This is a genomic window from Pseudomonas putida, assembly GCF_001941965.1.
GTDB lineage: Bacteria > Pseudomonadota > Gammaproteobacteria > Pseudomonadales > Pseudomonadaceae > Aquipseudomonas > Aquipseudomonas putida_L.
Map to the genome: position 1 here is coordinate 344618 of NZ_MKZO01000036.1, position 55637 is coordinate 400254.

54 protein-coding genes, 2 tRNA genes and 1 pseudogene (2 of these 57 running past the window's edge) are annotated in these 55637 nt (G+C 62.6%); 32 read left to right on the forward strand and 25 right to left on the reverse strand.

Annotated elements, in window-relative coordinates; all coding sequences use genetic code 11:
- On the reverse strand, nt 1-101 hold the beginning of the coding sequence (locus PSEMO_RS21080; RefSeq protein WP_075804901.1) for a class 1 fructose-bisphosphatase. It extends 910 nt beyond the left edge of the window; 101 of the gene's 1011 nt are visible here — the first part of the coding sequence; the start codon lies at nt 99-101; its stop codon lies off the left edge, out of view.
- A gap of 142 nt (nt 102-243) precedes the next feature.
- Nucleotides 244-2694, reverse strand: a complete 2451-nt coding sequence (locus PSEMO_RS21085; RefSeq protein WP_075804902.1) for a glycogen/starch/alpha-glucan phosphorylase — start codon at nt 2692-2694, stop codon at nt 244-246.
- A 211-nt stretch (nt 2695-2905) separates the two neighbouring features.
- Here PSEMO_RS21085 and PSEMO_RS21090 point away from each other — a divergent pair, with 211 nt between their 5' ends.
- Nucleotides 2906-3310, forward strand: coding sequence for a YkgJ family cysteine cluster protein (locus PSEMO_RS21090; RefSeq protein ID WP_009396120.1), 405 nt, complete (start codon nt 2906-2908; stop codon nt 3308-3310).
- Nucleotides 3311-3575: 265 nt separating this feature from the next.
- Here PSEMO_RS21090 and typA read toward each other — a convergent pair whose 3' ends face one another.
- Nucleotides 3576-5399, reverse strand: a complete 1824-nt coding sequence (gene typA, locus PSEMO_RS21095) for a translational GTPase TypA (RefSeq protein WP_075804903.1) — start codon at nt 5397-5399, stop codon at nt 3576-3578.
- A gap of 115 nt (nt 5400-5514) precedes the next feature.
- A complete protein-coding gene (thiI, locus tag PSEMO_RS21100) occupies nt 5515-6969 on the reverse strand; it encodes a tRNA uracil 4-sulfurtransferase ThiI (protein ID WP_075804904.1) in 1455 nt (484 codons plus the stop codon).
- On the opposite strand from thiI, the gene PSEMO_RS33080 reads away from it, so the two are divergent.
- From PSEMO_RS33080 to ntrC, 5 genes are all read left to right on the forward strand, one after another.
- On the forward strand, nt 6968-7147 hold the full coding sequence (locus PSEMO_RS33080) for a hypothetical protein (RefSeq protein ID WP_144443605.1): 180 nt from the start codon (nt 6968-6970) through the stop codon (nt 7145-7147). The genes thiI and PSEMO_RS33080 overlap by 2 nt on opposite strands.
- 152 nt (nt 7148-7299) lie before the next feature.
- Nucleotides 7300-8706 (forward strand): type I glutamate--ammonia ligase, encoded by a 1407-nt coding sequence (gene glnA, locus PSEMO_RS21105; RefSeq protein WP_075804905.1) that lies wholly within the window; start codon nt 7300-7302, stop codon nt 8704-8706.
- A 223-nt stretch (nt 8707-8929) separates the two neighbouring features.
- Nucleotides 8930-9373, forward strand: coding sequence for a cupin domain-containing protein (locus PSEMO_RS21110; RefSeq protein ID WP_075804906.1), 444 nt, complete (start codon nt 8930-8932; stop codon nt 9371-9373).
- Between the two features lie 294 nt (nt 9374-9667).
- The gene (gene glnL / locus PSEMO_RS21115; RefSeq protein ID WP_075804907.1) at nt 9668-10753 is read left to right on the forward strand and encodes a nitrogen regulation protein NR(II); all 1086 of its coding nucleotides are present in this window, start codon (nt 9668-9670) and stop codon (nt 10751-10753) included.
- Nucleotides 10750-12186 (forward strand): nitrogen regulation protein NR(I), encoded by a 1437-nt coding sequence (gene ntrC / locus PSEMO_RS21120; protein ID WP_075804908.1) that lies wholly within the window; start codon nt 10750-10752, stop codon nt 12184-12186. Before glnL ends, ntrC begins: the two co-directional genes overlap by 4 nt.
- A 294-nt stretch (nt 12187-12480) precedes the next feature.
- On the opposite strand, the gene PSEMO_RS21125 is transcribed toward ntrC, so the two are convergent.
- Nucleotides 12481-12921, reverse strand: a complete 441-nt coding sequence (locus tag PSEMO_RS21125) for a hypothetical protein (RefSeq protein WP_075804909.1) — start codon at nt 12919-12921, stop codon at nt 12481-12483.
- On the opposite strand from PSEMO_RS21125, the gene trmL reads away from it, so the two are divergent.
- Entirely contained in the window at nt 12920-13375 is a 456-nt protein-coding gene (gene trmL, locus PSEMO_RS21130) for a tRNA (uridine(34)/cytosine(34)/5-carboxymethylaminomethyluridine(34)-2'-O)-methyltransferase TrmL (protein WP_075804910.1), read from the forward strand. The genes PSEMO_RS21125 and trmL overlap by 2 nt on opposite strands.
- Before the next feature lie 164 nt (nt 13376-13539).
- Here the strand turns inward: trmL and secB are convergent, their stop codons facing one another.
- From secB to PSEMO_RS21145, 3 genes are read right to left on the reverse strand one after another with little or no spacing between them, the layout of a single operon-like run.
- Nucleotides 13540-14019, reverse strand: a complete 480-nt coding sequence (gene secB, locus PSEMO_RS21135) for a protein-export chaperone SecB (RefSeq protein WP_075804911.1) — start codon at nt 14017-14019, stop codon at nt 13540-13542.
- 41 nt (nt 14020-14060) lie between these two features.
- A complete protein-coding gene (gene grxC, locus PSEMO_RS21140; RefSeq protein WP_075804912.1) occupies nt 14061-14315 on the reverse strand; it encodes a glutaredoxin 3 in 255 nt (84 codons plus the stop codon).
- A gap of 1 nt (nt 14316) precedes the next feature.
- The gene (locus PSEMO_RS21145; protein ID WP_075804913.1) at nt 14317-14733 is read right to left on the reverse strand and encodes a rhodanese-like domain-containing protein; all 417 of its coding nucleotides are present in this window, start codon (nt 14731-14733) and stop codon (nt 14317-14319) included.
- Nucleotides 14734-14947: 214 nt separating this feature from the next.
- Here PSEMO_RS21145 and gpmI point away from each other — a divergent pair, with 214 nt between their 5' ends.
- The 4 genes from gpmI to PSEMO_RS21165 all read left to right on the forward strand — a co-directional run bounded on the left by gpmI (nt 14948) and on the right by PSEMO_RS21165 (nt 20138).
- Nucleotides 14948-16483 (forward strand): 2,3-bisphosphoglycerate-independent phosphoglycerate mutase, encoded by a 1536-nt coding sequence (gpmI, locus tag PSEMO_RS21150; protein ID WP_075804914.1) that lies wholly within the window; start codon nt 14948-14950, stop codon nt 16481-16483.
- Nucleotides 16484-16634: 151 nt separating this feature from the next.
- Nucleotides 16635-17945: a murein hydrolase activator EnvC family protein gene (locus PSEMO_RS21155; RefSeq protein WP_075804915.1), complete on the forward strand. Its 1311-nt coding sequence runs from the start codon at nt 16635-16637 to the stop codon at nt 17943-17945.
- Between the two features lie 88 nt (nt 17946-18033).
- Nucleotides 18034-19371 carry a S41 family peptidase gene (locus PSEMO_RS21160; RefSeq protein ID WP_075804916.1) on the forward strand — a complete coding sequence of 446 codons (1338 nt, stop codon included), beginning with the start codon at nt 18034-18036 and terminating at the stop codon, nt 19369-19371.
- Nucleotides 19371-20138 carry a divergent polysaccharide deacetylase family protein gene (locus PSEMO_RS21165; RefSeq protein WP_075804917.1) on the forward strand — a complete coding sequence of 256 codons (768 nt, stop codon included), beginning with the start codon at nt 19371-19373 and terminating at the stop codon, nt 20136-20138. Before PSEMO_RS21160 ends, PSEMO_RS21165 begins: the two co-directional genes overlap by 1 nt.
- Here PSEMO_RS21165 and PSEMO_RS21170 read toward each other — a convergent pair.
- The 7 genes from PSEMO_RS21170 to PSEMO_RS21200 form a co-directional block, all read right to left on the reverse strand.
- Complete coding sequence (locus tag PSEMO_RS21170; protein ID WP_075804918.1) at nt 20129-20857, reverse strand: substrate-binding periplasmic protein; 729 nt, start codon at nt 20855-20857, stop codon at nt 20129-20131. The two genes, PSEMO_RS21165 and PSEMO_RS21170, sit on opposite strands and share 10 nt — an antisense overlap.
- A gap of 106 nt (nt 20858-20963) precedes the next feature.
- Nucleotides 20964-21734: an imidazole glycerol phosphate synthase subunit HisF gene (gene hisF, locus PSEMO_RS21175; RefSeq protein WP_042120547.1), complete on the reverse strand. Its 771-nt coding sequence runs from the start codon at nt 21732-21734 to the stop codon at nt 20964-20966.
- 101 nt (nt 21735-21835) lie between these two features.
- A complete protein-coding gene (gene hisA, locus PSEMO_RS21180) occupies nt 21836-22567 on the reverse strand; it encodes a 1-(5-phosphoribosyl)-5-[(5-phosphoribosylamino)methylideneamino]imidazole-4-carboxamide isomerase (RefSeq protein WP_075804919.1) in 732 nt (243 codons plus the stop codon).
- 41 nt (nt 22568-22608) lie between these two features.
- A complete protein-coding gene (locus PSEMO_RS21185) occupies nt 22609-22869 on the reverse strand; it encodes a DUF2164 domain-containing protein (RefSeq protein ID WP_075804920.1) in 261 nt (86 codons plus the stop codon).
- Nucleotides 22869-23507: an imidazole glycerol phosphate synthase subunit HisH gene (gene hisH, locus PSEMO_RS21190; RefSeq protein WP_075804921.1), complete on the reverse strand. Its 639-nt coding sequence runs from the start codon at nt 23505-23507 to the stop codon at nt 22869-22871. Before hisH ends, PSEMO_RS21185 begins: the two co-directional genes overlap by 1 nt.
- Nucleotides 23507-24100, reverse strand: a complete 594-nt coding sequence (hisB, locus tag PSEMO_RS21195; RefSeq protein ID WP_075804922.1) for an imidazoleglycerol-phosphate dehydratase HisB — start codon at nt 24098-24100, stop codon at nt 23507-23509. Before hisB ends, hisH begins: the two co-directional genes overlap by 1 nt.
- 237 nt (nt 24101-24337) lie before the next feature.
- Nucleotides 24338-25996, reverse strand: a complete 1659-nt coding sequence (locus PSEMO_RS21200) for an OFA family MFS transporter (RefSeq protein ID WP_075804923.1) — start codon at nt 25994-25996, stop codon at nt 24338-24340.
- 331 nt (nt 25997-26327) lie between these two features.
- Here PSEMO_RS21200 and PSEMO_RS21205 point away from each other — a divergent pair, with 331 nt between their 5' ends.
- From PSEMO_RS21205 to PSEMO_RS21235, 7 genes are all read left to right on the forward strand, one after another.
- Nucleotides 26328-28562 (forward strand): AsmA family protein, encoded by a 2235-nt coding sequence (locus PSEMO_RS21205; protein WP_075804924.1) that lies wholly within the window; start codon nt 26328-26330, stop codon nt 28560-28562.
- On the forward strand, nt 28559-29626 hold the full coding sequence (mutY, locus tag PSEMO_RS21210) for an A/G-specific adenine glycosylase (protein ID WP_075804925.1): 1068 nt from the start codon (nt 28559-28561) through the stop codon (nt 29624-29626). Before PSEMO_RS21205 ends, mutY begins: the two co-directional genes overlap by 4 nt.
- Entirely contained in the window at nt 29623-29895 is a 273-nt protein-coding gene (locus PSEMO_RS21215; protein WP_075804926.1) for an oxidative damage protection protein, read from the forward strand. Before mutY ends, PSEMO_RS21215 begins: the two co-directional genes overlap by 4 nt.
- Nucleotides 29896-29987: 92 nt before the next feature.
- Nucleotides 29988-30063, forward strand: a tRNA-Phe gene (locus tag PSEMO_RS21220).
- 125 nt (nt 30064-30188) lie between these two features.
- Nucleotides 30189-30590 carry a hypothetical protein gene (locus PSEMO_RS21225; RefSeq protein ID WP_075804927.1) on the forward strand — a complete coding sequence of 134 codons (402 nt, stop codon included), beginning with the start codon at nt 30189-30191 and terminating at the stop codon, nt 30588-30590.
- Between the two features lie 408 nt (nt 30591-30998).
- Complete coding sequence (gene ppk2, locus PSEMO_RS21230; RefSeq protein WP_075804928.1) at nt 30999-32045, forward strand: polyphosphate kinase 2; 1047 nt, start codon at nt 30999-31001, stop codon at nt 32043-32045.
- 134 nt (nt 32046-32179) lie between these two features.
- Complete coding sequence (locus PSEMO_RS21235) at nt 32180-32614, forward strand: hypothetical protein (protein WP_075804929.1); 435 nt, start codon at nt 32180-32182, stop codon at nt 32612-32614.
- A 142-nt stretch (nt 32615-32756) separates the two neighbouring features.
- Here PSEMO_RS21235 and gabP read toward each other — a convergent pair whose 3' ends face one another.
- Entirely contained in the window at nt 32757-34151 is a 1395-nt protein-coding gene (gabP, locus tag PSEMO_RS21240; RefSeq protein WP_075804930.1) for a GABA permease, read from the reverse strand.
- Between the two features lie 606 nt (nt 34152-34757).
- Here gabP and PSEMO_RS21245 point away from each other — a divergent pair.
- The 10 genes from PSEMO_RS21245 to PSEMO_RS21290 all read left to right on the forward strand — a co-directional run bounded on the left by PSEMO_RS21245 (nt 34758) and on the right by PSEMO_RS21290 (nt 42415).
- A complete protein-coding gene (locus PSEMO_RS21245; protein WP_075804931.1) occupies nt 34758-35531 on the forward strand; it encodes an ABC transporter ATP-binding protein in 774 nt (257 codons plus the stop codon).
- A 13-nt stretch (nt 35532-35544) separates the two neighbouring features.
- Nucleotides 35545-36297: an ABC transporter substrate-binding protein gene (locus tag PSEMO_RS21250; RefSeq protein ID WP_075804932.1), complete on the forward strand. Its 753-nt coding sequence runs from the start codon at nt 35545-35547 to the stop codon at nt 36295-36297.
- Between the two features lie 55 nt (nt 36298-36352).
- A complete protein-coding gene (locus PSEMO_RS21255) occupies nt 36353-37048 on the forward strand; it encodes an ABC transporter permease (RefSeq protein WP_075804933.1) in 696 nt (231 codons plus the stop codon).
- Nucleotides 37045-37734: an ABC transporter permease gene (locus tag PSEMO_RS21260; RefSeq protein ID WP_075804934.1), complete on the forward strand. Its 690-nt coding sequence runs from the start codon at nt 37045-37047 to the stop codon at nt 37732-37734. The genes PSEMO_RS21255 and PSEMO_RS21260 overlap by 4 nt, the downstream gene beginning before the upstream one ends.
- 162 nt (nt 37735-37896) lie before the next feature.
- Entirely contained in the window at nt 37897-39132 is a 1236-nt protein-coding gene (locus PSEMO_RS21265) for a methyltransferase (protein ID WP_075804935.1), read from the forward strand.
- A gap of 720 nt (nt 39133-39852) precedes the next feature.
- A tRNA-Thr gene (locus tag PSEMO_RS21270) sits at nt 39853-39928 on the forward strand.
- Between the two features lie 198 nt (nt 39929-40126).
- Complete coding sequence (locus PSEMO_RS21275; RefSeq protein ID WP_075804936.1) at nt 40127-40363, forward strand: colicin E3/pyocin S6 family cytotoxin; 237 nt, start codon at nt 40127-40129, stop codon at nt 40361-40363.
- A gap of 9 nt (nt 40364-40372) precedes the next feature.
- On the forward strand, nt 40373-40684 hold the full coding sequence (locus tag PSEMO_RS21280) for a hypothetical protein (protein ID WP_075804937.1): 312 nt from the start codon (nt 40373-40375) through the stop codon (nt 40682-40684).
- Nucleotides 40684-41613 carry an ImmA/IrrE family metallo-endopeptidase gene (locus PSEMO_RS21285; protein ID WP_256721166.1) on the forward strand — a complete coding sequence of 310 codons (930 nt, stop codon included), beginning with the start codon at nt 40684-40686 and terminating at the stop codon, nt 41611-41613. Before PSEMO_RS21280 ends, PSEMO_RS21285 begins: the two co-directional genes overlap by 1 nt.
- Nucleotides 41614-41725: 112 nt before the next feature.
- A complete protein-coding gene (locus PSEMO_RS21290; protein ID WP_075804938.1) occupies nt 41726-42415 on the forward strand; it encodes a DUF421 domain-containing protein in 690 nt (229 codons plus the stop codon).
- Nucleotides 42416-42423: 8 nt separating this feature from the next.
- Here the strand turns inward: PSEMO_RS21290 and PSEMO_RS21295 are convergent, their stop codons facing one another.
- Nucleotides 42424-42876 (reverse strand): DUF2442 domain-containing protein, encoded by a 453-nt coding sequence (locus PSEMO_RS21295; protein WP_075804939.1) that lies wholly within the window; start codon nt 42874-42876, stop codon nt 42424-42426.
- Between the two features lie 187 nt (nt 42877-43063).
- On the opposite strand from PSEMO_RS21295, the gene PSEMO_RS21300 reads away from it, so the two are divergent.
- Nucleotides 43064-44077, forward strand: a complete 1014-nt coding sequence (locus PSEMO_RS21300) for a DNA topoisomerase IB (protein ID WP_075804940.1) — start codon at nt 43064-43066, stop codon at nt 44075-44077.
- Between the two features lie 36 nt (nt 44078-44113).
- On the opposite strand, the gene PSEMO_RS21305 is transcribed toward PSEMO_RS21300, so the two are convergent.
- Entirely contained in the window at nt 44114-44431 is a 318-nt protein-coding gene (locus tag PSEMO_RS21305) for a DUF3077 domain-containing protein (protein ID WP_075804941.1), read from the reverse strand.
- Between the two features lie 492 nt (nt 44432-44923).
- On the opposite strand from PSEMO_RS21305, the gene PSEMO_RS21310 reads away from it, so the two are divergent.
- Complete coding sequence (locus PSEMO_RS21310; RefSeq protein WP_075804942.1) at nt 44924-46069, forward strand: Fic family protein; 1146 nt, start codon at nt 44924-44926, stop codon at nt 46067-46069.
- Here the strand turns inward: PSEMO_RS21310 and PSEMO_RS21315 are convergent.
- The 5 genes and pseudogenes from PSEMO_RS21315 to PSEMO_RS21335 all read right to left on the reverse strand — a co-directional run.
- Nucleotides 46047-46319 (reverse strand): annotated as a pseudogene (locus PSEMO_RS21315) (type II toxin-antitoxin system HicB family antitoxin); the annotation flags it as partial. The gene PSEMO_RS21310 and the pseudogene PSEMO_RS21315 overlap by 23 nt on opposite strands.
- A gap of 387 nt (nt 46320-46706) precedes the next feature.
- Nucleotides 46707-47996: a hypothetical protein gene (locus tag PSEMO_RS21320; protein WP_075804943.1), complete on the reverse strand. Its 1290-nt coding sequence runs from the start codon at nt 47994-47996 to the stop codon at nt 46707-46709.
- A 19-nt stretch (nt 47997-48015) separates the two neighbouring features.
- Nucleotides 48016-48405: a nuclear transport factor 2 family protein gene (locus PSEMO_RS21325; RefSeq protein ID WP_075804944.1), complete on the reverse strand. Its 390-nt coding sequence runs from the start codon at nt 48403-48405 to the stop codon at nt 48016-48018.
- A gap of 66 nt (nt 48406-48471) precedes the next feature.
- Nucleotides 48472-49773, reverse strand: a complete 1302-nt coding sequence (locus tag PSEMO_RS21330; protein ID WP_075804945.1) for an NAD(P)/FAD-dependent oxidoreductase — start codon at nt 49771-49773, stop codon at nt 48472-48474.
- A 33-nt stretch (nt 49774-49806) separates the two neighbouring features.
- Complete coding sequence (locus tag PSEMO_RS21335) at nt 49807-51222, reverse strand: APC family permease (protein ID WP_075804946.1); 1416 nt, start codon at nt 51220-51222, stop codon at nt 49807-49809.
- Nucleotides 51223-51449: 227 nt separating this feature from the next.
- Here PSEMO_RS21335 and feaR point away from each other — a divergent pair, with 227 nt between their 5' ends.
- Complete coding sequence (gene feaR, locus PSEMO_RS21340; protein WP_075804947.1) at nt 51450-52388, forward strand: transcriptional regulator FeaR; 939 nt, start codon at nt 51450-51452, stop codon at nt 52386-52388.
- Nucleotides 52389-52415: 27 nt separating this feature from the next.
- On the opposite strand, the gene PSEMO_RS21345 is transcribed toward feaR, so the two are convergent.
- Together PSEMO_RS21345 and PSEMO_RS21350 are read right to left on the reverse strand one after the other, a co-directional pair.
- Nucleotides 52416-52667: a helix-turn-helix transcriptional regulator gene (locus tag PSEMO_RS21345; RefSeq protein WP_075804948.1), complete on the reverse strand. Its 252-nt coding sequence runs from the start codon at nt 52665-52667 to the stop codon at nt 52416-52418.
- Between the two features lie 367 nt (nt 52668-53034).
- Nucleotides 53035-54315 (reverse strand): OprD family porin, encoded by a 1281-nt coding sequence (locus PSEMO_RS21350; RefSeq protein WP_075804949.1) that lies wholly within the window; start codon nt 54313-54315, stop codon nt 53035-53037.
- Between the two features lie 470 nt (nt 54316-54785).
- On the opposite strand from PSEMO_RS21350, the gene PSEMO_RS21355 reads away from it, so the two are divergent.
- Nucleotides 54786-55637, forward strand: the start of a protein-coding gene (locus PSEMO_RS21355; protein ID WP_075804950.1) for a TonB-dependent receptor. 1236 nt of this gene lie beyond the right edge of the window; 852 of the gene's 2088 nt are visible here — the first part of the coding sequence; its start codon is at nt 54786-54788; its stop codon lies off the right edge, out of view.

Genomic DNA, 55637 nt, shown 5'->3' on the forward strand with positions numbered 1-55637 from the left:
CATGCGCGCGCCACCACTTCGATCAGGAAGCGCAGATCGGCAGGGGTGCTGTTGCTACGGGTCTGCTCAATCAGATAGCGACTCAGGGTAACGCGGGACATGTATGGCTCCGAAGGAATGAGGGATCAGGAAACCCGCGCAGTTTACAGGGAGAGGCCTGCGCGGGCGAGCATCAGGACACGCTTGCCCGATCAGACGGCGAAAAGCCCGTTGGGTTCACGCCGTTCGCCGGGTCAAGCACGGTCATTCCAGGGCGGTCCAGATTTCCCGAGCGTATTCGCCAATGGTCCGGTCCGAGGAGAACCAGCCCATCCGTGCGGTGTTGAGCACCGCCGAACGCCACCAGCGGTTGGGCTCGTGCCACAGTTCGTCGACCCGGCGCTGGGCCTCCCAGTAGGCGTCGAAGTCAGCGCAGAGCAGGAAGCGGTCGTAGGACACCAGCGAGTCCACCAGGCCGACATAGCGCGCCGGATCGTCCGGCGAGAACACCCCGCCGCGGATCGCCTGGAGCACGTCGTTGAGCCGGTGCGAGGAGCCAACGATGGAGCTGGCGTTGAAATCGCCATTGCGCTTGCGGCTTTCCACCTGCTGGGCCGTCAGGCCGAAGATGAACATATGGTCGGCGCCGACCTGCTCGCACATCTCCACGTTGGCGCCGTCGAGGGTGCCGATGGTCAGCGCGCCATTGAGGCCGAACTTCATGTTGCTGGTGCCCGAAGCCTCGTAGCCGGCAGTGGAGATCTGCTCCGACAGGTCCGCCGCCGGGATGATGCTTTCCGCCAGGCTGACGTTGTAGTTGGGCAGGAACACCACCTTGAGCAGGCCGCGCACGGTCGGGTCGTTGTTGACCACCTGGGCGATGTCGTTGGCCAGCTTGATGATCAGCTTGGCCTGGTGATAGCTGGCCGCCGCCTTGCCGGCGAAGATCTTCACCCGAGGTACCCAGTCGGTGCCCGGCTCGGCACGGATCGCCTGGTACAGGGCGACTGTGTGCATCAGGTTGAGCAACTGGCGCTTGTATTCGTGGATCCGTTTGACCTGAACGTCGAACATCGCTTCCGGATTGACGGTGATGCCCAGGCGTTCCTGGATGATGCTTGCCAGGGCGCGCTTGCTGTGCAGGCGCTGCTCGGCGAATTTCTTGCGGAAAGCGGCCTTTTCGGCGAAGGGCTCCAGGCCGCGCAGCTTGGTTTCCGGGCTGTCCAGGAGGTCTTCGCCGAGGGCGTCCACCAGCATGGCGGTGAGTTGCGGGTTGGACTGGTACAGCCAGCGGCGGAAGGTGATGCCGTTGGTCTTGTTGTTGATCCGCTCGGGGTAGAGCTTGTGCAGTTCGGAGAACACCGTGCTGCGCATCAGCTTGGTGTGCAGCGCCGACACACCGTTGACGCTGTGGGAGCCGAGGAACGCCAGGTTGCCCATGCGCACGCGGCGGCCGTTGTCTTCCTCGATCAGGGAGACGGCGCGCAGCACGTCGAAGTCATGGATGCCTTTGGCCCGCAGCGAATCGATATGGTAGGCGTTGATCAGGTAGATGATCTGCATGTGCCGCGGCAGCATGCGCTCCATCAGGTTCACCGCCCAGGTTTCCAGGGCTTCCGGCAGCAGGGTGTGGTTGGTGTAGGCCAGGGTGTCGACGGTGATTTTCCAGGCCGTGTCCCACGGCACTTCGTGCTGGTCGACCAGCAGGCGCATCAGCTCGGCCACGGCAATCGACGGGTGGGTGTCGTTGAGCTGGATGGCCGCCTGCTCGGACAGGTTGAGCAGGGTGTCGTGCATGTTCAGGTGTCGGCGCAGCAGGTCCTGCAGCGAGGCCGAAACGAAGAAGTATTCCTGGCGCAGGCGCAGCTCCTGGCCGGCCTCGGTGCTGTCGGCCGGGTACAGGACCCGGGAAATGCTTTCGGCCCGGGCCACTTCGGCCACGGCGCCAAGGTGGTCGCCGGCGTTGAAGCGTTCCAGGTGCAACTCTTCCAGCGCCCTCGCCCGCCACAGGCGCAGGGTATTCACGCTGGCGCCGCGCCAGCCCACCACCGGGGTGTCATAGGCCACCGCCCGCACGGTTTCCGCCGGCCACCAGACCTGGCGCGGCTCGCCGCTGCCGGTGTGCACGGTCTCGACGCGGCCGCCAAAGCTGATCGGGTAGATCACCTCGGCGCGCTCGAACTCCCAGGGGTTGCCGAAATCCAGCCAGTTCTCGGTCTGCTCCTGCTGCCAGCCGTCCACCACCGCCTGGCGGAACAGGCCGTGTTCGTAGCGGATGCCATAGCCGTGGGCGGCGATGCCGAGGGTCGACATGGATTCCATGAAGCACGCCGCCAGCCGGCCAAGGCCGCCGTTGCCCAGCGCCGCATCCGGTTCCAGCAGGCGGATGCGTTCCAGGTCGACATCCAGCCCTTGCAGGGCTTCGCGGGCCACTTCGAGCATGCCGAGGTTGCTCAGGCTGTCGTAGAGCAGCCGGCCGATGAGGAATTCGAGGGAGAGGTAATAGACCCGCTTCTGACTGCTGCGGTAGATCTGCCGCGTGTGGTCCATCCAGTGATCGACCATATGGTCCCTGGCGGCCAGGGCGATGGCTTCGAACCAGTCATGGTCGAAGGCGTGTTCCGGGTCCTTGCCGACCGCATAGGTCAGTTTTTCCAGTACAGCGGTGCGAAACGCGGCCACCTCTGCGTCACGAGCGTTCGAATCCTGAGACATGCGGGGTCCTCGAGCGGGTTTGACGATTGCCGATGGTGATCAGACAGACTAGACGGTTCGACACAGAGCGTCGGCGTGGGTTCGCCGGGGCTTTTTCCTGGTCGCTGCAAAACTGGGACCGACTGCCAGGGATTTCGCAAATGGTTGTTCACATTTTGATCAACTCCGGTATGATCGCGCGCCTTCCTAATACCTATATGCCTGACCCCTGATGAAACCGACCCTGATTGCCGCCGCCGAGCTTGACCGTCTCGAGACGTGGCAGAAATACGCCAGCCATATGTGCGGCGGCTGCATGTCCACCTGCTGCACCTTGCCGGTGGAAGTGAAGTTGAAAGACCTGATCCGTATTGGCGTGGTGGATGAGTTCGAAGTGGGCGAACCGCCGAAGAATATCGCCAAGCGGTTGCAGAAGGATGGCATCGTCGAGCGCTTCAACCAGAAGTCCGGGATCTTCACCCTGACCCGGATGAGCAACGATGACTGCCTCTATCTGGACCGCAAGACCCGCCTGTGCACCATTTACGACAAGCGCCCGGACACCTGCCGCAACCACCCGCGGGTCGGGCCGCGGCCGGGGTATTGTGCTTACAAGCCGAAGCCGGCTAGCCGCTAAAAGATCAGCTCAGCCCCCTGTAGGAGCTGGCTTGCCTGCGATGGACCGCGCAGCGGTCCCAAAACCATCCAGCACGAGCTCCTGAACAGACAGTGATCGAAATTCAGCGCCTGTTCGATCCTGTTCATCCAGAGGCTCTGAATTGGCAGGATTTGGGACCGCTATGCGGTCCATCGCAGGCAAGCCAGCTCCTACAGGTACCGCGACAGCAGGCAAAAAAAAGCCCCCGGCCTTTCGACCGGGGGGTTTTCATTTCAAGCCGGGCTTAGTTGGCCTTGGCTTTCTTGGCAGCGCGGGTACGCTCGCCTTCGTCGAGGATCTTCTTGCGCAGACGGATCGACTTAGGCGTCACTTCGCACAGCTCGTCGTCCTGGATGAATTCCAGGGCCTGTTCCAGGGTGAAACGAACTGGCGGAACCAGGGCGATGGTCTCGTCCTTGCCCGAAGCACGCATGTTGTCGAGCTTCTTGCCTTTGGTTGGGTTCACACCCAGGTCGTTGTCACGGCTGTTCAGACCAACGATCTGACCGTTGTAGATTTCCTGGCCGTGCTCGACGAACAGCTTGCCGCGCGCCTGCAGGGTTTCCAGGGAGTAGGTCAGGGCCTTGCCGGTCTCGACCGAAACCAGTACGCCGTTCAGGCGGCCGGACATGTGGCCGGACTTCATGGTGTCGTAGCGGTCGAAGATCGAGGTCAGGATGCCTGCACCGTTGGTCAGGGTCAGGAACTGGTTACGGAAACCGATCAGACCACGGGCTGGAATGTTGTACTCCAGACGTACACGACCCTTGCCATCCGGCGCCATGTTAGTCAGGTCGCCCTTACGCAGACCCATTTCTTCCATGACCTTGCCCTGGGATTCTTCAGGGATGTCGATGGTGACGTTTTCGAACGGTTCGTGCTTGGCACCGTTGACTTCGCGGATGATCACTTCAGGACGGCCTACAGCCATCTCGAAGCCTTCGCGACGCATGGTTTCGATCAGAACCGACAGATGCAGCTCACCACGGCCGGAAACCTTGAACTTGTCAGCCGAGTCGCCTTCTTCAACGCGCAGTGCAACGTTGTACAGCAGTTCCTTGTCCAGACGCTCCTTGATGTTACGGGAGGTCACGAACTTGCCTTCTTTACCGCAGAACGGCGAGTCGTTCACCTGGAAGGTCATGGAAACGGTCGGCTCGTCGACGGTCAGCGGCTTCATCGCTTCCACTGCGTCCGGGGAGCACAGGGTGTCGGAGATGAACAGCTCGTCGAAACCGCTGATGCAGACGATGTCGCCAGCCTGGGCTTCTTCGACGTCGATGCGGTGCAGGCCGTGGTGACCCATCAGCTTCAGGATACGACCGTTGCGGCGCTTGCCGTCGGTGTCGATGGCGACGACCGGGGTGTTCGGCTTGACGCGGCCACGGGCGATACGGCCAACGCCGATAACACCGAGGAAGCTGTTGTAGTCCAGAGCGGAGATCTGCATCTGGAACGGACCTTCACGGTCAACGGCAGGCGCGGGTACGTTGTCGACGATCGACTGGTACAGCGGGGTCATGTCTTCGGCCATTTCGGTGTGGTCCAGACCGGCGATGCCGTTCAGGGCCGAGGCGTAGACGACTTTGAAGTCCAGCTGTTCGTCGGTGGCACCGAGGTTGTCGAACAGGTCGAAGATCTGGTCCAGAACCCAGTCAGGACGCGCGCCCGGACGGTCGACCTTGTTGATCACGACGATCGGCTTCAGACCGGCTTCGAAGGCCTTCTTGGTCACGAAACGGGTTTGCGGCATAGGGCCGTCTTGAGCGTCGACCAGCAGCAGCACGGAGTCGACCATCGACATTACGCGCTCTACTTCACCACCGAAGTCGGCGTGGCCGGGGGTGTCGACGATGTTGATGTGGTAGCCATTCCAGTTGATGGCGGTGTTTTTCGCCAGAATGGTAATACCGCGCTCTTTTTCCTGGTCGTTGGAGTCCATGACGCGCTCGTCGTTGAGCTCGTTACGCTCCAGGGTGCCGGACTGGCGCAGGAGTTTGTCGACCAGGGTGGTTTTACCATGGTCAACGTGGGCGATGATGGCGATGTTGCGCAGATTCTCAATCACTGTGTGTATCTCGATCTCAGGTATTCGGTGCCGCCGCCAGGGCAGCGGGTTTCAGTAAACGGAGCAGGAAATCCGGTCGGGAGGACGATGGCGGGAACGATCGCCATCGTGCTTCCTAGGCGGGGCGATAAACGCGCACATTGGCGTGTCCCTCACTGAGCAGGTGATGAGCATGCAGGCGGCTCATGACACCTTTATCGCAATAGAGCAAATACTGACGATTGCCATCCAGGTGCTTGAAGCGGCTGTTCAGTGCATAGAACGGCACGGCCTGGACTTCGATGCCGTCGAGCAGCAGAGGTTCGTCTTCCTGGGCATCCGGGTGACGGATGTCGATGACGATCTGGCCCGGCAGGGCCTCGGCCAGTTCTTCGACCTGGATGTCCTGGCCCAGTTCGTCGATCACGTGGTCGATGGAAATATAGCGGGCGCGCTCCAGGGCGCGCTCCAGCACTTCCATGTCGAACTGCTTTTCTTCGTGGTCGACGCGGTGGCGCTTGGCGCAGGTGGTCGGGTTCACCGAGATCACGCCGCAGTATTCAGGCATGTGCTTGGCGAACTCGGCGGTGCCGATTTCGTTGGCCTGGTCGATGATGTCCTGCTTGTGGCTGGCCAGCAGCGGACGCAGTACCAGTTTCTCGGTGGCCGAGTCGATCACCGCGAGGTTCGGCAGGGTCTGGCTGGAGACCTGGGAAATCGCCTCGCCGGTGACCAGCGCATCGATTTCCAGACGGTCGGCAACCCGGGTCGCGGCGCGCAGCATCATGCGCTTGAGGGTCACGCCCATATAACTGTTGTCGACCTTGCCGAGGATCTCGCCGACCACTTCCTCGAACGGCACGCTGACGAACAGCACGCGCTGGCTGCTGCCGTACTTCTTCCACAGGTAGTGGGCGACTTCCATCACGCCCAGCTCGTGGGCACGGCCGCCAAGGTTGAAGAAGCAGAAGTGGGTCATCAGGCCGCGACGCATCATCTGGAAGGCGGCGACGGTGGAGTCGAAACCGCCGGACATCAGTACCAGGGTCTGCTCCAGCGCGCCCAGCGGGTAGCCGCCGATGCCCTTGTGCTGGTTGTGGATCACGTAGAGGCGCTTGTCGCGCACTTCGATACGCACTTCCACTTCCGGGTTGCGCAGGTCGATGCCGGCGGCGCCGCACTGCTGGCGCAGCTGGCTGCCGACGTAGCGGTCGACGTCCATCGAGGTGAAGTCGTGGTGGCCGCCGCGCTTGCAGCGCACGGCGAAGCGCTTGCCGGCCAGCAGGTGGCCGAAGTGGGTCTTGCACTTGGCGACGATATCGTCGAAATCACCCAGCGGGTATTCGTCGACCTGCAGGAAGTGCGCGATCCCCGGCATGCAGGTCAGGCGCTCGGTCATCTCGCGCAATACTTTCTCGTCCTCGATGCGGGTGACCACTTCGAGGTTGTCCCAGACGCCATCGACCTTGACCTCGGGGTCGAGCTCACGCAGCACGGCGCGGATGTTGCGGCCGAGCTGACGGATGAACCGCTTGCGGACCGGGCGGCTCTTGATGGTGATTTCTGGAAAGACTTTGACGATCAGTTTCATGGAAAACAGCGCGCGAGCGGCCAGCCGAAAAAGGGGGGCGCGGATTATAGCGGAAATTGCTCAAGGTTTGACCAACTTTTGTCCCAATGCTTTCTCGTGCATCAAGTTGGTGCATTTAGGCGATCTTGCGCACTCAAAGGGCGCAGAAAAAATCGACATTTCCTACAGAAAAGGCTGAAACGCGAGAAAACGGGGCATAAATCCCGTTTTCGGGCACTGGCATGCAATTTGCTCCCTTGTGAGGCAGGTTGCCTTGGTCGAGTATTCCGGCCCGGCATCACCCAAATTCAAGGGCTGCACAGGCAAGCTCTACCCCACCCGGAGGACACCATGTCGAAGTCGGTTCAACTCATCAAAGATCATGACGTTAAATGGATTGATCTGCGCTTCACTGACACCCGCGGCACTCAGCACCACGTCACCATGCCAGCCCGTGACGCGCTGGAAGACGACTTCTTCGAAGTCGGCAAGATGTTCGACGGTTCCTCCATCGCTGGCTGGAAAGGCATCGAAGCCTCCGACATGATCCTGATGCCGGTCGACGACACCGCCGTCCTGGACCCGTTCACCGAAGAGCCGACCCTGATCCTGGTCTGCGACATCATCGAACCTTCCAGCATGCAAGGCTACGATCGCGACCCACGTGCGATCGCCAAGCGCGCCGAAGAGTACCTGAAGAGCACCGCCATCGGTGACACCGTCTTCGCCGGTCCGGAGCCAGAGTTCTTCATCTTCGACGAAGTGAAGTTCAAGTCCGACATCTCCGGCTCGATGTTCAAGATCTTCTCCGAGCAAGGCTCCTGGATGTCCGACCAGGACGTCGAAGGCGGCAACAAAGGCCACCGTCCAGGCGTCAAGGGCGGCTACTTCCCGGTTCCGCCGTTCGACCACGACCACGAAATCCGTACCGCCATGTGCAACGCACTGGAAGAGATGGGTCAGACCGTCGAAGTTCACCACCACGAAGTGGCGACTGCCGGCCAGAACGAAATCGGCGTCAAGTTCAACACCCTGGTGAAGAAGGCTGACGAAGTTCAGACCCTGAAATACGTCGTGCACAACGTTGCCGATGCCTACGGCCGCACCGCGACCTTCATGCCGAAGCCTCTGTACGGCGACAACGGTTCGGGCATGCACGTGCACATGTCGATCTGGAAAGAAGGCAAGAACACCTTCTCCGGCGAAGGCTATGCCGGCCTGTCCGACACCGCCCTGTACTTCATCGGCGGCATCATCAAGCACGGTAAGGCCCTGAACGGCTTCACCAACCCGTCGACCAACTCCTACAAGCGTCTGGTCCCAGGCTTCGAAGCTCCGGTCATGCTGGCCTACTCGGCTCGCAACCGTTCCGCCTCGATCCGCATTCCTTACGTCGGCAGCCCGAAAGCCCGCCGTATCGAAGCCCGCTTCCCGGATCCGGCTGCCAACCCGTACCTGGCCTTCGCTGCACTGCTGATGGCCGGCCTGGACGGTATCCAGAACAAGATCCACCCAGGCGATGCAGCGGACAAGAACCTGTACGACCTGCCACCAGAAGAAGCCAAGGAAATCCCGCAAGTCTGCGGCAGCCTGAAAGAGGCCCTGGAAGAACTGGACAAAGGCCGTGCGTTCCTGACCAAGGGCGGCGTGTTCTCCGACGACTTCATCGATGCCTACATCGCGCTGAAATCCGAAGAAGAAATCAAGGTCCGCACCTTCGTACACCCACTGGAATACGAGCTGTACTACAGCTGCTAATTCTCCGCTGGGGAGCTGCAAGCTATAAGCTTCAAGCCACAAGAAAAGCAGACCACGCTGTTCCTGCTTTTCTCTTATGACTTGCAGCTTGAAGCTTGCGGCTCAACATGGAAAAGGCCTCCTTCGGGAGGCCTTTTTCGTACAGGCTTCAGCTCCAGGGCTGATAGTCCGGGATTTCCCCCTGCCCCATGCTGGTCCGCTCCCCACTCAGCGAGGCCACGTCATGCTCACACGTCTCTTTCTTCTCGGTTCGCTGGCGCTGATCAGCGCTTGCTCCAGCACTCCCGCCACCCAGCCCGTCGATGCACAGGTGCTGTTGCGCACCAGCACGGCCTGGGACGGCTCGCCCTACCCCGACTACCCCACCGGCAGTCCCGAACTCAGCCTGTTGAAGATCCGTATCGCACCCGATACCTCGCTCGACTGGCATCATCATCCCGCCCCCAATGCCGGCTACCTGCTCGCTGGCGACCTGCGCGTCGAAACCCGCGACGGCCGCGAGAAACACCTGCGGGCCGGCGAGGCCCTGGCGGAGCTGACCGGCATCGTCCATCGCGGCCACAGCGGCAGCCGCGGCGCCGAGCTGATCGTGTTCTATGCAGGCAGCCCGGGCCTACCGCTTTCCGTGATCGCGGTGGAGGAGGAGCAGGCATTGCCTGCACGCTGATCCACAACAGCTCACGTCCGTGGCAGGCAAGCGGCATCTTTCACTCTATGCTTCATCTTGGTGCGTAAACTGGCATCCCGGGGAATAATCCAGCCCATTTTGGGTCACAAATTCTTGCAATTCCGGACTTTGTAGGCCTTTTTCGGGCAGATTCAGGGGTTTCCCCGGGAATTCCGCTTCTTTTCGGAGCCTTGGTTTGCTTTTTGCATTTTCCTCGGATCAGCGAATGACCAGCGTTCGCGCCCCTGGCCGTTGCCGGGTCCGACATGTGCCAAAAGAGGTCAAAGACGCCACATGACCATCAGCGATGCACTGCACCGACTACTACTGGACAACCTGACCACCGCCACCATCTTGCTCAATGCCGAGTTGCGCCTTGAGTACATGAACCCGGCGGCGGAGATGCTCCTGGCCATCAGCGGCCAGCGCAGCCATGGGCAATTCATCAGCGAACTCTTCACCGAGTCCAGCGAGGCCCTGAACTCCCTGCGCCAGGCGGTGGAGCACGCCCACCCCTTCACCAAGCGCGAGGCCCAGCTCACCTCGCTGACCGGGCAAAGCCTGACCGTCGACTACGCCGTCACGCCGATCCTCAGCAACGGCCGCACCCTGCTGCTGCTCGAAGTGCATCCCCGCGACCGCCTGCTGCGCATCACCAAGGAAGAAGCCCAACTGTCCAAGCAGGAAACCACCAAGATGCTGGTGCGCGGCATGGCCCACGAGATCAAGAACCCGCTGGGCGGGATTCGCGGCGCCGCCCAGTTGCTGGCCCGCGAGCTGCCCGACGAGGGGCTCAAGGACTACACCAACGTCATCATCGAAGAGGCCGACCGCCTGCGTAACCTGGTCGACCGCATGCTCGGCTCGAACAAGCTGCCGCTGCTGGCCCTGACCAACGTCCATGAAGTGCTCGAGCGGGTGTGCAGCCTGGTCGAGGCGGAAACCCAGGGCGGCATCACGTTGGTGCGCGACTACGACCCGAGCCTGCCGGACGTGCTGATCGACCGCGAACAGATGATCCAGGCCGTACTCAACATCGTGCGCAACGCCATGCAGGCCATCAGCGCGCAGAACGAACTGCGCCTGGGGCGCATCACCCTGCGCAGCCGGGCCATGCGCCAGTTCACCATCGGCCATGTGCGCCATCGCCTGGTGGCCAAGGTCGAGATCATCGACAACGGCCCCGGCATTCCTGCGGAACTGCAGGACACCCTCTTCTATCCCATGGTCAGCGGCCGCCCGGACGGTACCGGGCTGGGCCTGGCCATCACCCAGAACATCATCAGCCAGCACCAGGGCCTGATCGAATGTGACAGCCATCCGGGCCACACCACCTTCTCGATCTTCCTGCCACTGGAACAAGGAGCCGCTTCCTCATGAGCCGTAGTGAAACTGTCTGGATCGTCGATGACGACCGCTCCATCCGCTGGGTCCTGGAAAAAGCCTTGCAACAGGAAGGCATGAACACCCAGAGCTTCGACAGTGCCGATGGCGTCATGAGCCGCCTGGCCCGCCAGCAGCCGGACGTGATCATCTCCGACATCCGCATGCCGGGCGCCAGCGGCCTCGACCTGCTGGCGCAGATCCGCGAACAGCACCCGCGCCTGCCGGTGATCATCATGACCGCCCATTCCGACCTGGACAGCGCGGTGGCCTCGTACCAGGGCGGTGCCTTCGAATACCTGCCCAAGCCGTTCGATGTTGACGAGGCGGTGTCGCTGGTCAAGCGCGCCAACCAGCATGCCCAGGAACAACAGGGCATGGACGTCGCGCCAGCCCTGACCCGCACTCCGGAAATCATCGGCGAAGCGCCGGCGATGCAGGAGGTGTTCCGCGCCATCGGTCGCCTCAGCCACTCCAACATCACCGTGCTGATCAACGGCGAATCCGGGACCGGTAAAGAGCTGGTAGCCCACGCCCTGCACCGCCACAGCCCGCGCGCCGCAGCGCCGTTCATCGCCCTGAACATGGCGGCGATTCCCAAGGACCTGATGGAGTCCGAGCTGTTCGGCCACGAGAAAGGCGCCTTTACCGGCGCGGCCAACCTGCGTCGCGGCCGCTTCGAGCAGGCCGACGGTGGCACCCTGTTCCTCGACGAGATCGGCGACATGCCGGCCGACACCCAGACCCGCCTGCTGCGGGTCCTGGCCGATGGTGAGTTCTACCGTGTCGGTGGCCACACCCCGGTCAAGGTCGACGTGCGCATCATCGCGGCCACGCACCAGAACCTGGAAACCCTGGTCCAGGCCGGCAAGTTCCGTGAGGACCTGTTCCACCGCCTCAACGTGATCCGCATCCACATTCCGCGCCTGGCCGACCGTCGCGAAGACATCCCGACCCTCGCCCGCCACTTCCTCGGCCGCGCCGCCCAGGAGCTGGCCGTCGAACCCAAGCTGCTCAAGCCGGAAACCGAGGAGTTCATCCGCAACCTGCCGTGGCCGGGCAACGTGCGCCAGCTGGAGAACACCTGCCGCTGGATCACCGTGATGGCTTCCGGTCGCGAAGTGCATGTCGGCGACCTGCCGCCCGAGCTGCTGAGCGTGCCGCAGGACGCCGCACCGGTGACCAACTGGGAGCAGGCGCTGCGCCAGTGGGCCGACCAGGCGTTGTCCCGTGGCCAGTCGAGCCTGCTCGACAGCGCCGTGCCGAGCTTCGAGCGGATCATGATCGAGACGGCCCTCAAGCACACTGCCGGGCGCCGCCGCGATGCCGCCGTGCTGCTGGGCTGGGGTCGCAACACCCTGACCCGGAAGATCAAGGAGCTGGGCATGAAGGTGGACGGTGCGGACGACGGAGACGACGAAGAGTCCTGATCGACCTCTTGAAAAGAACGCGGGGCCGGCGCCTGTCATAGGATTCTGTGAACAGGCCCGGCCCCGCGGTCGTTTCAGCCGGGGCACGGCGTGAATGCCCCATTGATGAACCCGAATCGCACCCGGCGCACCGCCTGAAGGCAAAAATCCTTATCCAGCCTGCGGGAAATACCCTAAAACACGCTGAAACCCTTGATCTACAGCGGCCCCACAAAGTTGGCACGGGGTCTGCATTAATACAGACATCTCCAGTTTTGGGGGCCTTGGTACAGGCAGGCCGGGGATTCCCCTCTTTTATTCGTGCAGTCTCACCTGCACACGCCAGCGGTCCTCCACTGACTCACCCGCCCAGCGGGCCTGCAGTGGACGGGCCGCCACCAGGCTCAGCAACAGACCCTGATCGGTCTTGCGCAGCCGCCAGCTCACCGGCTTGTCGCCGAAGCTCAGCTGACCCTTCCTCGCTTTACCTTCCGCATCGAACAGCAGCGCCACGGTACCGTCGACGGTCTCGCCGTGCAGCTTGGGCTCCTCGTTGAACCACAGGTCCAGTCCGCCAGCCACCACTTCAACCTGTTCCAGCACCCGGGGTTCGGGCGCGGTCAGGCGGCCGATCATCAGGCCAACCAGCATGCCGAACAGGGCCAGGGAAAACAGGACGCGCGGCCAGGATTTCGAACGCGGGTCCGGCTCGTCGGGGGTAGAATGCTCGTCATCTTTATGCTCGGAGCCGTGCATGTTTCACGTGATCCTTTTTCAACCGGAAATTCCGCCTAATACCGGCAACATTATCAGGCTCTGTGCCAACAGCGGCTGCGACCTGCACCTGATCGAGCCGATCGGCTTCGAACTGGACGACAAGCGCCTGCGCCGGGCGGGCCTGGACTACCACGAGTACGCCTCGCTCAAGCAGCATGCCGACCTGGCCTCGTGCCTGGAAAGCCTGGGGCAGCCCCGGGTGTTCGCTTTCACCACCAAGGGCTCGCAGCCGTTCCATGAGGTGGCGTTCGAGCCGGGGGATGCGTTTCTGTTCGGGCCGGAGAGCCGTGGCTTGCCGGCAGAGGTGCTGGATGCGCTGGAGAGCGGGCAGCGCCTGCGCCTGCCGATGCGGGAGGGGTGCCGGAGCCTGAACCTGTCCAATACCGTTGCCGTGGCCGTCTACGAGGCCTGGCGCCAGCAAGGTTTCGCCTGATGGATCATCGCTGGCAAGCCAGCTCCCACAGGTACTGCACAAGTCTCAAAGCCTGTGCTGAACCTGTGGGAGCTGGCTTGCCAGCGATGAGGCCCTCAACCCCACCACAAATCCCACCTGCATAAAAAAACGCCCCGAAGGGCGTTTTCTCAAACCACCACCGCTTACTGCAGCGAAGGCGCTTCGCCAGCTTCCTGCATGCGCTGCATCTCTTGCGCGTACAGGGCGTCGAAGTTGACCGGGGACAGCATCAGCGCCGGGAACGAACCACGGGTCACCAGGCTGTCCAGGGCTTCGCGAGCGTACGGGAACAGGATGTTCGGGCAGAAGGCACCCAGGGTGTGGCTCATGGAAGCCGCGTCCAGGTTCTTGATCAGGAAGATACCGGCCTGCTGGACTTCAGCGATAAAGGCCACTTCGTCAGCGTTCTTCACGGTGACCGACAGGGTCAGCACGACTTCGTGGAAATCACCTTCCAGACCTTTCTGCTTGGTGTTCAGGTCCAGGGAAACGCTCGGCTCCCACTGCTGGCGGAAGATCGCCGGGCTTTTCGGCGCCTCGAACGACAGGTCACGCACGTAGATGCGCTGCAGGGAGAATTGCGGTGCGCTGTCTTCGGCAGCGCCGTTGTTTTGCTCGGTCATGACAGATCCTTCTTTGCAGGGTCTTTAGAGGGTTTGGGGATTCACGCCTGGAGCAAGGCGTCGAGCTTGCCGGCGCGCTCCAGCGCATACAGGTCGTCGCAGCCACCGACGTGGGTGTCGCCGATCCAGATCTGCGGCACCGAGGTGCGCCCGGCCTTCTGGGCCATCGCTGCGCGCACCTGGGGCTTGCCGTCGACCTTGATTTCTTCGAAGGCCACGTCCTTGCTTGCCAGCAGTTGCTTGGCACGCATGCAGTACGGGCAGTAATCGCTGGAATAGACGGTGACCGGCTTCATGTCACTTCACCAGCGGCAGGTTGTCGGCTTTCCAGCTGGACACGCCACCGGACAGCTTGGCGGCGGTGAAGCCGGCCTTGAGCAGGTCGCGGCAGATGGCGCCGGAGTGCTGACCCATGTTGTCGACGATGATCAGGGTCTTGGTCGCCTTGTGCTTTTCCAGCTCGCCGGTACGGGCCGCGAACTTGTCCTGCGGAATGTTGATCGCGCCGACGATGTGGCCAGCGGCGTATTCCTTGCTCGAACGGATGTCGATCACCACGGCCTTGTCGCCGTTGACCAGCGCGGTCAGCTCGCCGTTGCTCAGGCTGCGGCCGCCTTTGCGGGCTTCGTAGACGATCAGCAGAACCAGCAGAACCAGGAAAAGTGCAACCAGCAGGTAGTGATTTGTCGCGAATTCAATCAGATGAGCAACCATCGGAGGGTGTTCCAGGTCATTAAAAATGGCGGCCAGTATACACAGCAGCAATGGGCCGCCAAAGCCTGCCGCACAGGGTAAACGACAGTAATTCTCATCATGGTGCTACTGTCTGTCGGGACGGCCACTGCGCGAGGGACGCGGAATTCGTCAAGACTGGCCAATTTGCCCTAAAATGCGCACCTTTCTCATCTACAACCGTGAGTAGATTTTGATGACGAGCACGCCCAAGCCTTTGGTCCTGATCATCCTGGATGGTTTCGGTCACAGCGAAAGCCCCGAGTACAACGCCATCTTCGCCGCCAACACGCCGGTCTACGATCGCCTGCGCGCTACCCAGCCGCACGGCCTGATCTCCGGCTCCGGCATGGACGTCGGCCTGCCCGACGGGCAGATGGGCAACTCGGAAGTCGGCCACATGAACCTCGGCGCTGGCCGGGTCGTGTACCAGGACTTCACCCGGGTGACCAAGGCCATTCGCGACGGCGAGTTCTTCCAGAACCCGGTACTCACCGGTGCCGTGGACAAGGCCGTGGGCGCCGGCAAGGCCGTGCACATCCTCGGCCTGCTCTCCGACGGCGGCGTGCACAGCCACCAGGACCACCTGGTCGCCATGGCCGAGCTGGCCGCGCAACGGGGCGCCGAGCGCATCTACCTGCACGCCTTCCTCGACGGCCGCGACACCCCGCCACGCAGCGCGCAATCGTCCATCGAACTGCTCGACGCCACCTTCGCCAAGCTGGGCAAGGGCCGCATCGCCAGCATCATCGGCCGCTACTACGCCATGGACCGCGACAACCGCTGGGACCGCGTCAGCGCCGCCTACAACCTGATCGTCGACAGCGTCGCCGACTACAGCGCCGACACCGCCGTGGCCGGCCTCGAAGCGGCCTACGCCCGTGACGAGAGCGACGAATTCGTCAAGGCCACCCGTATCGGCGAAGCCGTGAAGGTCGAGGACGGCGACGCCGTGATCTTCATGAACTTCCGCGCCGACCGCGCCCGCGAGATCTCCCGCGTGTTCGTCGAGCCGGACTTCAACGAATTCCCCCGTGCGCGCCTGCCGAAACTGGCGGCCTACATCGGCCTGACCCAGTACTCGGCGAAAATCCCGGCCCCGGCGGCCTTCGCCCCGGCCAGCCTGCACAACGTGCTCGGCGAATACCTGGCGAACAACGGCAAGACCCAGCTGCGCATCGCCGAAACCGAGAAATACGCCCACGTCACCTTCTTCTTCTCAGGTGGCCGTGAAGAGCCGTTCCCAGGCGAAGAGCGCATCCTGATCCCGTCGCCAAAGGTCGCCACCTACGACCTGCAGCCGGAAATGAGCGCCCCGGAAGTCACCGACCGCATCGTCGAGGCCATCGAGCAGCAGCGCTACGACGTGATCGTGGTCAACTACGCCAACGGCGACATGGTCGGCCATACCGGCGTGTTCTCGGCTGCGGTCAAGGCCGTGGAAGCCCTGGACGGCTGCGTCGGGCGCATCACCGCGGCGCTGGACAAGGTCGGCGGCGAAGCCCTGATCACCGCCGACCACGGCAACGTCGAGCAGATGGAAGACGAATCCACCGGCCAGGCGCACACCGCGCACACCACCGAGCCGGTGCCGTTCATCTATTACGGCAAGCGTGACCTGAAGGTCCGTGAAGGCGGCGTGCTGGCGGACGTGGCGCCGACCATGCTGACCCTGATGGGCATGGAGATTCCGCCGGAAATGACCGGTACCTCGATCCTGATCAAGCCTTAAGCTGTAAGCCTCAAGCTGCAAGAAGGGTACGCGCTGCCTTTTCTTGCAGCTTACTGCTTGAAGCTTGCAGCTATCCGTCCCTAAGGCGTTTTTTTTGGCGCCAGCGGCGGGCATACTAGGCCAGTCTCCATCCCCTGGTTATCGCCATTCCATGCTCCGCGCCCTGATCCTCCTAGCCCTGACCTGCCTGCTCGGCCCGGCCTTCGCCGACGAGCGCGCGCAAACCCAGCAGCAACTGGACGCCACGCGCCAGGACATCGCCGAGTTGAAAAAGAAGCTCGGTGCGCTGCAGGAAGAGAAATCCGGCGTGCAGAAAGACCTGCGCGGCACCGAAACCGACATCGGCAAGCTCGAGAAGCAGGTAGAGGAGCTACAGAAAGAACTAAAAAAGAGCGAGGGCGAACTGGAGCGCCTCGACACTGAAAAGAAGACACTCCAGTCCGCCCGCACCGAACAGCAACGCCTGATCGCTATCCAGGCGCGCTCCGCCTACCAGAACAACGGCCGCGAGGAATACCTCAAGCTGCTGCTCAACCAGCAGAACCCGGAAAAATTCGCCCGGACCCTGACCTATTACGACTACCTGAGCAAGGCCCGCCTGGCCCAGTTGCGCAGCTTCAACGAGACCCTGCGCCAGTTGGCCAACGTCGAGAAGGACATTGCCCAGCAGCAGGCCCAGCTACTGGTCCAGCAAGGCACCCTCGACGCCCAGCGCCAGGAACTGGAAAAGACCCGCGACGAGCGCCAGGAAATCCTCGCCAAACTCAATGGCAACCTGAAAACCAACGACCAGAAGCTCGCTGCCCGCGAACAGGAGCAGGCCGAACTGGGCAAGGTGCTCAAGACCATCGAGGAAACCCTCGCCCGCCAGGCCCGCGAGGCCGAGGAAGCGCGCCAGCGCGCACTGGCCGAGCAGGAGGCCGAGAAGAAACGCCAGCGTGAAGCCGCCCTCGCCGCCCGCGAATCGTCGCGCCCGGCGCGGGACGAAGAGGCACCGAAGAAGCCCGTACGCAGCCCTGGCCCGCTGGTTTCCAGCGACGGCGCAGTCTACGGCGGCGCATTTTCTGCGGCCCGGGGCAAACTTCCGTGGCCGGTCAATGGTCGATTGTTGGCACGCTTCGGTGAAAGCCGCGGCGACGATGCCCGGGCCAAGTGGGACGGGGTGATGATCAGCGCTTCAGCCGGCAGCCAGGTTCACGCGGTACACGGCGGACGCGTAGTGTTCGCCGATTGGTTGCGCGGGGCTGGACTTCTGGTCATTCTCGACCATGGTAACGGTTACCTCAGCCTCTACGGTCACAACCAGACCCTGCTCAAGGGCGCGGGCGACATCGTCAAGGCCGGCGAGGCGATCTCCACCGTTGGCAACAGCGGTGGCCAGAGCACCCCGGCGTTGTACTTCGCCATCCGCCAGCAGGGTCAGCCAAGCGACCCGACGCAGTGGTGCCGTGGTCAAGGATAGGCTTTACCCTTTTTAAAAAGCGCCAGCCGCCCGGCGACCGGCGCCAGGCTCCTCTCGGGGCTCACACAGGATCAGGAGTTCGTTCGACATGCTGCATTCGCCTCGCCTTACCTCGCTGGCCCTGGCCGTCGCCCTGGTCGGCGGCGCGTCCCTGGCGTTCGCCGCCGAGCCGGCCAAGCCCGCGACGGCCCTCGCGCCGACCACGGTCAACGGCCAGGCCCCGCTGCCGCTGGACGAGCTGCGCACCTTCGCCGAAGTCCTGGACCGGGTGAAAGCCGCCTACGTCGAACCCGTGGATGACAAGACCCTGCTGGAAAACGCCATCAAGGGCATGCTCAGCAACCTCGACCCGCACTCCGCCTACCTCGGCCCGGAAGACTTCCAGGAGCTGCAGGAAAGCACCAGCGGCGAATTCGGCGGCCTGGGCATCGAAGTCGGCCAGGAAGACGGCTTCGTCAAGGTGGTGTCGCCGATCGACGACACCCCGGCCTCTCGCGCCGGCATCGAGGCGGGCGACCTGATCGTCAAGATCAACGGCCAGCCGACCCGCGGCCAGACCATGACCGAAGCCGTGGACAAGATGCGCGGCAAGATCGGCGAAAAGATCACCCTGACCCTGGTCCGCGACGGCGGCACGCCGTTCGATGTGACCCTGGCCCGTGCGGTGATCCAGGTGAAGAGCGTGAAGAGCCAGTTGCTGGAATCCGGCTACGGCTACATCCGCATCACCCAGTTCCAGGTCAAGACCGGCGAAGAAGTCGGCAAGGCCCTGGCCAAGCTGCGCAAGGACAACAACGGCAAGCTGCGCGGGGTCGTCCTCGACCTGCGCAACAACCCCGGCGGCGTGTTGCAGTCGGCGGTAGAAGTGGCCGACCACTTCCTGACCAAGGGCCTGATCGTCTACACCAAGGGCCGCATCGCCAACTCCGAACTGCGTTTCTCCGCCGACCCGGCCGATGCCAGCGAAGGCGTGCCACTGGTGGTGCTGATCAACGGCGGCAGTGCTTCGGCCTCGGAGATCGTCGCCGGCGCCCTGCAGGACCAGAAACGCGGTGTGCTGATGGGCACCGACAGCTTCGGCAAGGGCTCGGTGCAGACCGTGCTGCCGCTGAACAACGACCGCGCGCTGAAGATCACCACCGCGCTGTACTACACCCCCAACGGCCGCTCGATCCAGGCCCAGGGCATCGTTCCGGACATCGAGGTGCGCCAGGCCAAGGTCACCAGCGAGCAGGACACCGAGAACTTCAAGGAAGCCGACCTGCAGGGCCACCTCGGCAACGGCAACGGCGGCGCCGACCGGCCGTCCAGCAGCAAGGCGTCGGGCGCGGCCTCGAGCAAGAAGGAGCGTCCGCAGGACGGTGACTTCCAGCTCAGCCAGGCCCTCAGCCTGCTCAAGGGACTGAGCATCACCCGCGACAAGTGATGCGCGCGTTCTGCCTTGCCCTGCTCTGCCTGCTGACCGGCCTCGCCTACGCGGCGCCGGTCCAGCAGCCACGGGCCTATCTCAGTGTGATCATCGACGACCTCGGCCAGAACCCGGCCCGGGATTCGCGCACCCTCGCCCTGCCCGGCCCGGTGACCATGGCGATCATGCCGGACACGCCCCACGCCACCGACTTCGCCCGCCAGGCGCACAAGGCCGGGCGTACGGTGATCCTGCACATGCCCATGGACCCTGCCACCGGCCCCTATGCCTGGCACCCGGGCACGCCGTTGCCGGAGCTGGAGCAGCGCCTGAATGCGGCGCTGGCGAAGGTGCCCTATGCGGCCGGGGTCAACAACCACATGGGCAGCCGCATGACCGCGCAGCCGGAGGCCATGGCCTGGCTGATGGGCGAGTTGCAGCGGCGGGATCTGTTCTTCGTCGACAGCCGCACCAGCGCGGCCACCGTGGCGGCGGCCAAGGCCCAGGCACTAGGTCTGGCGAGCCTGTCGCGGGATGTGTTTCTCGATGATGTGCGCACTCCGGAAGCCATTGCCGGGCAACTGCGCATTGCCGTGGAGCTGGCGCGCAAGCAAGGGACGGCGGTGGTGATCGGTCATCCTTATCCACAGACCCTGGAAGTGCTGGAGCGTGAATTGCCCAGGCTCAAGGCCCAGGGCGTCGAGCTGATCGGCCTGCGGCAGATGATCGGCGAACGCAGCAACCGCGCCATGCCCGCCCATGGCAAGGGCGGGATCTACAGGTAACGGGCGTAGGTGGCGTCGACGAAGCCATCCTGGCGCATCTGCTCCAAGGCGTCCTGCAGGCGCTTCACCACCTGATCCGGCACACTCGGGTTCAGCGCCAGGTACAATTCGGTGCCGTTGAAACGCAGCACGGTCTTGAACGCGGTCATGCCGATCTGCCTGGCCAGGTAGCGGCCCGCGGGGTCACCGGTGGCCCAGAGGTCGATTTCGCCGTTGGAGAGTTTCTTCGCATTATCCTGGTCGCGCAGTACCAGCACCGGCTTCAACCCCTGCTGCTGCAGGTTCTCGGCGATGGCATCGCCCTTGTACGCACCGATGCGCAGGCCCTTGGCCTGTTGCAGGTTGTCCAGCTGGACCCGGCTGCCTGCCGGGGCCAGCAGCACCCAGTCATCCGGGCCCAGCGGGCCGACCCACTTGAACAGCTTTTCCCGGTCCGGCAGGCGCGCGAGGACGAAAACGCCGTGGTTCGGCGTGTCCTTGGCCTGCTGGTACACCCGGGTCCAGGGGAAGCGCAGGGTCATGCTGTAGGGGATATCGGCGCGGTGGAACATTTCCCGGACCAGGTCGGCGGCGATGCCATCGATGTCCGCGTCGTGGGCGAAGCTCTTGCCGTCGCGGGACATGTTGTAGGGCGGGAAGTTTTCGGTGAGCAGGACCAGGGGCTCGCTGGCTTGGGCGGCGGTGGTCAGGGTGAGGAGGAAGAGGAGTCTGGTCAGCATCGGGAGGGATCTGGCTTTTTGGGTGATGCTGATGGCCCTATCGCTGGCAAGCCAGCTCCCACAGGTCCGTGTGGGAGCTGGCTTGCCGGCGATGAGGCCCTGGAGGTCAGCGCACGACGATCCCGCGCTGCGCCATATAGGCCTTGGCCTCCGGCACGGTGTACTCGCCGAAGTGGAAGATGCTCGCCGCCAGCACGGCGCTGGCATGCCCTTCCAGGATCCCGTCCGCCAGGTGCTGCAGGTTGCCCACACCACCCGAGGCAATCACCGGGATCCCCAGCGCATCGCTGATCGCCCGGGTCACGCCCAGGTCGAAGCCGCTCTTCATGCCGTCCTGGTCCATGCTGGTCAGGAGGATCTCGCCAGCACCCAGGCCTTCCATTTTCTTCGCCCACTCCACCGCATCCAGCCCGGTAGGCTTGCGCCCGCCATGGGTGAAGATCTCCCAGCGCGGGGTTTCGCCCGGGCCGGAGACTTTCTTGGCGTCGATGGCAACCACGATGCACTGCGAACCGAAATGCGCCGCCGCCTCGCCAACGAACTCCGGATTGAACACCGCCGCGGTGTTGATCGAGACCTTGTCGGCACCGGCGTTGAGCAGGTTGCGGATGTCCTGCACGGTGCGCACGCCACCGCCCACGGTCAGCGGGATGAATACCTGGCTGGCCATGCGCTCGACGGTATGCAGCGTGGTGTCACGGCCATCGACGCTGGCAGTGATGTCGAGGAAGGTAATCTCGTCGGCACCCTGCTCGTCGTAGCGACGGGCGATTTCCACCGGGTCGCCGGCATCGCGGATGTTCTCGAACTTGACGCCCTTGACGACCCGGCCGTTGTCCACGTCCAGGCAAGGGATGATGCGTTTGGCCAGGGCCATATCAGAATCCTCAGCTGCAAGCTTCAAGCTTCAAGTCATAAGTAAAGGCAGATCGCGGTCTCGCTCTTACTTGCAGCTTACGGCTTGAAGCTTGGGGCTTCTCAGTAGCTGTCGCAGAAGGCCTGGGCCTCGGCGACGTCGAGGGTGCCTTCGTAGATGGCACGACCGGTGATGGCGCCGATGATGCCCGGGGCCTTGGCGTCCAGCAGGGCCTTGATGTCGCCCAGGTTGTGGATGCCGCCGGAAGCGATCACCGGGATCTTCGTGGCTTCGGCCAGGGCCTTGGTGAAAGGCACGTTGCAGCCCTGCATCATGCCGTCCTTGGCGATGTCGGTGTAGACAATCGCCGAGACGCCATCAGCCTCGAAACGCTTGGCCAGGTCGATGACCTGCACCGAGCTGACTTCGGCCCAGCCGTCGGTGGCGACGAAGCCGTCTTTCGCGTCCAGGCCGACGATGACCTTGCCCGGGAAGGCGCGGCAGGCTTCGGCGACGAACTCAGGCTGCTTGACCGCCTTGGTGCCGATGATCACGTAGCTGACGCCCGCCTTGACGTAGTGCTCGATGGTTTCCAGCGAGCGGATGCCGCCGCCGATCTGGATCGGCAGGTTCGGGTAGCGTTTGGCGATCGCGGTAACCACTTCGCCGTTGACCGGCTGGCCTTCGAAGGCGCCGTTCAGGTCGACCAGATGCAGACGGCGGCAGCCACCTTCAACCCATTTGGCGGCCATGCTCACCGGGTCGTCGGAGAATACGGTGGAATCTTCCATGCGGCCCTGGCGCAGACGTACGCAGGCACCGTCCTTGAGATCGATAGCGGGGATAATCAGCATCTGGAAAACCTGTCTAATCGGTAAACGGTGAGCCCGGGAAGTCAGTTCTTCTCGAGCGCCCACAGGTCGACTTCAATGCTCTCGAAGCGCTCCTTGAGCTGCGTCTGAACATCGAAGATCGCCCGGTTGTAGTAGTGCGGCGCAATTTCCTTGGCGAACAGCTCAAGCACCTCGGCCACTTCGAACGAGCCCAGTTGCAGCTCGAAACGGTCTTCGAGGAAGCGCTTGAGGGTGTCCAGTGCCTCGCGCTCCTGTTCGGGCGCGAGGGTGATGGCCGGGGTCTTGCTGCGTGAGCGGTTCATTACCAGCGGCCATCCCAGGCGGCGAAGTTCTGCAGCAGCTGCAGGCCGTGGGTGTGGCTCTTCTCCGGGTGGAACTGGGTGGCGAAGCGCGAGCCTTCGGCCAGCACCGCAGCGAAATCGACGCCGTAGTGGCCGCGACCGATCACCTGGGACGGCTTGCCGGACTCGATGTAGTAGCTGTGCACGAAATAGAAGCGCGCCAGGTCCGGAATGTCGTGCCAGAGCGGGTGGTCGATCACCTGGCTGACCTGGTTCCAGCCCATGTGCGGCACCTTCAGGTGCTCGCCGTCTTCATGCAGGTCCTTGCCGAAGAAGCGCACCTTGCCGGGGAACAGGCCGATGCAATCGACACCGTCGTTCTCCTCGCTGTGCTCCAGCAGGGCCTGCATGCCGACGCAGATGCCGAGGAACGGACGGTCCTGGCTGACTTCCTTGACCAGGCTGTCGAAGCCCAGGCGGCGGATCTCGCCCATGCAGTCGCGGATCGCGCCGACACCGGGGAAGACCACACGGTCGGCTTCACGGATGACCGCGGCGTCGCTGGTGATCAGCACCTTGCCGGCGCCGACGTGCTCCAGGGCCTTGGCCACCGAGTGCAGGTTGCCCATGCCATAGTCGATAACGGCTACGGTCTGCATTACAGGGTTCCCTTGGTCGAAGGCATCTGCCCGGCCATGCGCTCGTCCAGCTCGACGGCCATGCGCAGCGCGCGGCCGAAGGCCTTGAACACGGTTTCGATCTGGTGGTGGGTGTTGTGACCGCGCAGGTTGTCGATGTGCAGGCTGACATTGGCGTGGTTGACGAAGCCCTGGAAGAATTCCTGGAACAGGTCGACATCGAAGCCGCCCACGGTCGCGCGGGTGTACGGCACGTGCATCTGCAGGCCCGGGCGGCCGGAGAAATCGATCACCACCCGCGACAGCGCTTCGTCCAGCGGGACATAGGCGTGGCCGTAGCGGCGGATGCCCTTCTTGTCGCCGATGGCCTGGTTGAAGGCCTGGCCCAGGGTGATACCGACGTCTTCGACGGTATGGTGGTCGTCGATATGCAGGTCGCCCTTGCACTCGATGTCCAGATCGATCAATCCGTGACGGGAAATCTGATCCAGCATGTGCTCCAGGAAAGGCACGCCGATATCGAATCGGGCCTTACCAGTGCCATCCAGGTTGATCGAGGCTTTGATCTGGGTTTCCAGAGTATTGCGCTCGACGGACGCCTTACGTTCGACCATCACCAGCTCCGCAAAATCATTGGGCGAAAAAGGCGGTCATTATAGGCGCAGAACGTCGCATCTTGAAACGAAGATGACGTGTGGTGTGAGGGGTTTTGCGCCCGATTTTCGGGCTGATGGGCAATTCGAGGGCCTCATCGCTGGCAAGCCAGCTCCCACAGGGTCCGCGGTGCATGCGATCCCTGTGGGCGCTGGCTTGCCAGCGATTGGGCCGCAAGAGCGACCCAAAACCCCGGATCAGTGGAACAGAACAGCCGTCTTCTGCAGCGTCGCCCACACACCCCAGGCCAGCGGAATGCCCACGGCCAGCCAGGCCGCGATCACCAGCGGCAGGGTGCCGTCGGCGGCTTTCCACTCCAGCACGGTACTGCCATCAGCGCCCTTGTCATGCCCGATCGCCTGCTCGGCGGCCAGTTGCTCTTCGGTCATGAAGTACTTGTCGGCCACCGGACGCACCATCGCGTTGCAGATAAAGCCCAGCACCAGCAGGCCTGCAAGGATGTACAGGGTGATGTCGTAGGCCGCAGCCCGCTCCACACCGATGCTCAGTTGGTACTCGCGCAGGTAGTTGACCAGCACCGGACCGAGCACGCCCGCCGCCGCCCAGGCGGTCAGCAGGCGACCGTGGATCGCGCCGACCATCTGCGTACCGAACAGGTCCGCCAGGTACGCCGGCACGGTAGCGAAGCCACCGCCGTACATCGACAGGATGATGCAGAACGCCGCCACGAACAGCGCGACGTTGCCCAGGTGGCCCATGTTCGGCACCAGCGAGTACAGGGCGAAGCCCAGCGCGAAGAAGGCGAAGTAGGTGTTCTTGCGCCCGATGTAGTCGGAGAACGACGCCCAGAAGAAGCGTCCGCCGATGTTGAACAGGCTGAGCAGGCCGGTGAAGCCGGCGGCGATCGCGGCGATCTGCGCCAGTTGCGCGGTGTCCAGTTCGCTGAAGGTCAGGTTGTTGCCCAGCAGCTTGCCGGCAAAGACTTCCTGCAGCAGCGGCGAAGCCATGCCGAGGATGCCGATACCGGCGGACACGTTGAGGCACAGCACCAGCCAGATCAGGGCGAACTGCGGGGTCTTCCAGGCCACGCTGACGTGCACGTGACGGTGGGTGATCATCGAGTTGCTGGCCTTCTTCGCCGGGGCGGTCCAGCCTTCAGGCTTCCAGCCGGTCGGCGGAACGCGGTACGACAGGGCACCGCCGATCATGAAGATGAAGTAGATCACCGCCATCACCACGAAGCTCTGCCACACGCCGACGCCTTCAGGGCTGGCGAAGTGGTTCATCAGCGCTGCGGCCAATGGTGCACCGACCATCGCACCACCACCGAAGCCCATGATCGCCATGCCGGTAGCCATGCCGCGCTTGTCCGGGAACCACTTGATCAGGGTCGAGACCGGCGAAATGTAGCCAAGGCCCAGGCCGATACCGCCGATCACCCCAGAGCCCAGCCACATCAGCCAGATCTGGTGGGTATACACGCCCAGCGCGGAAATCAGCAGACCACCGCACCAGCAAAGTGCCGAAACAACACCGGCCTTGCGCGGCCCCGCGTGCTCCAGCCAGCCACCCCAGATCGCCGCCGAGCAGCCGAGGAAGATGAAGAACAGGGTGTAGATCCAGCCGAGCATGGAGATCGGCCAGTCACAGGTGGAAGAGAACATCTGGGCGAAGAAGCCCATGTCCGGGGCGCAGGCCACCGGCGCAGTGATGCCGATCGCCTTCGACAGCGGCAGCCAGAACACCGAGAAGCCGTAGGCCATGCCGATGCACAGGTGGATGGCGAGTGCGGCAGGCGGAACCAGCCAGCGGTTGAAACCGGGTCGAGCGACGATGCGCTCCTTGGACAGGAAACCAGGCGCGCTGGCCGTGGCTCCCGCAGTGATGGTGCTCATTATTGTTGCCCTCGTAGATAGGTAGTGTTCCCACATCGGGGCCGATACCCAGCGACTTTGGCGCACGCAGGCAACGAGTCGTTTTTTGAGGCAGCCGACCCTGTCGCGACAATTTGTCGCAAAAAGATTCAGGAACTGCGCAAGAGTAGCATTTAGCTAGCTAACAAAAGCCAAACTGATATCACTGTTTTTCTTGTAACTGAGACTTTCTTCCGCGGAACTGCCGGGGCACAGAGGGTCAAACCCGCCGCGCGCAGCAATCGCGGCGGCCAAGGTCGCAAGGCTATACTCTGCGGCTGACTTTTCAGATACCGACTACAAGGACTCGCCCATGAAAGCGTTCGGCAAAATCCTGGGGCTGGTGGTTCTCGGGCTGTTGCTGATCGTGGTGGCCGGCGGCTTCGCCCTGACCCACCTCTTCGATCCCAACGACTACAAAGACGAGATCCGCCAACTGGCTCGCGACAAGGCTCATATCGAGCTGACCCTGAACGGCGACATTGGCTGGAGCCTGTTCCCCTGGCTCGGCCTGGAGCTGCACGAGGCGAGCATTGCCACGCTGAACAAACCGGCCGAACCGATCGCCGACCTGCAGATGCTCGGCCTCTCGGTACGCGTACTGCCGCTGCTGCGCCGCGAAGTGCAGATGAGCGATGTGCGGGTCGAAGGCCTGAACCTGAACCTGGTCCGCGACGAAAACGGCCACGGCAACTGGGAAGACATCGGCAAGCCGCTGCCGGTCAAGGCGCCGGAAGGCAGCGCCGAGACCGCGCCGGCCACGCCTGCGCCAGCCGAAGGCGACAGCAAGCCGGCCGCCAGCGAGCGTCCGCTGAAGCTGGACATCGACAGCCTTACCGTCAACAACGCCCGGGTGCAGTACAACGACGTGCGCAGCGGCAAGAGCTTCAGTGCCGAAAGCATCCAGCTGAGCACCGAGGCCGTGCATGACGGCGTGAACATTCCGCTCAAGCTCACCGCTTTCCTCAGTTCCGGCCAGCCGGTACTGCGGGCGCGCATCGAGCTGGCCGGCGAAGCCCGCTTCGACCGCGCCCTGCGCCGCTACCAACTGGAAGACATGAAGCTGCATGGCGAACTCTCCGGCGAGCCGCTGGCGCAGAAGAGCATGACCTTCTCCGCCCAGGGCCAGTTGCTGGCCGACCTGGCCGCCAACGTTGCCGAATGGAACGGCCTGAAGCTCTCCGCCAACCAGCTGCGCGCCCTCGGCGAGCTGCATGTGCGCGACCTGAACAGCGAGCCGAAGGTCAGCGGGGGCATTTCCATTGCCCAGTTCGACCTGCGCAAGTTCCTCGACAGCGTCGGCGTGGTCCTGCCGCCGATGAAGGACCTGACCACCCTGACCAACGTCGAGCTGGTCGGCCGCCTCGAAGGCACGAAAACCAGCCTGGCCCTGGAAGACCTGGCGCTGAAGCTGGACGACAGCACCTTCACCGGTCGTGTGGCCGTGGAAGACTTCGCCAAACAGGCCCTGCGCCTCCAGTTGAAGAACGACAAGTTCGACGCCGACCGCTACCTGCTGGCCAAGAGCGACGACGCGAAGAACGCCAATGCCGCGCGCAAGGCCGAAGTGCAAAGCACCGAAGCCACCGCCGTCGCCGGCCCTGGCACCTCGCCGTTGCCGGACGCACCGACCCAGGTCGCCTGGAGCACCGACAAGCTGCTGCCGGTGGACCGCCTGCGCGCCCTCGACCTGCAGGCCGACCTGAGCTTCGGCGTGCTGACCCTGGACAAGCTGCCGATCCAGAACGCCGAGCTGAAGGCCAACGGCCAGGGCGGCCTGATCACCCTGGAAGCCCTGCGTGGCGGCCTGTACAACGGCACCTTCGACACCCGCGGTACCCTCGACGTGCGCCCTGCCGTACCGCAGATCGGCGTCAACGCGAAGATCGTCCGGGTACCGGTGGAACACTTCATCAAGCACGACGGCGACACCCCGCCGGTGAAGGGCCTGCTCACCCTCGACAGCGACCTGACCGCCACCGGCAACAGCCAGAAGGCCCTGGTCGATACGCTCAACGGCAAGGCCAGCTTCGTCATCAACAACGGCGTGCTGGTCAACGCCAATCTCGAACAGCAACTGTGCCAGGGCATCGCCACCCTCAACCGCAAGACCCTGAGCGGCGAGCCACGGGGCAAGGACACGCCGTTCCAGGAGCTCAAAGGCAGCCTGGTGCTGAGCAACGGCGTGGCCAGCAACCCGGACCTGAAAGTCCGCATCCCCGGCCTGACCGTCAACGGCAACGGCGATATCGACCTGCGCGTGCTGGGCATGGACTACCGGGTCGGGGTCATCGTCGAAGGCGACACCCGCGAAATGCCGGACCCGGCCTGCCAGGTCGGCGAGCGCTTCGTCGGGCTGGAATTCCCGCTGCGCTGCCGTGGCCCGCTGGAACTGGGCGCACGGGCCTGCCGCATCGACAAGGACGGGGTCGGCAAGCTGGCCGGCCAGGCGCTGGGCAACCGGATCAACGAAAAACTCGAAGAGAAGCTGGGTGACAAGGTCAGTCCCGAGCTCAAAGACGCATTGAAGGGCCTGTTCAAACGATGACCCCCGAGCAGTTTTCCACCGCGGTGCTCGACTGGTTCGACCGCCACGGCCGCCACGACCTGCCCTGGCAACAGGGCATCACCCCGTACCGGGTGTGGGTCTCCGAGATCATGCTGCAGCAGACCCAGGTCAGCACCGTGCTCAATTACTTCGGCCGCTTCATGGACGCCCTGCCGGACGTCCAGGCCCTGGCCGCAGCGCCCGAAGACGAAGTGCTGCACCTGTGGACCGGGCTGGGCTACTACACCCGCGCACGCAACCTGCAGAAGACCGCGAAGATCGTGGTCGAGCAGTACGGCGGCGAATTCCCCCGGGATGTCGAGAAGCTTACCGAGCTGCCTGGCATCGGCCTGTCCACTGCCGGCGCCATCGCCAGCATCAGCATGGGCCTGCGTGCGCCGATCCTCGACGGCAACGTCAAGCGCGTCCTGGCGCGCTATACGGCGCAGGAGGGCTACCCCGGCGAGCCCAAAGTGGCCAAGGCGCTGTGGGCCAACGCAGAGCGCTTCACGCCGCACCAGCGGGTCAACGACTACACCCAGGCGATGATGGACCTTGGCGCCACCCTCTGCACCCGCAGCAAGCCCAGTTGCCTGCTGTGCCCGCTGGAGCGTGGCTGCGAAGCGCACATGCTCGGCCAGGAGATCCGCTACCCGCTGCCCAAGCCGCGCAAGACCCTGCCACAGAAGCGCACATTGATGCCGCTGCTGGCCAACGACGAGGGCGCCATCCTGCTTTACCGGCGCCCCTCCAGTGGGCTCTGGGGCGGGCTCTGGAGCTTGCCGGAACTGGACGACCTGGACGACCTGGAGCACCTCGCCGACCAGCACCGCCTGAACATCGAAACCCGCCACGAACTGACCGGCCTGACCCACACCTTCAGCCATTTCCAGCTGGCCATCGAGCCCTGGCTGGTACGCGTCGGCCAGCAGGGCGACCACGTGGCCGAGGCCGACTGGCTCTGGTATAACCTCGCCACCCCGCCGCGCCTGGGCCTCGCCGCCCCGGTGAAGAAGCTGCTGAAACGCGCGGCCGACGTATTGATTGCAGGAGAGTCGCGATGACCCGCACCGTAATGTGCCGCAAGTACAAAGAAGAACTGCCGGGCCTGGAGCGTCCGCCCTACCCGGGGCCCAAGGGCCTGGACATCTACGAGCACATCTCGCAGCAGGCCTGGGCCGACTGGCAGAAGGAGCAGACCATGCTCATCAACGAGAAACGCCTGAACATGATGAACGCCGATGACCGCAAGTTCATCCAGGGCGAGATGGACAAGTTCTTCTCCGGCGAGGATTTCGAGAAGGCCGAAGGCTACGTTCCACCGGCCCAATGACCCCCGAAAACCGTAAGCGTCGGTATTAATTAAAAAAAATTTTGAAAATGTTGTTGACGCAATCCTGAAAAACGCTTTTAATGCGCCCCGTTGCCCAGATAGCTCAGTCGGTAGAGCAGAGGATTGAAAATCCTCGTGTCGGCGGTTCGACTCCGTCTCTGGGCACCAAGACAACGCAAAGCCCCTGAATCGAAAGATTCAGGGGCTTTTTGTTTGCCTGCGTTTTTTTGGCATTTCGCTAGCAGGAAAAGTTACCGCGAAATGTAGGGCTAATCCTCCCCAGGGAGATGGAGATGAGAAAGCTTGCACTGCTTTGGTCGGTAATTCTCCTGAGCGGATGCGTTGGCATCACGATAACGGCCCCGGAAAAGCAAAAAATCCTGTCTTACGACGATCGGCACCTCCTCAAGCAGGAACCCGAACCAGTGATCAGCAAGGTCGTGATCCACAACCAGAGGCGCGAGTGGTGCGGGGCGACGCTATGGGCTCTGGGCCTGCCTATCCCCCTGAAGCTTCCCGTCTGCCAATCTTTCGAAGAAACCTCATACGGTGTCGACAACAGAGGGCGGGCAGTGCCACTCGTGATTTCGCGACAGGAGATGCAGTCCCCGTTCTATGGATGCGGTCCACTCATGGGGCTGTCGGCGATGATCCACGGCTACAAAGGAAACATTTTCTGCGGCATGCTTCCATGACACTCGCAACCCAGCTGGGCGTGAGTACCTACACATCTCGGACTGATGGCCGACGCGGTTCAGGTAGGAGCGTGGCTTGCCCGCGAAGGGCCGCAAAGCGGCCCCAAAACCTGCCACTCCGAGCATCCGGGGCACTGAAGCCAAGCAGGCGCTGAATCCAGAAATCTTCCCCCACCTAACTCGTGCTGGATGGTTTTGGGGCCGCTGTGCGGCCCTTCGCGGGCAAGCCACGCTCCTACAGCTCCTGCGTGGATCCTCCATCCGAGCCTGGACGAGAGATGTGTGGATACCCAGGCCCCAAGGACGGCGCCAAGCCGAGCGCAATAGGTTGACCGACATCAATACGCCATCACTCGATCTATGTAAGTTGTGGAGCTGGACATTCGAAGGAACAGAAGGCCCCTCCCCATGAGTGAAGAAACCCCCGTCCTGCCGCTCCCAGAGCCCGGGGTGACCGCGCACCACGTGACACCGCACAAGCCAGCCGCCGCCCGCCCGCACCGTCGCCCACGCAAGCCAGCGCCGATCGTCGAGACCGAAGTCATCACCGACAGCCCGGCCGCCATCGAAGTCGCCCACGCGCCCCACGGCACCAGCGAGGACAGTTCCTCGGCGAAGCTGCCGCACACCTACCCCTACAGCACCCGCATGCGCCGTGCCGAGTACGACAAGGCCAAGCACGCGCTGCAGATCGAGCTGCTCAAGGTGCAGAACTGGGTCAAGGAAACCGGGCAGCGCGTGGTCATCCTTTTCGAAGGCCGCGACGCGGCGGGCAAGGGTGGCACCATCAAGCGCTTCATGGAGCACCTGAACCCCCGCGGTGCACGGATCGTCGCCCTGGAGAAGCCCTCCGAGCAGGAAAAGGGCCAGTGGTACTTCCAGCGCTATATCCAGCACCTGCCGACGGCGGGCGAGATGGTCTTCTTCGACCGCTCCTGGTACAACCGCGCCGGCGTCGAGCGGGTCATGGACTTCTGCTCGCCCCTGCAATACCTGGAATTCATGCGCCAGGCCCCGGAGCTGGAGCGCATGCTGTGCAACAGCGGTATCCTGCTGTTCAAGTACTGGTTCTCGGTGAACCGCGAGGAACAGCTGCGCCGCTTCATCTCCCGGCGTGACGACCCGCTCAAGCACTGGAAGCTGTCGCCCATCGACATCAAGTCGCTGGACAAGTGGGGCGAGTACACGGCGGCCAAGGAAGCCATGTTCTTCCACACGGACACCGCCGATGCGCCGTGGACGGTGATCAAGTCCGACGACAAGAAGCGCGCGCGGATCAACTGCATCCGCCACTTCCTTAACGCCCTCGACTACCCGGGCAAGGACTTCCGCGTCGCCCACGAACCCGACCCGCTGCTGGTGGGCCGCGCTTCGCGGGAAATCGAGGAAGACCTGCGTGACGAGGACGAAGTGGAGCTGCGCGGCCGGGTCAGCGCCCTGACGCTGCCACGCTGAAAGGACCTCACGCCGGTTCGGCCGGGTGACTGCCTGTCGCCCATCGAGCTGGCGCCGCTCTCCCCGGCTTGGGTTTCCTGGTCAACTGCGTTTCAATACGCGTCTTTGACTGACTTCGCACCAAGGAACCCCCGATGGCCTCGAACACCAAGCAACAGAAACGCGCCAAGCGCGCCGCCGCCAAGGCCCGCGAAAACCGCATGGTGCGCAGCGGCCAGGCGGTCAAGAGCAGCGGCGAGGCTTCCAGCGCCAGCGTCCAGCAGGTGTTCGACAAGGCCATGAGCTCGGGCAGCTACACCGCCCTGTTCGAGAAGATGAAGAGCGCCCAGGAAAACGGCCTGGAAGCCATGATTGCCGTGTTCATGGTCGACCCGCTGCTGACCCTGGTACTCAAGGGCCACAGCGAAGACCACGCCACCGACTACATCTGCATGGTCTTCTGCGCATACCGCAAATGGCTGGATGGCACCGAGGAAGCCGAGGCCATGGCCTGGCTGGAAAGCGAGGAATTCCAGGACGCCTATGTGGCGGCCTCGGAGATGGTGTCCAAGCAGAAGAAATTTGCCTGAGTCACCTGCCCCGGCAAACAACAAAAAACCCTGTGGGAGCTGGCTTGCCAGCGATTAGGCCGGCAATGACAAAGATGTTGTCAGATCGGGCCAAATCGCTGGCAAGCCAGCTCCCACAGGGTCGGAGAGATGCTCTGGATGCTCAGCTATCCATCACCAGGCTCCCGCCCTTCTCCGCCTTGCGCTTGCGCGCCACCAGCAGGCCGGCAGCCACCACGGCAATGCTCAGCAGCCCAGTGGAAATCACTTCGGCACGATGATCAGGACGGATCAGCATCAGCGTCAGCACGCCGATGATGAAGAAGATGGTCACCCAGGTCAGCACCGGGAAGGCCCACATCTTGAAGGCGATCTTCTCGCCCCGGGCCATGCGCTGACGGCGCATGCGCAGCTGCGACACTGCGATCACCAGGTACACCAGCAGGGCAATCGCCCCCGAGCTGGCCAGCAGGAACTCGAACACCTGCGCCGGCGCCACATAGTTGGCGAACACGGTCAGGAACGCCGCCGCCGTGGACAGCAGCACCGCCCAGTGCGGCGTGCCGCTGCGGTTGGTGCGCTGGGCAATCGCCGGCGCATCACCACGCTTGCTCAGGGAGAACAGCATGCGCGACGAGGTGTACAACGCCGAGTTGAGGCAACTGGTCACGGCGATCAGCACGACCACATCGACGATCAGCTTGGCATGCGGGATGCCCATCAGTTGCAGCACGGTCTGGTACGAACCCACCTCTGCCAGCTCGCCGGCATTCCACGGCACCAGGGCGACAACGATGAAGATCGACACGAGGTAGAACAGGAAGATCCGCCAGATCACCGAGTTGGTCGCCTTGCTGATCTGCTTGCCCGGGTCTTTCGACTCCGCAGCGGCAATGGTGACGATCTCGGTGCCCATGAACGAGAACATGGTGGTCAGCATGGCGCCCAGCACCGCGCCGAGGCCGTTGGGCATGAAGCCCTGGGTGTCGAACAGATGGCTGACACCGCTGACCTGGCTGTGCGGCATGAAGCCGAAGATCGCCGCCAGGCCGAGAATGATGAAGCCGATGATGGCCACGACTTTCAACAGAGCGAACCAGAACTCGAACTCGCCGTAGTTCTTCACGCTGAACAGGTTGGTCGCGGTCAGCAGCAAGGTGATGACCAGGGTGAAGACCCAGATCGCCACGTCTGGGAACCAGGCATTGAGGATGGTCGCGGCGGCGTTGGCCTCCAGCGGGATGACCAGCACCCAGAACCACCAGTACAGCCAGCCGATGGTGAAACCGGCCCAGTGCCCGATGGCACGGTCGGCGTAGGTGGAGAAGGAACCGGTGTCCGGCGAGGCCACGGCCATTTCGCCGAGCATGCGCATCACCAGTACCACCAGCGTGCCCGCTGCGGCGTAGGCCAGCAGCACGGCCGGGCCGGCAGCGGCGATGGCATGGCCGGACCCTACGAACAGACCGGCGCCGATAACGCCTGCGATGGACAGCATGGTCACATGCCGTTGCTTGAGCCCCTGAGCGAGGTCATTGGAATTGTGCTTACCGCTCATAAAACTACCTATGCAAAGAATGGGAGATCGTCCCGCGATTGGAGCCGCATGCCCTTTTGGGGCACCCCGCGTCTCGTGACAGGTGGAGGGCAATAAGCGGGCCAGATCTATGACCGCCCATTTCGAAACACCTTGAAACCACGATAAACAGGGCCTGCGGCGCTTTCCGCCAGTCATTGGCCGAAAGGTCGCCAAACTTGCCAGACTTTGCCGGATTACTGAAATACCCACTTACAATTAGAAACGGGTGCTCCATAACCGAACACGGGTAACACCTTGTGCAACTTTATGGATGAAAGAGGTGCAACCCGAAAGAACTTCCAGCGCTCCAGTCGGCACTGCCGAAAAGCGCCGCGACCAAATACGCCTTTCCTCGGGCGGCCAAAACTGGCACCATCGCGCCTTTTTTCATCCTGGCTCCGGCCCGTAAAACGGAACCGGCGGACCGCGACGCGACATTCCACTGCGACGATGCGACACCCGCCCCTCCCCCGGCCGCCCACCCTGCTTGCCCTTCTTGGCTGCGATCCGAACGCTATGCTAGCGTTGCGCCTCGCCAGGACGGCCGCCAACAAGCAGAACGCACAGAACATATGAGGACCGCACATGGCCCAGGCCGCGCCCGCGCTGGAAATCCGCAACCTGCACAAACGCTACGGCGAGCAGGAAATTCTCAAGGGCATCTCCCTTACCGCCCGTGACGGCGACGTGATTTCCATCCTCGGCTCCTCCGGTTCCGGCAAGTCGACCTTGCTGCGCTGCATCAACCTCCTGGAAAACCCGCACCAGGGCGAAATCCTCGTCGCCGGCGAAACCCTCAAGCTGAAAGCCGCGCGCAACGGCGAGCTGGTCGCTGCCGACAACAAGCAGATCAACCGCCTGCGCAGCGAGATCGGCTTCGTCTTCCAGAACTTCAACCTCTGGCCGCACATGAGCATCCTCGACAACATCATCGAGGCGCCGCGCCGGGTACTGGGGCAGAGCAAGGCCGAGGCCATCGAGCACGCCGAAGCGCTGCTGGACAAGGTCGGCATCCACAACAAGCGCCACAGCTACCCCACCGAGCTTTCCGGTGGCCAGCAGCAGCGCGCCGCGATCGCCCGGACCCTGGCGATGAAACCCAAGGTCATCCTGTTCGATGAACCGACCTCCGCGCTGGACCCGGAAATGGTCCAGGAAGTCCTCAACGTCATCCGCGCCCTGGCCGACGAAGGCCGGACCATGCTGCTGGTGACCCACGAAATGAACTTCGCCCGGCAGGTATCGAGCGAAGTCGTGTTCCTTCATCAAGGCCTCATCGAAGAGCAAGGATCGCCGCAGCAGGTTTTCGAAAACCCGACCTCGGCGCGTTGTAAGCAATTCATGTCCAGCAACCGCTAACGGAGCAACACGCATGCAGAACTACAAGAAGTACCTCCTGGCCGCTGCCGCCACGCTGGTGTTCTCGGCCAATGCCATGGCCGCGGAAAAACTGCGGATGGGTATCGAAGCCGCTTACCCTCCCTTCAACAGCAAGGATGCCAGCGGCCAAGTGGTCGGCTTCGACAAGGACATCGGCGACGCCCTGTGCGCCAAGATGAAGGTCGAGTGCGAAGTGGTCACTTCCGATTGGGACGGGATCATTCCGTCGCTGCTGGCCAAGAAGTACGACTTCATCGTGTCGTCGCTGTCGATCACCGACGAGCGTAAAGCGGCCGTCGACTTCACCGACCGCTACTACTCCAACAAGCTGCAGTTCATCGCGCCGAAGAACGTCGACTTCAAGACCGACAAGGCCTACCTCAAGGGCAAGACCATCGGTACCCAGCGCGCCACCCTGTCCGGCACCTGGCTGGAAGACAACTACGGCAAGGACATCACCCTGAAGCTGTACGACACCCAGGAAAACGCCTACCTCGACCTGACGTCCGGCCGTGTCGACGCCCTGCTGGCGGACAAGTACGTGAACTACGACTGGCTGAAATCCGATGCCGGCAAAGACTACGAGTTCAAGGGTGAGCCTGTGGTGGAAAGCGACGAGATCGGCATTGCCGTGCGCAAGGGTGACCCACTGAAGGACAAGCTGAACGCTGCGCTGAAGGAAATCATCGCCGACGGCACGTACAAGAAGATCAACGACAAGTACTTCCCGTTCAGCATCTATTGATTCGCCCCGACCGGCACCGCCTTGCGCGGTGTCGGTCTCTTGAACATGCCTGCCCATGAATATTGATCTACACGGATTCGGTCCGGCGCTGGCCGCTGGCACGCTGATGACCGTCAAGCTGGCGCTCTCGGCCCTCTGCCTGGGCCTGGTGCTCGGCCTGCTCGGCGCCCTCGCCAAGACCTCGCCGTTCAAACCGCTGCGCTGGATCGGTGGCACCTACTCGACCATCGTTCGCGGCGTGCCCGAGCTGCTCTGGGTCCTCTTCATCTATTTCGGTTCGGTGGCCCTGATGAGCCAGCTGGGCGACCTGATCGGCGTGCCTGGTCTGGAACTCAGCGCCTTCGCTGCCGGCGTCATCGCCCTCGGCCTGTGCTTCGGCGCCTATGCCACGGAAGTCTTCCGCGGCGCGCTGCTGGCGATCCCCAAGGGGCATCGTGAAGCCGGCATGGCCCTCGGCCTGTCCAAGGGCCGGATCTTCTCGCGCCTGGTCCTCCCGCAGATGTGGCGTATCGCCCTGCCGGGCCTGGGCAACCTGTTCATGATCCTGATGAAGGACACCGCGCTGGTCTCGGTGATCGGCCTGGAAGAAATCATGCGCCAGGCGCAGAACGGCGTGACCACCACCAAGGAACCGTTCACCTTCTACGCGGTTGCGGCCTTTATCTATCTCGGGCTGACCATCGTCGCCATGACCGGCATGCACTTCATGGAAAAACGTGCCGGACGCGGCTTTGCGAGGGCCAACTCATGAATTGGGACGTCATCATCAAATGGCTGCCGCGCCTTGCCGACGGTGCCATCCTGACCCTGGAACTGCTGGCCATCGCCGTCATCCTCGGGCTGCTCATCGCCATCCCGCTGGGTATCGCCCGCTCCTCGCAGCGCTGGTACGTGCAGGCGCTACCGTATGGCTACATCTTCTTCTTCCGCGGCACGCCGCTGCTGGTGCAGCTGTTCCTGGTCTACTACGGCCTGGCGCAGTTCGACGCAGTGCGTAGCAGCTCGCTGTGGCCGTACCTGCGTGACCCGTTCTGGTGTACCGCGCTGACCATGACCCTGCACACTGCCGCCTACATCGCCGAGATCCTGCGCGGCTCGCTGCAGGCGATCCCACGGGGCGAGATCGAGGCAGCGCGGGCGCTGGGCATGTCGCGGGCGACCGCGATGCTGCACATCCTCCTCCCGCGTGCTGCCCGTATCGGCCTGCCGGCGTACAGCAACGAAGTGATCCTCATGCTCAAGGCCAGTGCCTTGGCCAGCACCGTCACCTTGCTGGACATCACCGGCATGGCGCGCACGATCATCGCCCGGACCTACATGCCGGTAGAGATCTTCTTCGCCGCAGGCGTGTTCTACCTGGTGATCTCGTTCGTGCTGGTGCAAGCGTTCAAGTTGCTGGAGCGCTGGTTGCGGGTGGATGCCGCGCACGGCCGCTGATCCCTAGTTCCCCGCTCCCCTGATGTGGGAGCGGGTTCACCCGCGATTGGCCGCACCTGCCCACCACACCTCTTGAAAACACCCTGGCCCCCTGTGGGAGCTGGCTTGCCAGCGATGAGGCCCTCACAGCTGGCCATGCAACCTGAACCTGTGGGGCAGCACATGGAAAACACCCAACTCCTCCCCCGCTTCCAGGCCCTGGACCAGTTCCTCCGGGAACACCACAACCTCTGGCACCCGCGCCCCTTCACCAGCCTGCAACTCCCCTGGGAAGCTGATTACCCAGACCTGGCCGAATGGCTGCGCAACCAATCCCTGGACCACGCCGAATCCGCCCACAACGACCCCTACAGCGTCCCGGCCCCGGCGCCTTATCCACAACTGGCCGCCCTCGCCCGGGAATTAGCGAGGGTCGATGACTTATCCACAGTCCCTTTGACGCCAGCCAATCCGCGTCTCAACGTCGACGTCCCCGGCCGTAAATGGCAGCAGATCGAAGCCTTCGCCGCCCACTTGGACTTTGCCCGGCGTCCTCTGCATTGGCTGGACTGGTGTTCCGGCAAAGGCCACCTAGGCCGCCGACTGCTGGGGTCCGAGCAACACCTGACTTGCCTCGAATACGATCCTGCACTGGTCGCCGCCGGAGAACAGCTCAGCCAGCACCACCACCTCCCGGCCGAGCACCTGTTGCAGGACGTCATGGCCGCCAGTGCTGCCGAGCAGATCACTGCTGACCACACACCGGTGGCCTTGCACGCCTGCGGCGACCTCCACGTTCGCCTCATTCAGCTCGCCACTGCCAAAGGCTGTGCACAACTCGCCATCGCCCCTTGCTGCTACAACCGCACCTCGGGTCCGAACTATCAGCCGTTATCCACAGCGGCTCGTGCTTCGACCTTGCAACTGGACCTCGACGACCTTGGTCTGCCGCTCAGTGAAACGGTCACCGCGGGCAATCGCGTCCGCCGCCAGCGCGATCAATCCATGGCCTGGCGTCTCGGCTTCGACCTGCTGCAACGGCAACTGCGCAACAGCGACGAGTACCTGCCCACACCCTCGTTACCCAGCGCCTGGCTGCAACAACCTTTTGCCGACTACTGCCAGCACCTCGCCGGGCTCAAGGGCCTATCCATAAAAGACGGCGTTGATTGGTCCGCCCTCGAAGCGGCCGGCTGGCAACGCCTGGCCCAGGTCCGCAACCTCGAACTGGTCCGCAACCTCTTCCGCCGCCCGCTGGAGCTATGGCTGGTGCTCGATCGTGCGCTCTACCTACACGAACAGGGCTACAACGTCCGCCTCGGCACCTTCTGCCCACACCCACTGACCCCGCGCAACCTCATGCTACTGGCCGAACAACCTGTGGATAAGTCTGTGAGCAACTTCACGGTTCCAGAGTGAAAACAGTTCTGCTCTGCGGGCAATCCGGACTTGAGTGATTTTTCCGAACCTGTTAAACGCCTGAGAAAACAGCTGTTTGCGGGGTCGTCAATGCGGCGAGGTAGCGCACTTGCATGGGGTGCAAGGGGTTGATGTGGTTTGTGCATAAGCGTTAAAGCGAATTAGGCGGGGGTGGTTCAGATCGGGTTGGGCGGGAGGTGGCTGGAATCGCGCATAAACCCGTTCAAAAGCACGACGCGGACACTGTGGGAGCGGGTTCACCCGCGATTACGCCAGTGAATCCACCACCATAATCCCAGGTACCCCGCCCGGGATTGCCGGCTGGGACCTCAATGGAGACCAACGACAGATTTCTGTTGCCGCTGATGCCCTCATCGCCGGCAACGCCGGCTCCCACAGTGTCCTGAGCCAGCCGCAGAACTTGTGCCCGCCGAAGCCCCTGTGGAAGCTGGCTTGCCAGCGATTGCAATGGTGAATCCCCCACCAAAACCCCGCCAAACCAGCGCCCTGCTTGACCAGCCCCAATCTCCACAATCACCGAAACCCAGGTAGGAGCGAGGCTTGCCCGCGAAGGACCGCAAAGCGGTCCCCAACCTCCGCAGCACTGCCCAGAAAACACCCAGCCCAAAACGCCAAAAGCCCCGATCTACGGGGCTTCCAACACGATTTCAAGGAAGAGGTTTACAGAACCAAACCGATCGCTATAATAGCGCGCCTACTGCCGGTATAGCTCAGATGGTAGAGCAACTGACTTGTAATCAGTAGGTCCCGGGTTCGATTCCTGGTGCCGGCACCATATTAGGTTTCAGTAGTACTGAAGCCTGCGAAAACCCGCCTATTGGCGGGTTTTTTCGTTTTGGCGTCTTATCTTTATTCTGCTACAGCTCGATACGAATTTGATCGAACAGGCGCGGAGCTTCAGAAATCACATGCGATAGAATCCCATCCCTCAGCGGCGATCATGCCGGTCCCACGTCGGGAAAAGGAATGTTGGATGGGCGGAAAACCCCGGCCTACTCCCTCGATTGTCAGCGGTCTACCCGTTGCGTTTGTGGAAGGGGGTCGCAAGTACTACTTTGATGCCAGAACTCAGCGATATTTCTCATGGGATTCGCTGCACGGGGAGTTCGAGGTATTTGACCGACGCGGCTACCACCTCGGTTCGGTCTGCCCTGAGACAGGCATAGCCCTGAAGCCCCCGGTCCGTGGGCGTCGGATCAAACCGAACTGAGAGGTTCATATGAATTTTGTCGAGCTTTGCCTGGAAGGCGACGTGCTGGAAGAGGAAATCGATCGATTCGTCGAGGACTGGCATGAAGGGCGCGCAGGCGCAGACATGGAGCTGCACGAATACCTCGGCATGAGCTGGGAAGAGTACCAATTGTGGGCAACGACGCCTTCCGTTCTGCCTTTTGTGCTGACCGCCAGGAAGCGCGGCACCTCGCTTCGACAGGAACTGGATCAAGACAGATTCACGATGGCGGCCCGGGCAAGCTCGGTAGGTGAAGCCGCCAAGGTGGAAGCCTGGCTACGTAGCGCTGGCAGGATCTGATGGCGCCAGAGGAGAAAATGGCACGAAGGGTTCTAGCCATTCGCGGACTCCTCCCCCCTTTTGATCTCGACGCACTTGCTGCCGAGTACGGCGATCTAGACTACCTCAATCTTCCCTACGGTGTTGACGGCATAACCATTGGCATCGGTGGCGAACAGCGCCCCCAGATTCTCGTCAATTCCGCCGCGGCCCCAACGCGCCGAAAATTCACCCTGGCTCATGAAATTGGGCACATCGTCATTCCCTGGCACACCGGCACCATCGTCTCGCACCTTGACCCGGGTCACGCGGACGCTGCGTATGCACAGATGGAAGCCGAAGCCAATCGCTTTGCTGCCGAACTGCTGATGCCTTCGGACTGGCTGGCTCTCCAGTTCGAGCGAGCTGGAAGCGTGGAGAAGTACTTCCGCACAGTGCATGCGACAGCAGGCACCTCCCAGGAAGCGACGTTCTACAAGCTTTTCAAATCCTTGCCATCGCCTGTGATCTGCCTCCAGGTCGACAACAGCTCTCGTCTGTTGAAAGCAAAGCGCTCTCCAACAGCGCCGTATTACCAACCTGAAGAGGGGGCCTTGATCGATCCAGCGTACTTCGCAGCAAACAATCGCTATGAAACGTTTGAGATCGATGGGCAATGCTATGTGAGTTGGACATTCATCGGGCGAGATATAGCAGAAATCGATTCACGACCTTGGCGGGAAATCTACGGCACTATCCTGGATGACACCGGGATGAGAGCGAACCTTCAAAGCATCAACGCTGTACTTGCCGGCGCATTCAACAAGTCCAGAGCGCTGAGCGAACAGGATATCTGTGGGGCCATCTACCGGGCGTTTGATAACTACCAGCAGTATGGGCAGGTAGTGAACCATCCACTCTTCGAGCAGTACGTTATCAAGCGGGTTAAAGAGTTGAAGCAGCGTCGTTAACTGACCCGCAAGCCCGCCCGATGCCCGGCTGAGCTCTCTAACCAGGACCACTTGAACTAAAAGCACTCAACAGGGGGCTAAGCCATTATCAGCCACTGACTCCGCCGCCCACATGACCGCTTTCGACTGGCCCCGCATGCTCCTCGACGACCATCCCCTGGCCTTCCTCGGCGAAGTCATGGTCCGCACCCTGCTTGCCTATGCAGTGGTCTTCATCTTCCTCAAAGTCGCCGGCCGCCGCGGGGTGAAACAGCTTTCCCTGTTCGAACTGGTGGTAATCCTGACCTTGGGCTCTGCTGCCGGCGACGTGACCTTCTACCACGACGTGCCGATCCTGCCGGTGCTGATGGTATTCGTCGCCATGGGCATCGCCTATCGCCTCACTACCCGCCTGTTGAGTCGCTATCACCACCTGCAACGCTGGCTCGAGGGAGAGCCTTTCATCCTGATCCGGGATGGCCGTTTCGAACTGGAAACCCTGAACAAGGGCAATATCGCCCACGACGAATTCCTCATGGAACTGCGCCAGGGTGGCGTGGAGCACCTGGGCCAGGTGCGCCTGGGCATCGTCGAGATCAACGGCGGCGTCAGCCTGTATTTCTACGAAAAGGACGAAACCCGCCCGGGCTTGCCCGTCTTGCCGCCGAGCCTGAAGGCAGTGCATCACCAGCCGGAGCACGACGGCTTGCACGCCTGCTTTCACTGCGGGGAATTGGCGACGCTGCAAGCAGGTCAGAGCCTGCAATGTTCGCGCTGTTCCGAACAGTGCTGGGTGCAGGCATTGAGCAACGCCAGGGCCTGAGCGAGCAGTCAGGCAGCTTTCTGCTCCAACGCCTCCCACCCAAGGCAGGCCAACGCCAACGTTCTTGGCACAACTTCACGCCCGCTGCTGTACCTGCTAATACTCCGGGCACTCACGCCAAGTGCATCAGCAGCCTGTTCGAGCGTCATCCGATGCCGCAGCCGCCAGCGGATGAAGATCCGGGTGTTTTCATCGGGCGCAGTCTGGGCAAGCGCGTCCAGCAACAAGGTGTCTGCGCCGATCTGGATATCCAGCGCTGGCCATTCAACAGTCCATCCCCCGTCACCTAACGTGGCGCCTTCGAATGCCTTGCCTTTGGAAAGAGGTGCCAGCCCTGGATACGCTGCAAGCGCATCGCTCATGTCGAGTTCGAAGCGCTGACCGTTGGTGAAGACCAGTTCCAAGCGCTTGCCCGGATGCGGCTGAACAGCCCGAAGGCGAGGTCGTTTCATTGATGCCATTTCATCCACTCCTTTATTGGCCCAAGCGCCTCTCAGTCCAAGGCTGCCCAGCAGCCTAGGCGACTCTGCCCCCAACTCACCCAGAAAATCGTCGCGAAATATGACTCCCCCAACGAATCCCTTGAACTAAATCCCCTCCAAACCGGGCTAACCCAATACCAGCATCGTTCCCAAGCGAGCCCCCAAAGTGAGCGACCTCCCCCTCCTCCCCCCCGGCCTCCACTACGTCGACGACACCGCCCCCGGCATCACCCGCCGCAAGCTCCGTGGCAAGTTCGCCTACTTCACCCCATCCGGAGACCGCATCCGCGACCAGTCCGAAATCACCCGCCTCAACGCCCTGGCCATCCCCCCGGCCTACACCAACGTGTGGATCTGCCCCGACCCCGCCGGCCATCTCCAGGCCACTGGCCGCGACGCCCGGGGCCGCAAGCAATACCGCTACCACCCGCGCTGGCGCGAGATCCGCGACGCGGACAAATACGGCAGCCTGCTGGCCTTCGGCAAAGCCCTGCCGGACCTGCGCGCCACCCTGCAACAACACCTCGCCCGCCCCGAACACAGCCGCGAGAAGGTCATGGCCACGGTCATCCACCTGCTCGACGAAACCCTGATCCGCATCGGCAACGCCCGCTACGCCGAGCAGAACCGCTCCTACGGCCTGACCACCCTGCGCAACCGCCACGTCGAGGTGACCGGCAGCACCATCCGTTTCCATTTCCGCGGCAAGAGCGGCATCGAGCACGAGGTCAGCGTCAATGACCGCCGCCTGGCCCGGATCATCAAGAGCTGCCTGGAGCTCCCCGGCCAGCAACTCTTCCAGTACCTGGACGAACACGGCGAGCGGCATAGCGTGACGTCGAGCGATATCAACCGGTATTTGCAGGAACTGACCGGCGCCGAGTTCACCGCCAAGCACTACCGCACCTGGGCCGGCAGTGCCCTGGCCCTGACCCTGTTGCGCGAGCTGGAATGGCAGCCGGAAACCGCGGCGAAGAAGCATGTGGTGGGGATCATCAAGGAAGTGGCGGCGGAGCTGCGCAACACCCCGGCCGTGTGCCGCAAGTGCTACATCCATCCGGCGCTGATCGAGGCCTTCCATGCGGGAGAACTGGCCGGCCTGCGCATGGCCGCTGCGCGCAAGGGACTACGCGCGGAAGAGAGTCTGCTGATGCGTTTTCTGGAAAAGTTGCCTGTTTAAGAAGGCTCACCCGCAGGCGAGCCTTCCCGTGCCGAGCTACTGGGCACTTACCCGCAATCGCCCCATTTCGATGCCGTCGATCACCGCATCCACCAGGCCTTTAGCCATTTCCGCCGAATACAACGACGAGAAGAGCAGCCCGTTCTTGGGCACGTCTTCGGCGAATTCGGTGAGTTGCTGGAGGGTGTCGTAGATCCCTTTTATCAACAGGGATGCATGGACCAGGGCATCTTCCGTGTCGATTTCCGCACGGACGGTGAACATCGGGGTATGGCCAGCCTTGCAGTGCCCGAAGGCGACCATGGCCGTTTTGCCAAAGATGGCGCGGGGTGGATCTGGAACGATCTTGTTCATGGTGAAACTCCCTACTGTGATTCGATCCGCCACCCGCTTGCGACCAAACAATAGGGTGGCAACTGTACGCAGGTTGGTCGACCGGACACAGTAGGAACCCGGCAGGGCCGAAGCCCTCCTACGCACAGCTGCCATAACACGGCATTGCCGACGTTGAGAAACGTCAGCAAAGGGAAGTCAGGCATCTGCACGACTACTGTGTAATTCCAGGCGACCAAACCCGGATCGCCAAACCGCAGCGACCGCGAGAGCCTACATTTCATCTCCGGGTCAGGCAAGGAAACAGTGCCCGCAATGAGTGTCAGGCAGAACCGGGACTCAGGTTTTACGACGGCTTCGCCGCCGTTCGCGAGCAAGCTCGCTCCCACACCGCCTGCTTTGACTGAGATTGATGCGGGGTCAGGACTTGCCAACCCCCGTGAGCCGAATAAACTTCCTATTCGGCTCACTAAATGAGCCGAATAGCATACGTATTCGGCTCAGAGGCAAAAAATGGCCCCCACCTGGATCTGGCAACACCCGCAATGGCCAGCCTTCACTTGGCAAGCAGATCAACTCACCGACCTGCTGCGCCAGTGCGTCCGCCAACAGGGCCTGCTCCTGGGCAAGATGGGCTCGGTAGACGACGAGCAAAGCCGCCAGAGCATGCTCGACGCCCTCCTGCAAAACATCCTCACCTCCTCCGCCATCGAGGGCGAAACCCTCAACGCCAGCTCCGTCCGTTCCTCCCTCGCCCGCCGCCTGGGCGTGGAAGAACCCGGCCCGACCACCGCCCGCAGCGAAGGCCTGGCCGAACTGATGCTCAACGCCATCGAGCACGCCGACCAGCCCCTGACGCTGAAGCGCCTGTTCAACTGGCACGAATTGCTGTTCCCGAATCCGGAAAACGCCCTTGCCCACCGCCCCCTGCAAGTCGGCAGCCTGCGCGGCGACGAGCCCATGCAGGTCGTCTCCGGCCGCATCGACCGCCCCACTGTGCATTTCGAAGCCCCACCTCGCCTCGGCCTCGAAGATCACCTGGCAACCTTCATCGACTGGTTCAACACCGACTCGAAAACCCTCGACCCGCTGCTGCGCGCCGGCATCACCCACCTGTGGTTCGTCACCCTGCATCCCTTCGACGACGGCAACGGCCGCCTGACCCGCGCCCTCACCGACCTCGCCCTGGCCCAGGGCGACCAACAGGCGATCCGCTTCTACGCCATGTCGGCGAGCATCCTTGAGCATCGCCCGGCCTATTACCGCATCCTCGAGCAGACGCAGAAAGGCTCGCTGGATATCACCGACTGGCTGAGCTGGTTCCTGCAAATCCTGCTGGACTCCATAGCCCAGGCCCTCGCCACCATCGACCGGGTGCTGCACAAGACACGGTTCTGGCAGGCACACAGAGAAACGCCGCTATCGGCCGAGCAATTGAAGGTGATCAATCGCCTGCTGGACGGCGGCGCGAAGGGATTCGAAGACGGGATCAACGCAGCGCAGTATCAGGCCGTGGCCAAGGTCAGCAAGGCCACGGCCACTCGCCATCTGGCGGATCTGCTGGATAAAGGTGTCCTGGAGAAGCTTCCGGGGGGTGGTCGGAGCACGCGTTATCGGGTGACTGAGGTCAGGAGCCAGCCTTGGCAATGTATGGAGTGATGTCGATTTCCACCAGAGTCCATACGCCGCCAGCGTAATTGGGGTCAGTCTGCCAGGTCTCGATGGAGGTGCCTTGCGGTAAAGAATCGCCATCGGCGACCAGCGCTTCGAAATGCAGGGCCAGCGCTTCTTGAGCGTTACCTATCGCCTCGTCGACAGTTTCGCCACCACTGAAACAGCCTGGGACATCGGGGATGGTTATGCCGTAGTCCGAGTCGGGGTCCTTGTGGATAACGATGGGGAATTTCATGGAGGTTCTCCGGTAGATGTTGGCCGGATAACCATAGGCAGATCACATATTCATCACAGCCCTGAAAAGCTGGTTTTGTGTATGCAGTTTTTTCCAGGCAAGAAGCTGAATCTGTGTTGTAACCAAGGGCCTCATCGCCGGCCACGCCGGCTCCCACACGACCGGGTACACCACGACCTTGTAGGAGCTGGCTTGCCTGCGATGGACCGCGTCAGCGGTCCCAAGACCTGTCACGCCGCATCAATGGATGAATACGATCAGGCCGTCGCGGTGAAGATGAGACCTCACATGAAAGAGACTCGTGCAGGATGGTTTTGGGACCGCTGACGCGGTCCATCGCAGGTAAACCAGCTCCTACACCGGTCGTGGCGGTCTCAAGTACTGAACTCAGAACCCAAAGACCAACAACACCTGCCCATACACATTCCCCCGCGCCGTCCCAAACTGACTCCCACCCGCCTCCGCGCTCCGCGTCGGCTTGTAATACCCCACCAACGGCAACACGCTCCAGTGCTCATCAACCGCCCATTCGGCATATACATCCAGCTCCCGCGCATCGCGATTGCCGAGGCTGCGGTCGATCGTGTCGAAGTCATAGAACAGCGCCCCGACATTCACGCTATCGCTCACCGCCGCCTTGACCCCGACATGCTGCACCCGGGTATTGCTGTTGAACGGCCCGGCATAGTTGGACGCCACCTCGCCCTGGAACCAGGTCCCCAGCGCCCGGCCATTACCGTAGAACAACGGGTCATAGCCTTCCGAGAAGCGGCTGTAGCGGTAGTTGACCACCGGCCTGCCCGGCAACTGCGAGAAGGTCCAGCCCGCCTCCAGGTACCACGCACTTTCCTGCCCGCCAGACTTGCGCTCCCAGGCATGCTCCCCCGCCAGGAACAGGTCGCTGACCCCGGCATTGCCCTGCCCGCGCACGCTGTAGAGCTTCATGCCCTTGCGCTCGGGATAGAGGATGTCGGCCAGTTCCTGATCGGTATCACTGACCTTGATCGCCGTAAGCCCCACGGTCCCAACCTCGACCACATGCTCCAGCGTCGCCACGGACAATTCAGGCCTGGCCTGTGCCGGGTTGTCGGACTTGAGCCACATCAGGTCACCACGCCAGCCCTCCTTGCCACCCCAGCGCACAATGGCCGTCTGGTCGAAGGCCTTGCGCCCGGTGAGGTAGTAGGCGCCACCGCGATTGACCTCGCCATCGAGCAAGCCCTTGCCGATATTCAGTGCGTCGCCAGAGATCAGGAAGCCATCCCCGACCACCACGTTCTGTCGCCCGCCAGAGATTTCCAGCAGGTCACTGCGCCAGCCGAGATAAGCGTTCTCGACCTTGGTGGTGCGCTCATCCCCCACCGTCCAGCCCGCCGCGTCGCCATCCCCAAAGCTGGCACTGCTGACCCAGTCGAGCCCGCCAAACACTTCACCCGCCGCAATCCCTCGGCGTTTGAACTCGACCCCATAGTGCAACGTGGCTTCCTGCCAATTGACGCTGCCCGCCTCGCGCATGCCGGTCTGTGCATAACTTTCCCCGCTGTGGAAAACCCCGACGGCGCCCTGCACCTTGGCAGACAGTTCGGTGTCGGTGTCTTCGTACAGCGTGACCGCTCCGGCCATCGGCGAGAGCGCAAGAAGCAGTGGCAGGGATGCCTGTAATTGTTGTTTTCGCATCGTCAGTCCCCAGGAAAAGTCAGGCAGGAATTTCGCCTTCGGCGTACATGTCGGCAACCACGCGCCAGTCACCGCCGATCAGGCGCCAGACGAACAGGCTCTTCATCGAGAAGGCGTCGCCCGCCAGCGGCAGCACGCGCCAGGTAACCCAGGTGTAGGCCGCGCCCTCGCCCAGTTCGGCCAGGCGGTCGATACGGATCGAGGCACCACGGGAGTCGTTGACCAGCACGGCCAGCAGCGCCTGCAATTTCTCGGTGCCGTGGTACAGCGCATCGCTGCCGGCGCCGGTGATCTCGGTGTTTTCCGTGTACAGCTCACGGACGATGGCGTTGCCGTCGCGGCGCTCCCACAGCTGTTGCAGCAGTTCGAGACGGGCTTGCAGGGCATTTCTCAGGGCAGCATCAGGCATGTTCGAATCCTCTCGGTCGAAGTTGGAGGCCCCCGGGTGGGGGCGGTCGGGAAAAGGCGTCGGCGGTCAGCGACGACCGTTGCGGTAGCCGGCGAGCTGGTGGCTGACCTTGCCGAAGGTGCAGATCAGGTTGCGCAGGCTGTCCTTGGCCGGGATGCGCGTGCGCGGGATCGCGCTCATCACGTCCCAGTGCCGCGAGCCGGTGGTCATGCCGTCGGCCACCACCTGGCTGATGACATGGCTCGGCGTCACGCCAAAGCCGGAGTAGCCCTGGACGAAGTAGGCATTGGGCCGTCCCGGCAAGGTGCCGATCTGCGGGAACAGGTTGGCGGTGCACTCCATCGGCCCGCCCCAGGCCAGATCGATGCGCACCGGCTCCAGGTACGGGAACACCTTGAGCATCAGCTGGCGGTTCCAGTCCTTGAGGTCGTTGGGGATGTATTCGAGCAGCCGCGTGGCCGAACCGAACAGCAGGCGGTTTTCGTTGGTCACCCGGTAGTACTCGATGACCGGGCGGATATCGCTGAACGCCCCGCGGATCGGGCTGATCTGCTGGATCAAAGCCTCCGGCAGCGGCTCGGTGACCAACTGGAAGGCGTAGGTATTGACGATGCTCTTGTCCAGCTCCGGCTCCATGCGGTCGAGGAAGGCGCCGCAGGACCAGAGGATCTTCTTCGCCCGCACCGAGCCCTTGGCCGTACGGATATGGATGGTGTCGCCGTAAGTCACTTCCAGCACCGGGGTGTTTTCGTAGATCCGCCCGCCCAGCGCCACCAGCGCCTTGGCCGAACCCAGCAGCATGTTCAGCGAATGCAGATGGCCGTTGCCCATGTGCTTGAGGGCGCAGGTGTAGACCTCCGAACCGACGATGCTGCGCACTTCGCTGCCTTCCAGATACGCGATGTCGTGGTTCGGGCTGAGCTGCTTGAACTCCTTTTCCCACGCCTGCAGCAGCTTGCCCTGACGCTTGTTGAAGCCGAGGTAGCCGTAGCCGTGGCGGAAATCGGCGTCGATGCCGTACTTGGCGATGCGCGACTGGATGATGGACGAGCCGAGGTCGCTGATCTCGAACACCGCCTGCAAGCCCTCGTCGCCGACGCTTTTGCGGATCTTCTCCAGGTCGTGGCCGATGCCGGCCATGATGTGCCCGCCATTGCGACCGGAGCCGCCAAAGCCGAGGTAGCGCGCTTCCAGCACGACGATATCGGTGACACCGCGCTCGGCCAGTTCCAGGGCGGTGTTGATCCCCGAGAAACCACCACCGATGACGACAACTTCAGCGTCCAGATCCTGCTCAAGATCAGGAAACTTCAGGTCGTACTTGCGGGTAGCGGTGTAGTAGGTGGTAGGGGTTTCGACGGACAGCATGGGGTCACCTTGTTCTTGTCATGCGGGAAGCGGTTAACGGGATATCGCGCCTTCGCCAGCCTGACGATCCTGCAGGCGGCGAACGGCGTAGAGCACCAGCGAGAGCAGCAGCACACCGATGCCGGTGGCGACTTCCTTGATGCCGCCGTAGCCCGCCAGCTCGGCAGAGGCGGTACCGACCACCACCACGGCGGCGGTGAACAGGCTCAGTACCCAGGCCACAGGGATCCAGCCACGGCCCAGGCGCACCGGGCGCGGCAGGTCGGGTGCATCTCGGCGTAGCAGGATGAAGCCGGACAGGGCGAAGAAGATCGCCACCAGGTAGCCGATATTGGCGGTCACCAGCATGGCCAGCGGCGAGGACAGCAGGAAGATCATCGCCAGGTTGAGCACCACCGCCACGCTCATGCAGCGCCCCGGCACCTGGTGCTTGTTGAGGGTGCCGAGCTGGCGGATGGTCAGGCCTTCCAGGGCCATGCCGTAGAGGGCGCGGGAACCGTCGGCGAGGGCGGCGTTGAGGCCCATGAACAGGCCGACCAGCAAGGCGGCGATGAAGAAGTCGCTGAAGCCGTTGCCGACCACGGCGTTGAAGGCATCGATATAGAAGCCGCTGGGGTTGGCCAATGCGGTTTCCCGGTCCACCAACCCGCCGAGGCCGAAGGCGACGGCGGCGAACACCAGCACGGTGTAGGTGCCGGAGGTCAGCAGGGCCAGGCGCATATCGCGCTGGCTGCGGTATTCCGGGCCGAAGGCGGCGCACATCTCGGTGCCGTAGGCGCTCCAGCTGACCAGGAACAACCAGACCAGCGCCGTGCGCCAGAAGCTCCAGTCCAGCACCAGCGGTTCGTCCAGGGCGTGACGGAAACGCTCAAGGCTCCAACCGTCGCCAAACACCGGCGACACCGCCAGCACCAGGATCGGCACCAGCAACAGCGCGCCCATGTACTTGGAAACGGATGCCGCCATATGCACGCCAAGCCGGTTGAACTGCCAGAACACCAGCAACAGGCCGGCGCCGATCACTTGCGGCAGGCCGACGCTGAGCGGGCCGAAGCTGTAGCTCCAGGTCTGGTCGGCGAACCACTGCGCCTGGATCAGCGCGCCGGCACTGACGCTGACGATCGACAGCACGGCCGACCAGCCCAGCCAGTAGCCGAACGACGCCAGCGGGCCGACCAGGGTGCAGCGTCGGCGCCAGCCTTCGGTGGCGATCATGGCGATGCCGCCGGGCTTGTCCGGGAACATCGCAGTGACTTCGAGGAAGATCCAGTTCTGGCACGCGCCGATGGTCGCCGAACCGACCCACAGCGCCAGGGCGCCGATCGGGCCAAGCACGCCGAGGGCGAAGCCGAAGGAGGCGAAGATGGAGCCGGACACCGCCATCGACAGGGCGAAGGCATCGGTCCAGCGCAAGGTTTGCTGCAAATGCTGGCTGTTGTTGTTATTCATGGCCGGTTACGCAGTGGCGGAAGATGAGCCTCGATTAAAAGCCCTGCTCCGTTGCGCGACCACTGTTCACAGCGCCAGGCGCTTGGTTTGGGGTGCCAGCCGTCGCGGTTCGCGGCGGGCAACTTGATAAAGTGATTAACATGTTAGTAAATATGAAAAAGCTTCGGCGCCAGCCTGGACGGCGCACCACAAGAACAACACCGGTCTCAGCCGGCCCGAGGTGAAGCATGAATCTGCAGCACGCCAATCTGTTTCAAGGGCGCGAGGGTTTCGAGGTCTGGCATGGCGATCTGGCCAGCAGTTGCGGGACCTTCCATGTCGAGCCGCCCGCGGATCGCATCACCAGCTTCCAGGGCGCGGTCACCGCGCTGGACAGCCGGCGCAGCCGCATCGAAGGGGCGCGCATCACCAGCAACTGCTCCCACGTGCACCGCTCGCTGCGGGATATTCGCGGCGACGACAAGGACTTCTTCTACCTGGTGATGCAGTTGAATGGCGAAGCGCTGATCCGCCACAGCGACCAGGAAACCCGCCTGGGCCGGGGCGACCTGGTGCTGCTGGATGTGGCGCGGCCGAGCGATTTCTACTTTCGTGGCTTGAGCGACCAGGTGTCAGTGATCCTGCCGCGCAGCGAGGTGTTGCAGCGTTTCAAGGAACAGCGCCTGCGCCTGAACCAGCGCATCGAGGCGACTTCGGCGATTGGTGGCATGAGCGCGATGCTGATGAGCCAGTTGGTGGACAACCGCAATCTGGCCAGCAGCGAAGCCGAGGCCGTGCTGGACGCCATCCTCGCCCTGCTGCGCCCGGTACTGACGCCGCGCCAGGGCGAGCCTGTCGACACGCCACCGCCGGCCCTGATGACCAAGGCCAAGGCGGTGATCGAACGGCATCTGGCGGATGAAACCCTGAGCCCGGAACGCATTGCTTCGACGGTGGGGACTTCGGTGCGCAATCTGCACCGGTTGTTCGCCCAGTTCGAGACCAGTGTGGGGCGCTACCTGCTTGAGCGTCGGCTGAGCCGCTGCGCAGAAGCGATCCTGCAGAGCGAGGTGAAGATCACCCATATCGCGCTGAGCTGGGGGTTCAAGGATTTGAGCCATTTTTCCCGGGCGTTCAAGAGTGCGTTCGGGGTGTCGCCAAGTGAGTATCGGGGGCGGCGGGGGTAAAAAGGCGCAACCGCTGGAAAGCCCCGATCAATCGAACAGGTCATGCACCTCGTCCAAGGTAGGCAGCATCGCCGGAAGCACCTTGAGTTCGCAATCCAACGCGCCAAGCACTTTGGCGTAAGCGTACATGCCAACTGACAGGCTGCCCTTTTCCACGGCGATGACTTTCTGGCGGGTCAAATCTGCAAGGTTGGCGAGATCCGCCTGGGTCATGCCGAGATTCAGACGGCGTTGGCGAATCTGCTTGGAAAGGCGATAGGTCAGGAAAGCAGGGTCCATGTTCCATATACGTAACAATCAGGGGTCTATGTAACGTAGACGTAACTTGATGACCTTACAAGCATGGTGCCGGACTCATTCCCTGCAGTCGGCGAGGAACCCTGTAGGAGCTGGCTTGCCTGCGATGGACCGCAGAGCGGTCCCAAAACCTGCCACACCGGACATTCTGGATTGATGCGATCCACCCGGCACACCGAATCCGGGACCGGATAGGGCACTGAACTCGTGCGGGATGGTTTTGGGACCGCTGCGCAGTCCATCGCAGGCAAGCCAGCTCCTACAGGTTTTTGTGTCCAGCTCGCACTCTGTGCATGGCACACAAAAAAGGGGCCGCATCAGCGGCCCCTTTCCTACCTCAAAACCAGCATCAGAAGATGCTGATCGGGTACTCGACGAAGATACGGACTTCGTTGCCGTCGTCGTTGTAGCCGTTCAGGCGGACGCTTTCCGAAGTACGCAGCCAGGAACCACGCAGTTTCAGGCTCAGGTCCTTGGCAGGGCCTTCCTGTACGACGTATTTGACCTGGTTGAAGATCTCGCGCTCGGTGCCTTCGCCATAGCCGTGGGTGTTGATGTTGTCACCACGCACGTAGGCGATGTTGTAGGTCAGGCCCGGTACGCCGAAGGCGCCGAAGTCCAGACCGTAGGCGACCTGCCAGGAACGCTCGTCTTCAGCGTTGAAGTCGGACCAGTAGGAGTTGGCCAGGTAGATGGTCGAACCACCGTCACCCACGCCAGCGCCATTCTGGTACCAGCCGTACTGGTAGCCAGTGCTGCCGGTGCTGCGCTGGTGCGCCAGGGTGAACGAGTGAGGGCCGAAGGCGTAGGTGGCCGCCAGGCTCCAGATGGTGTTGCTATCACCGGTCAGGCTGGCCTTCTGCACGTACTTCTTGTCGATGTCCGACTTGTAGCCGTTGAAGTCCAGGGTCAGGGACTGGTCCTTGGCGATGGCGTGGACGTAGTTGACGCCCAGGTAGTGCTTCTTCAGCACGTCTTCGACATCGGAGGTGTACAGCGAGGCGGTCAGGTTCGGCATGAACTTGTAGCTACCGCCGAAGACGTTGATCGACTTCAGGTCGGTGTCACGCTGTTCGGTGGACTTGCGCGCTTCGCGAGTGTAGCGACCGGCGTTCAGCTCCAGGCCTTCGATCTCCTTGGAGTTGATCGAAGTACCGGTGAAGCTTTCTGGCAACAGACGAGCGTCGTCGTATTGCAGGACCGGCAGGGATGGCATCTGGTCGCCATACTTCAGCACGGTGTTGGAAACACGGAACTTGACCGCTGCACCGCCACGGGCGATGTCGTGCTGGGCGTTGCCGCTGTCGCCACGCTTGAAGAAGTCGATACCGCCACCTTCGTTGTGGCCGCTGCCACCGTCCAGACGCACGGCGTACAGGCCGAAGGCATCAACGCCAACACCAACGGTGCCCTGGGTGAAGCCAGAGGAGAACTTGGCAATGGCAGCCTGGCCCCATTGACGCTGGTCGTTGGTGTCGTGCTTCTTGTCACGATTCATGAAGCCGTTGCGCAGCAGCACGTTGGCGGTGCTGTCTTCGACGAAGCCTTTCGACTCGGCTTGATCGTTGGCCATTGCTTGAGTAGCGACCATGAGCCCCAGTGCGAGCAGACTGATCCGGGTTTTCAACATCTTGTTTTCCTTATTACGTGATTTGATACGCACTGCAGCCAAACGCCAGAACCACGCCCCCTGCGTGGGTTGACGCTCACGGACTGAAAATAAAAGGCCCGCATGCGAGTGATCGCAGCGGGCCTTTTATTATTAGTGTCTTGGCCGAACGGCCTGCAGGCGCAGGGTCCGAATCCTAGCCGCGGGCAGAACGACATGTCAAAAGTTCGTGAAGAGATGATGGCAAATTTCATGTTTTTCTGCGTTATCGTCGGAATTTCTTCTATCCGAAAAGAGATTCGGTCGCGAGAACTGTAGGAATTTGCCGGAAACGTCAGGAATTTCGGTAACACGGAAAGGATTCAGCCTGGAGACATTTAGATACAAATAGCCGAGAAGATTTCCTACAAAGAATTAACGTTTGCAAATGCCAAGCATTATCATCCGCGAGTTTTCAAAACATCCAAAAACATCGCCGGATATCCACCCACATGCCTTCCCCCTGCCGCCTTTCTTCCCTTTCCCTGGGGCTTTCCCTGTTGTTCGGCTCCAGCCTGGCCATGGCTGCCACCACCAACCTGCCTGAAGTGTCGGTCACCGCCGACAGCGAGGCCGAACGCGATGATCCGCGGGTCAAGGAGGTCACCACGGCCACCCGTACCTCGACCCCGGTGCGCTACGTGCCGCAGGCGGTGGATTCGATCAAGACCAGCAACGTCCTCGACTACGGCACCAACGAGCTGGGCAAGGCCCTGAGCGGCCTGCCCAACGTCAGCAGCGGCGCCGACACCCGCTTCGACAGCGTGCGCATCCGCGGCTTCGACGCGAGCAACGACTTTTACCTGGACGGCATCCGCGACGACAGCCAGTACGTGCGCGACCTGCACAACATCGAGCGGGTCGAAGTGCTCAAGGGCCCGGCCGCCGTGCTCTATGGCCGGGGCAGCCAGGGCGGGATCATCAACCGGGTGAGCAAGGCGCCGGAGGCCGGACGGCGTTCCAGCATCGAAGTCCAGGGCGGCAGCGAGGACCTGCGCAGCCTGTATGCCGACCTGAGCGCCGACCCGAGCGAGAACATCAGCCTGCGCCTGAACCTCGGCGAGCGCGACAACAACAGCTTCCGCGATGGCGTCGACGGCAGCCGCCAACTGTTCGCACCGTCGATGAGCTGGCAACTGACCCCGGACCTGAACTGGCTGGTGCAGTACGAATACAGCCGCTACAACCGTACCCCGGATCGCGGTATCCCCGGCAACCCGCTGACCGGCCGGCCGCTGGACGTCAACCGCAGCACCACCTACGGCGACAGCGGACGCGACTACATCGATGACAAGACCGAGTCC

Excerpts from the sequence above, each read along its gene's own strand:
- PSEMO_RS21350 (WP_075804949.1), bottom strand. The coding sequence starts at position 54,315 with ATGTTGAAAACCCGGATCAGTCTGCTCGCACTGGGGCTCATGGTCGCT.
- thiI (WP_075804904.1), bottom strand. The coding sequence starts at position 6,969 with ATGAAACTGATCGTCAAAGTCTTTCCAGAAATCACCATCAAGAGCCGC.
- PSEMO_RS21310 (WP_075804942.1), top strand. The coding sequence starts at position 44,924 with ATGGCCCCCACCTGGATCTGGCAACACCCGCAATGGCCAGCCTTCACT.
- hisH (WP_075804921.1), bottom strand. The coding sequence starts at position 23,507 with ATGCAGACCGTAGCCGTTATCGACTATGGCATGGGCAACCTGCACTCG.
- PSEMO_RS21155 (WP_075804915.1), top strand. The coding sequence starts at position 16,635 with ATGCTCCGCGCCCTGATCCTCCTAGCCCTGACCTGCCTGCTCGGCCCG.
- hisA (WP_075804919.1), bottom strand. The coding sequence starts at position 22,567 with ATGCTGATTATCCCCGCTATCGATCTCAAGGACGGTGCCTGCGTACGT.
- glnA (WP_075804905.1), top strand. The coding sequence starts at position 7,300 with ATGTCGAAGTCGGTTCAACTCATCAAAGATCATGACGTTAAATGGATT.
- glnL (WP_075804907.1), top strand. The coding sequence starts at position 9,668 with ATGACCATCAGCGATGCACTGCACCGACTACTACTGGACAACCTGACC.
- PSEMO_RS21305 (WP_075804941.1), bottom strand. The coding sequence starts at position 44,431 with ATGAACAAGATCGTTCCAGATCCACCCCGCGCCATCTTTGGCAAAACG.
- PSEMO_RS21325 (WP_075804944.1), bottom strand. The coding sequence starts at position 48,405 with ATGCCTGATGCTGCCCTGAGAAATGCCCTGCAAGCCCGTCTCGAACTG.
- PSEMO_RS21320 (WP_075804943.1), bottom strand. The coding sequence starts at position 47,996 with ATGCGAAAACAACAATTACAGGCATCCCTGCCACTGCTTCTTGCGCTC.
- PSEMO_RS21280 (WP_075804937.1), top strand. The coding sequence starts at position 40,373 with ATGAATTTTGTCGAGCTTTGCCTGGAAGGCGACGTGCTGGAAGAGGAA.
- grxC (WP_075804912.1), bottom strand. The coding sequence starts at position 14,315 with ATGAAGCCGGTCACCGTCTATTCCAGCGATTACTGCCCGTACTGCATG.
- PSEMO_RS21260 (WP_075804934.1), top strand. The coding sequence starts at position 37,045 with ATGAATTGGGACGTCATCATCAAATGGCTGCCGCGCCTTGCCGACGGT.
- feaR (WP_075804947.1), top strand. The coding sequence starts at position 51,450 with ATGAATCTGCAGCACGCCAATCTGTTTCAAGGGCGCGAGGGTTTCGAG.
- PSEMO_RS21205 (WP_075804924.1), top strand. The coding sequence starts at position 26,328 with ATGAAAGCGTTCGGCAAAATCCTGGGGCTGGTGGTTCTCGGGCTGTTG.
- PSEMO_RS21250 (WP_075804932.1), top strand. The coding sequence starts at position 35,545 with ATGCAGAACTACAAGAAGTACCTCCTGGCCGCTGCCGCCACGCTGGTG.
- PSEMO_RS21170 (WP_075804918.1), bottom strand. The coding sequence starts at position 20,857 with ATGCTGACCAGACTCCTCTTCCTCCTCACCCTGACCACCGCCGCCCAA.
- PSEMO_RS21110 (WP_075804906.1), top strand. The coding sequence starts at position 8,930 with ATGCTCACACGTCTCTTTCTTCTCGGTTCGCTGGCGCTGATCAGCGCT.
- PSEMO_RS21285 (WP_256721166.1), top strand. The coding sequence starts at position 40,684 with ATGGCGCCAGAGGAGAAAATGGCACGAAGGGTTCTAGCCATTCGCGGA.
- trmL (WP_075804910.1), top strand. The coding sequence starts at position 12,920 with ATGTTTCACGTGATCCTTTTTCAACCGGAAATTCCGCCTAATACCGGC.
- ppk2 (WP_075804928.1), top strand. The coding sequence starts at position 30,999 with ATGAGTGAAGAAACCCCCGTCCTGCCGCTCCCAGAGCCCGGGGTGACC.
- PSEMO_RS21200 (WP_075804923.1), bottom strand. The coding sequence starts at position 25,996 with ATGAGCACCATCACTGCGGGAGCCACGGCCAGCGCGCCTGGTTTCCTG.
- PSEMO_RS21165 (WP_075804917.1), top strand. The coding sequence starts at position 19,371 with ATGCGCGCGTTCTGCCTTGCCCTGCTCTGCCTGCTGACCGGCCTCGCC.
- PSEMO_RS21145 (WP_075804913.1), bottom strand. The coding sequence starts at position 14,733 with ATGGTTGCTCATCTGATTGAATTCGCGACAAATCACTACCTGCTGGTT.
- PSEMO_RS21290 (WP_075804938.1), top strand. The coding sequence starts at position 41,726 with ATGACCGCTTTCGACTGGCCCCGCATGCTCCTCGACGACCATCCCCTG.
- PSEMO_RS21090 (WP_009396120.1), top strand. The coding sequence starts at position 2,906 with ATGAAACCGACCCTGATTGCCGCCGCCGAGCTTGACCGTCTCGAGACG.
- PSEMO_RS21345 (WP_075804948.1), bottom strand. The coding sequence starts at position 52,667 with ATGGACCCTGCTTTCCTGACCTATCGCCTTTCCAAGCAGATTCGCCAA.
- PSEMO_RS21275 (WP_075804936.1), top strand. The coding sequence starts at position 40,127 with ATGGGCGGAAAACCCCGGCCTACTCCCTCGATTGTCAGCGGTCTACCC.
- ntrC (WP_075804908.1), top strand. The coding sequence starts at position 10,750 with ATGAGCCGTAGTGAAACTGTCTGGATCGTCGATGACGACCGCTCCATC.
- PSEMO_RS21255 (WP_075804933.1), top strand. The coding sequence starts at position 36,353 with ATGAATATTGATCTACACGGATTCGGTCCGGCGCTGGCCGCTGGCACG.
- gpmI (WP_075804914.1), top strand. The coding sequence starts at position 14,948 with ATGACGAGCACGCCCAAGCCTTTGGTCCTGATCATCCTGGATGGTTTC.
- PSEMO_RS21295 (WP_075804939.1), bottom strand. The coding sequence starts at position 42,876 with ATGGCATCAATGAAACGACCTCGCCTTCGGGCTGTTCAGCCGCATCCG.
- PSEMO_RS21235 (WP_075804929.1), top strand. The coding sequence starts at position 32,180 with ATGGCCTCGAACACCAAGCAACAGAAACGCGCCAAGCGCGCCGCCGCC.
- PSEMO_RS21085 (WP_075804902.1), bottom strand. The coding sequence starts at position 2,694 with ATGTCTCAGGATTCGAACGCTCGTGACGCAGAGGTGGCCGCGTTTCGC.
- PSEMO_RS21185 (WP_075804920.1), bottom strand. The coding sequence starts at position 22,869 with ATGAACCGCTCACGCAGCAAGACCCCGGCCATCACCCTCGCGCCCGAA.
- PSEMO_RS21215 (WP_075804926.1), top strand. The coding sequence starts at position 29,623 with ATGACCCGCACCGTAATGTGCCGCAAGTACAAAGAAGAACTGCCGGGC.
- PSEMO_RS21225 (WP_075804927.1), top strand. The coding sequence starts at position 30,189 with ATGAGAAAGCTTGCACTGCTTTGGTCGGTAATTCTCCTGAGCGGATGC.
- PSEMO_RS21125 (WP_075804909.1), bottom strand. The coding sequence starts at position 12,921 with ATGCACGGCTCCGAGCATAAAGATGACGAGCATTCTACCCCCGACGAG.
- PSEMO_RS21160 (WP_075804916.1), top strand. The coding sequence starts at position 18,034 with ATGCTGCATTCGCCTCGCCTTACCTCGCTGGCCCTGGCCGTCGCCCTG.
- PSEMO_RS21335 (WP_075804946.1), bottom strand. The coding sequence starts at position 51,222 with ATGAATAACAACAACAGCCAGCATTTGCAGCAAACCTTGCGCTGGACC.
- PSEMO_RS21330 (WP_075804945.1), bottom strand. The coding sequence starts at position 49,773 with ATGCTGTCCGTCGAAACCCCTACCACCTACTACACCGCTACCCGCAAG.
- mutY (WP_075804925.1), top strand. The coding sequence starts at position 28,559 with ATGACCCCCGAGCAGTTTTCCACCGCGGTGCTCGACTGGTTCGACCGC.
- secB (WP_075804911.1), bottom strand. The coding sequence starts at position 14,019 with ATGACCGAGCAAAACAACGGCGCTGCCGAAGACAGCGCACCGCAATTC.
- gabP (WP_075804930.1), bottom strand. The coding sequence starts at position 34,151 with ATGAGCGGTAAGCACAATTCCAATGACCTCGCTCAGGGGCTCAAGCAA.
- PSEMO_RS33080 (WP_144443605.1), top strand. The coding sequence starts at position 6,968 with ATGGAAAACAGCGCGCGAGCGGCCAGCCGAAAAAGGGGGGCGCGGATT.
- hisB (WP_075804922.1), bottom strand. The coding sequence starts at position 24,100 with ATGGTCGAACGTAAGGCGTCCGTCGAGCGCAATACTCTGGAAACCCAG.
- PSEMO_RS21265 (WP_075804935.1), top strand. The coding sequence starts at position 37,897 with ATGGAAAACACCCAACTCCTCCCCCGCTTCCAGGCCCTGGACCAGTTC.
- PSEMO_RS21245 (WP_075804931.1), top strand. The coding sequence starts at position 34,758 with ATGGCCCAGGCCGCGCCCGCGCTGGAAATCCGCAACCTGCACAAACGC.
- hisF (WP_042120547.1), bottom strand. The coding sequence starts at position 21,734 with ATGGCCCTGGCCAAACGCATCATCCCTTGCCTGGACGTGGACAACGGC.